Origin of the sequence: Streptomyces sp. CA-135486, assembly GCF_050936555.1 — a bacterium.
Lineage (GTDB): Bacteria > Actinomycetota > Actinomycetes > Streptomycetales > Streptomycetaceae > Streptomyces.
Genome location: NZ_JBNJMM010000001.1, coordinates 1,085,419 through 1,143,089, shown reverse-complemented (window position 1 = coordinate 1,143,089; position 57,671 = coordinate 1,085,419). Strand labels below are relative to the sequence as shown.

Here is a 57,671-nt window from a genome sequence, read left to right as displayed (position 1 = left end):
CGAATACGTGTCGAAGTCTTCGCGAGGCCTCAGCTGCCGGCGGGGCGGTCTTCGGCTCCTGGATTCGCCCGTCAAAGAAAACACCGGCGGTTACGGCCGATTCTCCACGACTGCCGAGGCCGGTGAACCGGCTGCGTCCCTGGCGTAGCGGGGCTGGGGGACCGGCCTGATAAGGACGAGGTCGCAGCTTCCAGTCCCGCGGTTGGCCCGTGGGCCCCGAACGGCCGAGAGGTCACCTGCCTCGGCGCAGCCATCGGGCATCGGCCCAGACGTAGAGCAGCGCACCGCCCGTTGGACGGACGTGCCGGCATGACGGAACTCGATCAACTTCACAGCGAAACACTCAGAGGTCCTGACAGAAGTTGATGGTGTGAGTGGCGGCCGAGGTCGGCCGCGTGTCGGTAGCCTTGACGGTCATGACCATGCCCCGGCCGCAACAGCCGCCCGGCTTGCGCGAGTCGGCTCCGCCACCGCGCCGGAACCGGGTACGGCGACGGCGGTGGGCAAGGCGCAAGGTACTCGCGATCGTCGCCGCAGGCGTCGTCCTGCTCAGCGGTCTCGTGTTCGCGGTGATCAGGATCGGTCCGAGCAACGGGTTTCCGCGCTCCGAGTACCGGCTCACCGAGCCGAGGACCCTGGTGAACGGCGAATACCAGCGGGTGGACGGCCTGGGCTGGATGGTGGATGAGGGATTCCGCCTGTCCCCCGACAGCAACTTCCGCGATCCGCACGGCGCAGGCGGCCAGTACACCGCCACCGACGGCAAATCCCTTACCGTCACCGGTGGTTGGGGACAGATCCGTGACCCGGACAAGGCGCGCGGCAGCATGCTGCGTGGCCCCGCCACGGCCGACGGCACGACGATCGCGGTCCCGGCCGAGGACATGACCCCGGCAGGTGCCCCGGTGAAGATCATCTGCCAGGTGCTCGTCACCACCGATGGCGACACCAGGGCGCCGAGTCCTATGTGCGTGTGGGCCGATGGCAACACCAAGGTGTCCGTCGAGCTGACGCTCCCCGGCTTGCACAAGCCCGAGGCGATCGACTTGGCCGAACTGGCGCAGCTCACACTCGACATCCGCGCCGAGATACGGCGGCCGATGTGACCTGACGCTTTCTTGGGAGCATGGGATCACCCCCACTCACATGGACTGCAGATGTGCGCCGCTTCCCAATCCGGCAAGGGCCGGCACAGGGTTTTCGGCACCCAAGGCGCGGGGTGCGCGGAATGCCGACCCGAGTGCTCAGGTTGTCGCAATGGTGAGCGATTCGTCCTCTGATGCCGATTTCCCCCCGATCGAGCGTGAGTCCGTCCGCGAGCGGCTGGCGGCCGAGCGGGCCGGCACGAATGCGCAGATCGCGGCATTGAGGCGTGAATTCGACGGGATCGTCGAAGCGAATGCGCTGGTGGCGATCGACGACGAGCACGACCCGGAGGGGTCGAGTACTGCCTTCGAGCGGGCCCATGTCGCCTCGTTGCTGGCACAGGCGCGCGAGCACCTGGCCGATCTGGATCGGGCGCTGGAACGGCTGGAGCGAGGCGACTACGGGCGGTGTGAGGGGTGCGGCGAGCCGATCCCGGCGGAACGTCTGGAGGTACGCCCGGCGGCGAGCACGTGCGTGCGCTGTGCCGCGGCACGCCCCCGCTGACCGGAGTGTCCCAATAGCGCACGCTCGGCATAACGCACGCTCGGCGCATGGCAGCCGTCCTGCCGGGGCGCACATTCGGTGCGACGGTTCGGCCCTCCTCATGGGAGGGCCTTTAGCTGATCAGGGGCACTCCAGCGAGTCGCGGGCAGCGGGCGCGTCTTCGCACCTCGATGTGCCGGACATGCGCCAGGAGGCAAGTGCAGCCAGGGCTGCTCCAGGCAGGCTGTCCGGGTATCACGGCCTTGATTCGTACAACCATGTGATCAAACAGCAGGTCTCTTCTGTGCAAGGGCCCGGCGGTCCGCCGCCGGGCCGGGGGAAGAGCAGAGGAGACGTATGCGTACGCAGCGACACTCCAGGCGCGTCCGGCGGCGGTTCGCCGTCGTGGCGGCGACTGCAGCGGCGCTCCTGGCGGGCGGTGGGGTCGCGCACGCCGCACCGGCGGTCGACCCGGGGCCGCCCACCATCACGCTCGACACACCGGACGTCGCCGCCGGCGGCTCGGTCACGCACACCGTGAAGGTGAACGTGCCGGTGAAGGGCCGGTTCACGCTGTTCATGGAGCCGGCCGAGGGCTACCGCTTCTGGGACGTCTACACGGAGGCCGCCGACCTCCGTAGAGGCACGCTCGACGGCGGCTCGAACGCCTCGTGCCGCGAGGAGCCGTACCCGAACGGGGAACGCCTGGCGGTCTGCGACGTCGGGGCGGGCGAGAGCACTCTCACCTACTCCCTGGCCGCCGCTCCGGACATCGAGGCGTGGAAGGTCGAAGCGCACGCCTCGTTCCAGGCGACGGGCAGCACCGAGAAGACAAAGGCGATGAGCGTCTTCTCGGTGCTCAGCGACAATCCGGTGGAGATGTCGTACCGCGTCTTCGGCCGGGACACGGCGGGCCGGCTCTACTCGCACCAGACCTTCCCGGTGGAATTCCCGCCGCTTCTCAAGAGCTGGCGCCTGGACCACGGCTCGGGCTGGAACGGCTTCGACGCGCTGACCAAGCTGTCCCCGATCGGCACGGACAACCGGGGCGGGGGCGTCGTCGCCCGGGAGCCTTCCGGCATCCTGTGGTACTACCCGACGTCGGGCAAGAAGTGGACCTCCGCCGTGTTCAAGCCCCGCGTGCGCGTGGGCACCGGCTGGAGCGTCTACAGCTCCGTGCGCGGCGCCGGCGACGTCACCCGTGACGGTCACGCGGACCTCATCGCCCGGGACAGGGCCGGGGTGTTGTGGCTCTACCGGGGCACGGGCATCGAGTCGAAGCCGTTCGCGGCGCGCACCAGGGTCGGCTCGGGCTGGACCATCTACAACGCCCTGACCGGCGGCATCGACGTCACCAAGGACGGCATCGCGGACCTGTTCGCCCGCGACACGTCCGGCGTGCTGTGGCTCTACCGGGGCACCGGCGACGCGGCGAAGCCGTACGCCCCCCGCATCAAGGTGGCCACCGGGTGGAACGCGTACACCGCGATCATCGCGCCGGGCGACGGCACGGACGTCGGCAAGGGGGCGCTCCTCGTGCGCGACAAGGCCGGCGCGCTGTGGTGGTTCCGGGGCACGGGCGTCGCGACGAGCCCGTTGGCGCAGCGGTCGTACGGCGCGGCGGACTCGTACCCGTACACCGCCTGGATGTAGTCCACTTACTGGTCTTCCAACCACGCAGCAACGGCCTGCCCCGACACGGTCCGGGCAGGCCGTTGGCATGCACGGGGCCCGTTGAACCGTCACGGCCACCTGGGAAGCAGCAGTCGGCCGGACATCGCCGGCTGACCACCCGCGGACACCAGGGGGCTCAGTATCCGGCCGGGCGCACCAGTCCCGCTTCGTACGCGTAGACCGCCGCCTGGGTACGGTCGCGCAGGCCCAGCTTGACCAGGATGCGGCTCACATGGGACTTCACGGTCTGTTCCGCGACCACCAGCCGCCCGGCGATCTCCGCGTTCGACAGGCCCTGCGCGATCAGGGACAAAACCTCGGTCTCGCGTTCCGTCAGATCGCCCAGGCGCTCCTTGAGCGGAGCACGGGGAGCGCCGGTCGTCCGGGAGAACTCGGTGATCAGACGCTTGGTGATGTTCGGGGAAAGGAGGGCGTCACCGGCCGCCACCACCCGGACCGCCTGGGCGAGTTCGTCGGCCGAGGCGTCCTTCAGAAGGAACCCGGACGCACCCGCGCGCAGCGCCTCGTACACATACTCGTCGAGGTCGAAGGTGGTCAGTACGAGCACCTTGGCGGCGGACCCGCCGGGCCCGGTGATGCGGCGGGTCGCCTCGATGCCGCCGAGTTCGGGCATCCGGATGTCCATGAGGACGACGTCGGGGGCGAGTTCGGCGACTTTGGCGACGGCGTCGAGGCCGTCCACGGCCTGGCCGGCCACCTCGATGCCGGGTTCGGCGTTGAGCAGCACCGTGAAGCCCTGGCGGACCATGATCTGGTCGTCGGCGATCAGGACACGGATGGTCGTCATGGGGTTCCCCCGGCAGCTTGGGCGGTTGGCTCGGGGGCGTCGGCGGGGAGGATCGCGGTCACTTCGTAACCGCCGTCCGGCGTGCGCCCGTTGGCCAGTTCGCCGCCCAGCATGGCAGCGCGTTCCCGCATGCCGAGGAGACCGTGTCCGGCGCCCTGCGAGGGCGGGCCGGGCCGGGCCGGCGCGGCGTTCGTGACCCGGACCGTGACCCCGGACGGCTGATGTCCGATGGCCACCCGCACCTGAGCGCCGGGCGAGTGCCGCATCACGTTGCTGAGCGCCTCCTGCACGATGCGGAACGCCGACAGCTCCACACCGGGCGACAGCGGGCGCGGCTCTCCCGTGATCTCGGTGGTGACCGTGAGACCGGCACCTCGTACGTTGTCGACCAGTTCGGCCAGCCGGTCGAGGGTGGGCTGCGGTGCGTGCCGTACGCCCTCGGCCGAGGGGTCCTCCGACCGGAGCACGCCAAGGACCCGGCGCAGCTCGGTCAGCGCCTCGACGGCGTTCTGGCGGATGCCCGCGAGGTTCTCCTTCAGCTGCTCGGGAGGGTTCTCCACCAGGTGCGGGGCGACCTGCGCCTGGATGGAGATCACCGACATGTGGTGGGCGACCACATCGTGCAGCTCGCGGGCGATCCGGCCGCGCTCCTCGAGGAGGGTGCGCCGGGCCCGCTCCTCGGCGGTGAGCACTTCCTGTTCGACCAGTCGCGTCCGGGCCACTCGGCTGACGCGCAGTGAGGCGCCGACCACCACGGCGGTCGCGAAGGCCAGGGTGCCCCGCGTGAGGACCTGGTTGTGGGCATGGGCTGCGAGAACCATGTTGATCAGGCCCGAAAGGAAGGTGATCCCCAGTGCCTCGAAGGCGATCCGGGGGCGGACCCGTAGCGCGAGGAGGAGCAGCACGAGGGTGTGCAGGGCGATCGCCCCGATGCTCCAGGGCCACACCATGTCGTGGCCGACTCGGTCCTCCGCGACCTGCGCGGTCACGAAGAGCACGATCGTCGACAGCCACCAGGCGGGCACCGGGCGGGACAACGCGAGGGGGACGGACGCCGCCTGGAGCACGACGAGCAGCCACATGGACTTCGGGGCCGACGCGTACACCTGCTCGTACTCGGACATCATGAGCATGCCCATGAGCACCGCGAACAGCACCGCATGGCCATGCGGCAGCCGGCCCAGCCAGCGCTGGCGCGGCAGCGGGTCGTGCGCCAGCGTCCCCAGGTCCGCGCGCAGGACGCGCGGCACCGAGCGCACCGCGGCGGCCAACCGCTCTGTGTCCCCCGTCTTCACGTGGTCAACCCTAGGCATTCCGCACCTCCGTCGTCCGTGCGGGCCGCCGTTCGCGCACCACCGTGGTGCGACCTCGCTTCCCTTGTTCGTACGTGTGTTCGTACGTGTGGAACGCCGCCCAGCACACCATCAGCGCCACGGCGAACACCGGCAGCCAGGCCAGCCGGGCGAACACCCAGCCGGATCCTGCGGGAACGGTGTGCAGTCCGGGCAGGGCCGTGTCCGCGAGCAGGCCGACGGCGGTGACCGCGATCATCGCGGTCTGGTGCCAGAGGAAGACGGTCATCGCGGAGAGGTTCACCAGCGCCACCCCCGCCCATGCGGCAGGGCGCCGCAGCACCCGCCGCAGCGGACCGAGCAGCAGCAGGGCCGCCCCGCACTGGGCGAGGCCGAACGTGACGGCGGCCAGGGTGGGCGGGTTGAGGTTGGAGATCCCGGTGCCGGGCACCCCGACCATGGACGCGGGGTAGCCGGCCCAGAGGACGAGTGCGCTGGTGGTGGCGGCGCCGACGAGCAGCAGCGTCCAGCCGGATGTACGGATCCGCAGGGCGCCCCGGGCCCAGGCCGCGCCCAGGCAGTACGGGACGAGCCAGCCGGCCGCCACATTGATCCAGCCGAGCCATTCGTACCGAGAGGTGCCGTCCAGGCCGAACCGGATCAGATCGACATGGAGCACCACGGCGAGCGGCCACAGCGGGTGCAGCCTTGCCACCAGCGGGGTCGCCGCCGTCAGCGCCGCGAAGACCAGCAGGAACCAGAGCGGGGACAGCACCAGCTTGACCAGTGCGTATACGGTCTCGAACCCCGCCCCGGACGCGAGCATCGCGCCCGCCGCCACGGTCCACACGACCAGCACGGCGGCCACCGGCCGGAACAGCCGCCCCGTCCGGGCGCCCAGCCAACGGCTGTACGTCTGGCCACGGGCGCGGGCGGACGCGTAACTCTTCGCGCCCACCTGCCCGCCCACCAGGAAGAAGACCACCAGCGTCTGGAACACGCAGGAGATCGGGGCCAGTTGGGGCCGGTACTGGAGCGGGCTGGCCGGATGCACCGTGCCGCTGTCGGCGACCAGGGCGGTCACCAGCCAGTGGCCGAGCACCACGCCGAGGATGGCGAGGGCGCGCAGGGCATCGACAGCGCGGTCGCGGTCGGGCGGGGTGGCGGAGTCGATCCAACGGGCGAGCTCACGCACGGGGAGCCTCCGGGGTCTGTCCGTTCACGATCCGGGCGATGTTCTCCAGCGATACGGATCCGGGCCTGAGGTAGTCGCTGTGGCCGCCGTCACCGGCGTCGAAGATGCGGGCGCCGAACTTCTTCGACACCGGGTCGGCCCCCAGGCCGACGGTGACGAACGGCAGCTGGAGCGTGGTGTGGGGTACGTCGGCGATCCAGTCGTTGCCACCCCGGCCCGCCCAGACGGTGGCTCGGGTGTGCAGCGCGGCGACATCGTCGGCGCCGGTGCCGGGGCTGCCGTACAGGACGATGTCGGCGACCCGCAGGCCCGAGGCGGCCAGGGCGCAGACCACCGAGCCATAGGAGTGGCAGAGCACCGTAGTCCGGGCGGCGGGCCGTGCTGCACTCAACTCACCTACGAAAGTGTCGAGTTGAGGGGCCGCGCCATCGGCCCGCCCCGGCGTCAGCACCTCGGGGCTCACCGTGCCCGGCGTCTCGTAGCCGAGCCAGGCGACGACGGCGGCCCTGCCGCCCAGCTCCTGCTGGAGTGCCACCGCGCCGGCCCGGAAACGTTCGTATCTGTCGAGGCTGGTGTCCGAGCCCGGGACCAGCACGGCGATCCGCTCCGCCCGGGAGAGGTCGCCGAAGACCTCGGCCGTGCGGCCGCCGTCGCGGCCGTCGAAGGAGAGGAAGTGGCGCACCGGGTCCGCCATGGTGCGCAGCACGGCGGCCCGCCTCCGGTCGCCGTCGTCGGCGGCCATCCGCTCGGCGGCTCGGATGTCGTCGCGGGTGGCGGCGTACCGCTCGTCGAGGGCGGCGGGGGTCGCGGCTCGCAGCGGGGCGAGGACAGCCGGGGCGGGCGCCGGGACGGCCGCGGGACGGGCCGCACCCGCAACCGGCACCGCCACCGATGCGGTGACGAGCGCGGCGAGCAGGGCGCGGCGCAGACGGCTGCTGCGCGTGCTGCTGCTGCGCGGGCGGGACGCCATGGAGGTTGGTCCTTCCGTACCGGATGTATGTCGTGCTTCCGGTACCGAAGTTATGGATCACGCCTGGTAGTCGGCGTCCCGCCGGGGAGCGCACCTTCTGCCTGGCTCTGAAGTACTACGGGTAGGAGCGCGTCAGCACGGCGAGTTGCGCGTCCGCTGATGGATACGCGGATGCCCGTGATGCACGCGTCGCCGATGCGACCGCGCCGGAGAGTGCCGAACGCGCCGAGGCCGCCGTCCTCCGCACGGAGCCGGATCCGGCGCGACGGCCCCGTATCCACGTGGGATGAGGGGACTCGGGTCAGGCTTCCCGCAACGGCCGGACCCGCAACGGCCCGTGGGTGCTGGGCAGGAGCGCGCCGCTCACAGGACGCGCCATCGCACCAGCGCGGCCAGCACCGCCACACCGGGCAGCAGCGGCAGCCACACCGTGAGGAAGCGGAAGCCGAGGACCGTGGCGGTGGCGACGACGAGCGGCGCGCCCACCGTGACGAGCGCGACGGCGAGGGCGGGCTCGACCGAGCCGATGCCGCCCGGGGCCGGGATGAACCCGGCCGCGATGCTCGCCGCCAGGTAGGCGATCACGATGTACGGCCACCAGACCGGCAGCCCGAGCGCGAGTGCGACACAGACCAGCACGCCGGCCTGAAGGAGCGGGAAGGCCAGCGCGCCGCCCCAGAGGGCCAGTGCCCGGGCGGGCCGTTTGTGCAGGGCGCGCGCGTCGGTCAGGGCGGTGCGCAGGAAGCCGAAGACGATGCGGCGCAGCCGCTGCACGGCGAGCACCACGGTCGCCACCGCGGCGATCACGACGGCAGCGACGAGGAGGGCAGTGAGGACCGCCGGCACGGTGCGCCCGGGCGGCACGAGTTCGTCGAGCCGCAGTGCGTCGGGGTACGCCACCAGCAGAGTCACCAGCAGGCCGGTCCTGGCGACCGCCTCGACCAGCGTGTAGAGGGCGAGCGAAGCCGTCGACCGGTCCAGCGGGATGCCGCAGCCGCGCAGGAAGCGCAGCGTGACCACATGCGCCCCGAGTCCTGCGGGAAGCAGGTGGTTGGCGGCTCCGGCGGCGAACTGCGAGGCCAGCAGCCGCCCGGCGGGCAGCCGTTCCACAACCGTCCCCTGGCGTACGCAGGAAGCCGCCACCCAGCACAGCCCGGTGCAGGCGGTCCCCACGAGCAGCCAGCCGAGGTCGGCTCCGGCCAGGCGGCCGACGCCGGAGGCAACGAGCGGCCAGTTGCCGGCCGCCCAGAAGGCAACCAGCACGAACGGTACGAAGCAGATGATCCTGCGGACGGGCAGCCGCCGCACGCGGTCCAGGGTCCGCACGCGGTCCGGCGGCCGCTGTTGCTGCTCCTGGTGCTGGTGCTGGTGCTCGTGCTGTTGCTGGTGCTCGTGCTGTTGTTGGTTCTGTTGCTGTTGCACGGTGAGGGTCTCGGGCATGGCCACGCTCGCGATCGCGGTGGGGTCGGGGGCGGTGGAGGCGGGGGGCTGCCCCCGGAACCTGCCCCTCTTCCACGACATTCCGGTGTCGTGTGCCCAACATCCGGTGGATACGTCGATGGCCGGATCAAGTCGCGGCCGCGCCCGGCACGGCCGCTAGAACGCTGCGGCGATCAGCAGCCCGAACGACGCGAGCATGAACAGGGTCCGGATCAGGTGCAAGCCGTTCCACCGCGACTCGAAGGCCGCGCGAACCGTACTGTCGGGGCCGGCCGAGGAGTCGCTCTCCGCCTTGGCGAGGGCGGTGTTCAGCGGGATGTTGCCGGCGATGGTGACGAGGTGGTTGAGCACCGCACACACCAGACCCGCGACGATCAGCCACCGCTGGGTGTCCGTGCGCCCGTCGATCGGTACGGCGAGGGCCGCGGCCGGGAACGCCAGGATGGCGAAGAAGATCAGCAGAAAGGTGGGGCGCGGCACAACTTCGTTGATGCGGCGCATGGCCGGGAGGAACTGATCATCCGTCAGCTGGGCGAGCGAGGGCATGACCGCGATCCGGAAGGTGAGCAGGAAGCCAGCGTAGAGACCGGTGAATCCGATGGCGAGGGCGAGGAGGAGGGTGGCCATGCCGCACATCATGACGCGGAGACAGGGCCACCGCAGCAACCTTGCTGTGGCACGAGAGCAGCAGGCCGCGCCAAACACAGACCGGGCGTGACGCTGCCATGCTGAAACCACGCGAGCAGGCCGCGCGAGGTGCGGACCCGCTGAAGCCGCGCCATACACGTCAGGCACGGCGCGGCCCCCTGAAACCGCGCCGTGGCCGGCTCCTCAGTCCCGCAGCCTCCGGGCCCGGTCAATCGCATCCGCCAACTGCCGCACCGTGCTGTCCTCCGTCGCGGTCGCCAGCTTCCTTGCCCGCTCGGCAAGCGTCCCCAACCCCGGCGCCCCCGGCATCGAACCACCCCTCAGCGACTCCGCGAAGTACGCCGCCACCGCAGTGACCTGGAGCCTCTTGGAACTGCCGTCCCACAGCGCGCCGTCCACCGCGTCCGTCTCGATCGAGCCCGTCTGCTCGTGCGGCGCCCGCGTCCCCGGGTCCAGCCAGCGCACGGTCGCCGTCGCGAGATGCCCGCTCGCACCCTCCCTCAGCCGTACGGCATAGAGCGCCGTCACCGTGTGGCCCGGGCCCACCTCGCCGCCGTCCACCCGGTCGTTGCGGAAGTCCTCGTCCGCGACCGCGCGGTTCTCGTATCCGATGAGCCGGAACTGCTTGACCGTCTTCGGGTCGAACGCCACCTGGGCCTTGGCGTCCCGCGCGCGCAGTTCGACATGGGTGGGCAGCTGCTCGACGAAGACCTTCCTTGCCTGCTCACTGGAGGACACATACGTGGTGTGCCCGTCGCCCTTGTCGGCGAGCCGTTCCATCAGCGCATCGCCGTACTCACTGCCGACCCCGACGCCGAAGAGCGTGATGCCGTACTCCCGCCGCGCGCCGTCGATCCGGTCGAGGATCGCGTCCGCCCCGGTCTCACCGGTGTTGGCCAGCGCATCGGAGAGGAGCACCACCCGGTTGGTGGCTCCGCGCCGACGGCCCTCGACGGCCTCGTCGTAGCCCGTCTTCACCCCCGCCTCGACATTGGTGGAGTCGGTGGGCTCCAGACTGTCGATGACCGAGTGGATCCGGTCGCGGTTGCCGTCGAGCCGGGTCATCCGCAGCCGCGTCTTGGCCTCGTCGCTGAAGGTGACCAGTGCGATCGAGTCGTCGTCGCGCAACTGGTCGGTGAGGATCCCCAGCGACTCCTTGACCAGGTCGAGCCGGCCCGGTTCGGCCATCGAGCCGGAGATGTCGATGACGAACGTCAAGGCAGCGGGCGGCCGTTCCCCCTTGCGGTCGGATGTGCGGGTGGCGAGCCCCACACGCACCAGCGACCAGTCCGCACCGCCTGCCTCACTGCCGGCCTCCCCTCCGCCCTGCCCGCTGATCTCGCCGTCCGCACTCTGCGGCCGCGCACCGTCCACCGTCACCGAGAAGCCGTCGCCCGTGGGCCGCGGATAGTCCTGCCGGAAGCTGTTGATGAACTCCTCGGGCCGGATGTCACCGGCCCGGGGCAGCTGCCCGTCCTCCAGCGTGCGACGGGCGTAGCCGTACGAGGCGGTGTCCACGTCGAGCGCAAAGGTCGACAGATAGTCGGGCGCCACAGGCTTGGACTCCCGCGCTTCGTCGCGCTGCCGCTGCCCCTCCGCTCCGCCGTCAACCCCCGTCGCGGGCGCGCCCCCTCCGCCGTCCGGCGCCACCGGCGCGGGAGCGGGCTTTGCATCGCTGTGGGAGCTCCGGTCGGTACTTCCCCCGGCGCCGCCACAGCCGGTGGTCAGCAGCATGCCGCCGGCCAGCACCGCGGCGGCCACTCTCCGGTACGTCCGTGAGCCCCCGCACGCCCTTGAGCCAAGCTTCATCTTCACTCCCCTGGTCGTCAGCACTTGTGAATGTGACGTGCGAGACGGCCCCAAGGAGCAGACGAAGGAGTTGCGGATGAATCTCAATGCGGCAACGGCGGTCCCGGCGGTCCGGAGTTGCCCCGGCCCGGTGAACAACTCCCCCAGTGGCACCGGTGTTCGATCAGCCCTCTTCCCATTCCAGCGTGATCGCCGCGGCGCCGGAAGCCAAGGCACTGGCAATGACTCGCCAGTCCCTGAAGAGGATCTTGTCACCGCATGCAATCGTGTGCGTACATGAAGTGGTATGCGGATCCGGGGGGACGGACCGCGTGCCTGCATGAAAGGCGGGGGGATGATCTGTCATGGCAGTGGGGGTGGTTCCGGGCTCCGTGCTCGGTCGGGAGGTCTCGCGGTCTGTCCTGCGCGACGCACCGGGACAGCAGGTTCAAGGAGTGCCACAGGTGCGCGCGGCGCTGACCGGCCTGGTCCGTTCCGCGCGCCATGAGCTCCTCAGTTTCGACAATCCGGCGGGCGCGCTGGGCCACGGCATCCCGGAACCCTTTCTGGAATTCGCGGGCGCGTGCGTGCGCACGGCCGCCGAACAGACCGCGACAGTACGACGGATCGCACCCAGGCACGGGCTGACCCATCTCACGGAGCCGTGGCGCAGCCCCGGCGCGGCCCGGGTGACGGACAGCATCCCGTTCAAGATGCTCGTCGCGGACCGGTCGGTGGCGGCTGTGCCCCTCGATCTGGAGCTGCTGTACAACGGCGTTCTGCTGATCCGCGACCCCGTGGTCGTCCAGGCTCTGGTCCGCGCCCACCGCACCTGGTGGGACACCGGCCACGAACTGACCCGACATACCGTGGCCGACGCCGTGCCGGCCCATCTGCAACCGGTACTCAAGGCCCTGCTGGCCGGCCTCACGGACGAGACGGCCGCGACCCGCCTCCGCATGTCGGGGCGTACATACAGCCGCCGCGTCGGTGAACTGCTCACCGCCCTCGGCACGACGAGCCGCTTCCGGGCGGGTGCGGAAGCAGCTCGTCGAGGCTGGATCTGATCGGACCTGGGCACACCAGCGCTCAGCCCAGTCGGACCTGGCGCCGTCAGAGCCAGACCCAGCGTCGGGGCTGGGCACTGCGGCGGCTGCGAGGCCCGGGCGCGAGCTACGACACGATGTCCTTGCGGGAGAAATTCCGGAAGGCCAGTGCGAACAGCACCAGGGCGTATGTCACCGACACCGCAGCGCCCTTCACCATGCCGTTCCACTCCAGCTGTGGCTGCAGCGCGTCGATCCATGCGAACTGCCAGTGGGCGGGCAGCACATCCCGCCACGAACCGAGCGCCGTGACCGCGTCCAGCACATTGCCGATGATCGTCAGTCCGACCGCTCCGCCGACCGCGCCCAGCGGGGCGTCGGTCTTGGTGGACAGCCAGAACGCAAGCCCTGCCGTGACCAGTTGGGAGACGAAGATGAACGCCACGACCAGCGCAAGACGCGCCACTGAGTCGCCGGCGGCCAGGGAGCCGCCACCCGTGGGCAGCTTCAGCGGGCCCCAGCCGTATGCCAAGGTCCCCGCCGCCAGACCGACCAGCGGCAGCAGCACCATCGCCGCCGCGCTGAAGCCGAGCGCCACCGCCAGCTTGGACCACAGCAGCCGGGAGCGCGGGACGGGGGCGGCCAGCAGATAGCGCAGAGAGGACCAGCTCGCCTCCGAGGCCACGGTGTCCCCGTGGAACAGCGCCACCGGCACCACCAACAGAAAGCCCGCCGAGACGAACAGACAGGTGGCGGCGAAGTTCGCGCCGGACGCGGTTGCCGTGTCCATCAGGGTCACCCGGCCGCTGTCCCCGCCGTCCGGCGTGCCGCCGATCGCGAAAGCAGCGATCAGGATGAGGGGCAGCGCGGCAAGGATCCCCGCCATCACCAGCGTCCGCCTGCGCTTCAGCTGCCGTACCGCCTCCACCCGCAGCGGCAGCGTGTGGCGTGCCCGGTAGCCCGGGGCCGACTCGGCCAGCGTGCTCATGCGGATCCTCCGATCAGGGTGAGGAACGCATCCTCCAGGCGGCGGTGCGGACCGACACCGGTCAACGGCACGTCCAGACGGACGAGTTCGGCGATCATGCCGGTGGCGGTGGCTCCGTCGAGGCGTACGAGCAGTCCTTCGTCCGTACGGGACGCCGAACCGATCCCCGGCAGCGCGGCGATCTTCTCGATCACCGGCTCCGGCACCGCACCGGCGGTGGTGACGAGCAGCGTGTCGCTCCCGCCGGTGATCTCACCGACCGGTCCTGCCTGCACCAGCCGGCCGCGGTCCATGACCACCAGATGAGTGCAGGACTGCTCCACCTCGGAAAGGAGGTGACTGGAGACGATGACGGTCCGGCCCCCGGCCGCGTACCGGATCATCACGTCCCGCATCTCGCGGATCTGCGGCGGGTCGAGTCCGTTCGTCGGCTCGTCGAGGATCAGCAGATCCGGCATGCCGAGCATGGTCTGGGCGATGGCGAGGCGCTGCCGCATGCCCTGCGAGTAGGTGCGTACGGCACGGGCGAGGGCGTCGCCGAGGCCGGCGATCTCCAGGGCCTCCTCGATGTGCGCGTCCTCGGCGGGGCGGCCCGTGGCCCGCCAGTAGAGCTCCAGATTGTCGCGGCCCGACAGATGCGGCAGGAAGCCGGCGCCCTCGACGAACGCGCCGACCCGCGAGAGTACGGGCGCGCCGGGGCGGATGGCGTGGCCGAAGACGCGGATCTCGCCCTCGTCGGGCCGGATGAGTCCCATCAGCATCCGCAAGGTGGTGGTCTTGCCCGCGCCGTTGGGTCCCAGGAGGCCCAGCACCTGGCCCTTCTCGACACGGAAGGACAGCTCCCGTACGGCGTACCGCTCGGCGGACTTGGCGTACCGCTTGGTCAGCCCGGTGATCTCCAGGGGCACTTCGGCCAGCTCGGGCGCAGCCGCCGGGGCGACCGCCCGGCGGCGGGCGCTGAGCAGCAGGGCTGCCGCGAGCAGTGCGCCCGCGGCCGGGAGCGCCCAGGTCCACCAGGGCAGTCCCGCGGCCTGGGTCTTGACGGCGGGCGCGGTCGGCACGGTCAGCGCGCCCGCGGCAGCCCCGCCACCGAGGAGGGAGACGGTGTACGTGGCGGGGGCGGCCGGGGAGGCATAGCCGAGGTCGGTCGCGGACAGGACCAGGCGCAGCCGGTGTCCGGCGTCGACCTCGTGGTCCACGGCGGGCAGGGTCAGTTGGACGTCCTTGCCCTGCTCGGCGCCCTCTACCCGGACCGGGGCGACAAGCTGGGAGGGCAGCACCTGTCGGCGCCCGTCGGGCCCGACGTCGTACACCTTCCCGAACAGGACGGCGGCACCGCTGCTGGAGGCAACCTTGACGCGGACGGTCGGAGAGCCCGTGATCCGCAGCGAATGCGCCAGCGGCGCGGAGTCGAAGCGGGCGGACTGGCCGGGGAAGTCTAGGGAGAGGCCGAGACCGAGGGAGGAGAACTGGGTGAGCCCGCCGCTGAGACCGGGGACGGCGGAGATGGCGGGCGGGTTGGCTCCCGCCGGGTTGGCGAAGCGCTGTTCGCGGCCGGTGAGCGGGATCGCTCGAGCCCCGCTGGCCAGACCGGGGTAGCGGTCGCCGGTCGCGCCGCGCAGCAGCGCTCGGCCGTCGGTGGAGTCAACGCCTCCGGTTCGGCTGACACGGAAGGCGGGTCCGGTGTCCGCGCCCTTGTCCTGCTTGAGGTAGCGGTCGAACCAGTTGCTGATACGACCCTCGATGCGGCCGCTCTCCCGGTCACCCCCGTCGTGGCCACCGGCGATCCAGTCGACGGCGACGGGCGCGCCGTTGGCAGTGATCCGCTTGGCCATGGCGTCGGCGTGCGCGAGCGGGAAGAGCGAGTCGGCCTGGCCCTGCACGATGAGCGCGGGAACCTTGATGCGGTCGCCGACGGCGGAGGGGCTGCGGCGTTCGAGGAGCCGCCGGGCCGCGGCGTCGGGCTTTCCGGCGACGGCGACGCGCTCGTACATGGCGCAGAGTGCGGGCTCGAACCGCCCGCAGCCGCTCGGGTTGTCGGGGCGCGAGGCCGCACCGGCTCCGGGTGCGCTGTTGCCGGCCGAACCACCCGCCGACCCGCCCGTCGTCCCACCGCTCGGGCTGTCGCCCACGGGCGCCTCGGTAGATGCGGCGCCGTCCGGCGCACCCACCGATCCCGCGGAGCCTGTCGAGAAGAAGATTCCGGCCCAGAGCTTCTTGAAGACGCCGTCGGGGAAGAGCGCGTCGGCCAGGTTCCAGTAGGTGATCTGGGGTGCGATCGCATCGACGCGCTTGTCGTGCCCGGCCGCGAGCAGGGAGATCGCCCCGCCGTAGGAGGAGCCGGTGACGCCGACACGCGGATCGCCGTCGGCGTCCAGCTGTACGTCGGGCCGTTTCGCCAGCCAGTCGATGAGCCGTGAGACGTCCTTGACCTCGAAGTCGGGGTCGTTGAGCCCGATCCGCCCGGTGGAGCCGCCAAAGCCGCGCGCGGACCAGGTGAGTACGGCGTATCCGTCGCGGGCCAGCTTCTCGGCCTGCTCGTGTACATCGTCCTTGCTGCCGCCGAAACCGTGTCCGAGAAGCACGGCGGGCCGGCGCTTCGTGCCGCCGGTCGTGAAGTAGGAGGTGTCGATCTTCGCCCCGGGCATCTCCTGCACCCGGTCCTCACGGTGCACGGCCGGTGCGCCGTCGTCGGCGACCGCGGTCCAGGTGCCCGCGCCGGCGAGGACGGCAACGGCGGCGACGCCTGCGAGCCATCGGCCCCGCGGCCGGGGAAGTCGGATCTGCATGCCTGAAACCCTAAGCGGATCCCCTGTGCACTCTCGGCTGCCGCCAGGCGGAACCGGGGAGCCTCCTCGAGTAGTACGGAGCACGGTCGCCGTACACCAGACGCGGTATGCACCCCGAGATGGACGAAGCGGAATCAAAGGTGACAAAGACGTCTTTTCATGGCCTGACGGATGTTCACAATGTGTGGATCCGTCACCCGCCACATGACGATGCTGTCTTGTGTCGCACGTCACGTCACGAGACCCTGGTCAGCGCATATGCAGCTGCTGGCACCATGCACGCCCGTACTTGTCCGTTAACGGTCAACGAAAGGTAGGTGCACGAGATGAGAGCCACTGCCCGACGCTTCGGGGCGCTGATACCCGTAATCGCCCTTGCCGCCGGTCTCCAGTTCGCCGCCTCCCCCACCGCGCAGAGCGCGCCCATCGGCGATCTTCGTCTCGCTCCCACTGCAACTGCCCTACAGAACAGCTGGATCGTCGTCCTGAAGGACGGCACCACACGCGCCGCTGATCTGGGCGTCACGCCGAAACTCACCTACCGCAACGTCTTCCAGGGCTTCTCCACGACGATGTCCAGCGGGAAGGCCGCGAAGCTCGCCGCCGATCCGCGCGTGGCGTACGTCGAACAGAACGAAACGGTCCGCCTCAGCGCCACCCAGTCCAACGCGACCTGGGGCATCGACCGCGTCGACCAGCGGAATCTGCCGCTGTCCAAGACGTACACCTACAACACGACCGCGTCGAATGTGAACGCGTACATCATCGACACCGGGATCCGCACTACCCACAGCGAGTTCGGCGGCCGCGCAAGCGTCGGCACGGACACGGTGGGCGGCGGCCAGAACGGCCAGGACTGCAACGGCCACGGCACGCATGTCGCCGGCACGGTCGGCGGCAAGACGTACGGCGTCGCCAAGGGCGTCAAGCTGATCGCCGTCCGCGTCCTGGACTGCCAGGGCTCCGGCACGACGGCCGGGGTCATCGCGGGCGTCGACTGGGTGACGGCCAACGCGAAGAAGCCGGCGGTCGCGAACATGAGCCTGGGCGGCGGGGCGAGCACCTCGCTCGACAACGCGGTGAAGAAGTCCATCGCCTCGGGCGTCAGCTACGCGATCGCCGCGGGCAACGGCAACATCCTGGGCCTGCCGCAGAACGCGTGCAACTACTCGCCGGCCCGCGTCCCCGAGGCGATCACGGTCGGCGCGACGGACAGCGCGGACCGTCGGGCGTCGTTCTCCAACTATGGAACGTGTCTTGACCTGTTCGCGCCAGGCGTGAACATCACGTCGTCGTGGAAGGACAGCGACACCGCGACGAACACGATCTCCGGCACCTCGATGGCCACCCCGCACACGGTGGGCGTCGCGGCGCTCTACCTGTCGACCCACGCCACGGCGACCCCGGCCCAGGTCCGGGACATGCTGGTGAACGGCGCAACGAACGGCAAGGTCCAGGACCCGCGTACGGGTTCGCCGAACAAGCTGCTGTACTCGCTGTTCTAGCCCTTGCCTGCCAACTGCCCGAGGAGCTCCTGCCCAGCCGGGCACGGACGCTCCTCGGGCAGAAGCCTGCCCGCGGCGTCCAGTTCACCGTCCCGCACGAGGGCGTGGATCCGGTGCGCGAGCGCGTCGTGACCTGGTCAGGGGTCAGTCACCGGTCAGGGCCGCGACGTTCTCAACCACGTAGTCAGCCGGGTTGGCCGACCGCCCGCAAGGGGCATCCAGTGCCGACGCGCGTAGCGAGTTCGGCCCGCAGGATGACAAGTTCGGCCATACGTACGTCGATGACCTTGATCTTCTCCTCGAACAGTGCAGACAGCGCTTCTGCAGCATCCGGCGCCTCGCTCAGTTCTTCGCCGTGCCGCGCGATCTCCGCCAGAGAGAATCCGAGCATCTGCGCGGTGCGGACATAGTGCAGCCAGGCCACTGCCTCGGGCGGAAAGTCGCGATACCCGTTGGCCAGCCGCCGACCTGCGACGAGGCCGACCTTCTCGTAGAACCGGATGGTGTCTCTGGTCACGCCCGCCTGCGCGGCCAGCTCTCCGATACGCATAGCCCTCCGTCGGATGATGAGCTTGACCTTGGAGCGTACTCCACTGTTTACCGTGAGGCGTCGCTGCCGTGAGACCAGCAGGAGCCTCGTTGTGATCCGTCTTTTCGCCCCCGCACCCCCCACCTATCTTCGCGTCGTACGCGCAAGCGCCTGGTACGACCTCTTCGTCACGGCGGGATTCGCGACGCCGTGGACGTACGCGCTGGTGCACGACACGCTGTCATCTTTGGGCAACGCACTCGGGCTGGGCGTGCTGCCCGAACTCGACCCGGTGCAGACCCTGTACGCGAATCTGATGGGTTCGGTCGTGGTCGTCTGGGCCGTCCTGCGCATCGTCAGGCCGCTGCCGGTGCACGGACTGCTCGACGGCATCGCGCGCACGCTGTTCGCGGCATGGCAGGCGTACGCGCTGGCTCACGGTGCCATGCGGCTGCTGTGGCTGTTCTTCACCATCGAGGTGGCGTTCGGCCTCGTCCAGCTTGTGCCGTGGTGGCGGAACTGGCACACGAACTTGTTGGATCACGAAGCCGACCCGACCGATGGGCACCCGCTCGGCACAGCGAGTCAGTGAGGCCCGGCTTGGGCCACATGCACCGGCACCCCTCACACGTGCTCCTGCTCGATGACTGCACCGGTGGACTACCTGATCAACCGGCCCCGTCGCTGAGCCCTGACCAGGAGACCCATGTCAAGCCTCGCTCACAGTCCTTTCTGCGGCAGGCACACTTCGCGGATCAACGTTGCCAAGTCCGGGCTTTCAGGGCTTCCTCACTCATGCGGCACGCTGCACGAGCTCTTCGATGAGCTGGGTGCGCCTGAGTCGGTGGCCTTGAACGGGTTCGTCGATGGACACGACCCTACGACGGGCCGACCGGGCCATATCTTCCTCGCAACTGTCATGGCCTCGCGCTCTTCATTCCGTGACCTGCACCTGGCACAGGTCATACGAGCGCGAACCTCAGGACATCGCGGGGCCCCAGAAAACGAATGCTGCAACTCGACGTCCGTGAGGTCCATCCGAGTCACGTTGCTCCATTGACCTTGCTGGCGTCGATTACCTCGAAACGCTCGTGCAGTGCCCCTGCGTCGACCAGGATTTGGTCCGGGTGTATGCCAATCGTGCGCAGCGTTGGGTGGGCGGCCAGGGAGGACAGATCCACGGGCGTGGGGCTGTGGTCGAGGATTAGGGTGTGAAGCTGCGAGAAGGCTGCCAGCCAGTACCAGGTGACGGATTGGTCAGACTGAAGCCACAGGTGGGTGAGCTTGCGGTGGACGATGCCTGCCAAGAGGTTGTTGGAGCCCAGACCTTCGCCGATACGCAGTCGTGCGCGACCGCCGAGGTTTTGCAAGGCGCCGAGTTCCGCCAGCGTCACTACGTCGAAGTAGATGTCGTCCCCGGTCATTTGGGAGATCACGTCTTCGGCGTACTGGTCGGTGTCGAAGTGGTGCCAGGCGATGGCCAGCTGGGTGCGAACTCCTGGATCGGGGCAGTTGGCATAGCGGGCGAGGATGGGTATGGCGGCGTCACCCCCGATGAGCATCGCTGTCTGCACGGTGAGAGAGGCTGCCTCCGGCTCCAACCCGTCGGGTCCGGGAAGCAGCTCCAGGACGACCGGTCCTACCTGAGCCAGGTCACGCGCCTCTGAAACGCCCTTGGGCGGGATCAGGGCACTGGCGCGGCGCTCCACCTCGGTGCGGATCGAGGGAGCGAGCTGGGTGGCGTGCTCCAGGGACGCCATGGCCAGCAGGTGCAGCTGGGTACGGCGTCGTGGTGTGTTGGCGGTATCGCCGCGGGCAATGAGTTCGGCCAGGAGCTCGGCGCGCTCACTGGGGCGCGCGTGGGCTATGGCCATGCGGATGACGTCTTCCCACTGACTGTCCGCAGCACGCAGGACCAGAAGGGCCAGGTCTCCCTCTTCTACCGCCGCCTTGGCACCGAGGTAGTCCTGGAAGGTGCGGTGGATGAAGTCAATGGTCCCGGGAACGGGTTCGCGTAGTACACCGCTGCGCAGCAAGAGGTGACGAAAGATCTCTTGCGCGGTGCCCTGACTGACAGCGGCCGAGACGGAGGGGAGGGTCTGGGCGATGATTCTTTCGGCCTGGGTTCGCTCAAGTTCCGACTTGCCGTTCAGGAGGAACTTATAGGCCAGTCTCTGAAGAAGTTGGGTCTTGGGTTCCTCGGTGAGTTCGATGCCGTCTATGGCCGACATAGCCCGCTCGATGTCACGACGGGAGAGGAGCATCGACAAGGCCGCGTCGTAGAGGTCTTTGCGGGCACGCGGGAGATAGCCGCGGCGGTCTCGGTGCAACGCGCAGATGAGACCGCACATCAGCGGGTTCGTCGCCAGGCGGGAGAGGTCTCCCTTGGTGCGGACCGCAGCCGTCAGTGAATGCTCGTAGGTGTCCAGGAGCTGGCGCTCGGCGTCATCACCGCTGCGCGCAGCGGTGTGCCAGCGGCGGATGAAGTGAGTGACATCGCCGCGGCTCATCGGAGCCAACGACAGCTCGGTGAATCCCTGGGCCTCCAGCCATCGGTCGCGTACGGCCGACGGGCGGGAAGTAATGAGCCACAGGTTGTCCGGGTACGCAGAGATCAGATCGCGGAGCCAGACCTTGGTACGGTCACGGACCTTTTCCGGCACTTCGTCCACACCGTCCACCAGGAGCAACCCACGTCCAGCACGCAGGACGCGGTCGGTCCAACCGCGAGGTTGCGCATCGGCCAGGGGACTACGGACGGCGGCCAGGAAACGGCCGGGTGTGGGGAGGTCGTGCCACAGGTGGGTCAAAGTACGGAGCGCGAGAACAAAGGGGACACGGCCGGACAGGGGCGCCAGATGACGTCCATTGCCAGCCCCCTGGCGGGCAGTGGTCACAGCCAGCCACTGCACCAGGGTGGTCTTACCCGAACCCGCGACTCCGCGCAGCAGCACCCGATCCCGCCCGGCCAAGACGTACTCGGCGCGGATCGGGGCTTGGCGACCGCGCTTGTCCATGCCCAGTTCCAAGCTGAGATAGGCGGTGTCCAGGGGCCATTCGTCTGGGGAGTTGGTGAAGTCGATGCCGTAAATAGTCAGGGTGCCGTGCTTGTCGATGATGTGCTCGGCGTAACGAGCCTCGAAGATGGTGTCCTCGGCGAGCACCGACGGGGTGCGCTCAAGAAGCAGATCGATCCGCGCGATGGAATCGGCGAGCTGGCTGCTATGGCTGACCAGGGTGCGCGCGACGAACGTGGAGCGCTGGGTGAAGAAATGCAGGATGTGGAGACAGGCGACCTCCAGCAGCACGTCGTGCAGCCGTGCGGCGTCGTCGGACAGATGGTAGGTGGTGCGGGGGTCGGTATCGCGCAAACGTTTGGCGAGCGCTTTGTGCCCCAGCTGTACGGCCTGTACGTCATCCATCTCCAGGTTGCCCAGGCATTGCACAGTGTGAGCCAAGGCGATAGCAACGGCCTCTTCCTCATCAGCGCTGACCGGCCGCTCATGGGCGCCTGCGGATACGACGGCACGCCGGACTAACTCAGCTGTGATCTTCTGCAGCTCCTTCTCACCCAGACTCCGCTTCTCTCCGCTGAATGTGACCAGCCCGGAGATCTTGACCGGCCTGTCGACGAGACCGGCCCCGGGCCCATCCGCGGTGAAGAGTTTTCTCACCAAAGGCACGACAGCACTCGAAGCAAGTCGAGCACCGATGGCCGCAGCATCCACGTGTCCCCCAGCCGCCTTTCCCAACCTTCAGAGAGTAGGGCGCGGCAACCAGGACGCACCACCGAATCAGGCATGCCCCTTGCGCTGCTCTGCCATCCGGATGTTGTCCACGTGTGGGATTGCCGCTACGCGCCCCGTAGCGGCAGCGTCTCACCGTGGAGAGGCCCGACAATGAGCCAAGTCAAGCAGTGTTCATAGTCCTTTTGGTCATGGCCGCAGTTCACCTTGGACATTCAGGCTCGCGCAACTGCACACGGCCGAAGCCTTGGGGACGGTTCGCCGTTCCCCGTACTGGTGGGGCGGGTGGTCGGCTGAGCCAGGGCGGATCTTCCCCTTGGACGGCGGAAGTTGGCACCCGGCTCTGACATCTGACGCCGGCCGAGACGCACGGCCAGGGACCGCCGTGCCCGCCATGGGCGACAACCCTGATGGGCAGCCACATACCTGCGCACGGCCGCCGCCTTCCCCTCACGCCCCTGCCTCTACCCTTGAGGACTTCGGATTGATGGTTCACGAACAACGACGGAACGGAGCGTGCGGTGACCGCGGGGGAAGCGCATGGCGGAGAGCTGACGGGCAAGGTACTCGGCGGGCGTTACCGGGTGACCTCCGTGATCGGGCGCGGCGGCATGGGAGTGGTCGCCCGGGCGGTGGACGAACTCCTGAACCGAGAGGTCGCCGTCAAGGTCCTGCGGGCTTTCACCGACACCTCCGCAGCCGAACTGGCCGACGTGCGGGCCCGGATGCAGCGGGAAGCACAGGCCGCCGCACGTATCCGGCACAGCGGCGTGGTCACCGTGCACGACGTGACCGAGGAGCAGGGCCTCCCGGTCATCGTCATGGAACTCGTCGACGGACCCTCGCTCGACGACGTGCTGACGGAGCGCGGCACACTGGAGCCGCGCGAAGCCGCCGCGATCGGCGCCAAGCTGATGGACGCACTCGACGCCGCGCACCGGGCCGGCGTACTCCACCGGGACGTCAAGCCGGGAAACGTGCTGATCGAGCACGGCGGCAGGGTCGTGCTCACCGATTTCGGCATCGCCAGCATGGAAGCCTCCGGCGACGACGCCATGGCCAAGCTGACCCAGAGCGGTCAACTCGTTGGTTCCCTCGACTATTTGCCGCCGGAGCGCGCGCAGGGCAGGGAGCCCGGCCCCGCGTCGGACATCTGGTCGCTCGGCATGACGCTCTACGCGGCCGTGGAGGGCACTTCGCCGTTCCGCCGCACGTCCGCGTGGTCCACCCTGTCGGCGATCGTCACCGAGCCCCTGCCGGAGCCCCGCCGGGCGGGACCGCTCACGCCGGTGCTCCAGGCGCTGATGGCGAAGGAGCCGGAGAACCGGCCCACCGCGGAACAGGCGCGCGGCATGCTGGAGCGCATCGCCTCGGGCGGGACGGTGCACCTCGCATCCGGCGCTCCGACGCCGACACCCGCTCCCACGGTGGGTCCCGGGGCTGCGGCCGCCGCACCTGTCCCCGGGTTCGGTCCCCCGCTGTTCCCCCAGCCCGCCCCGCAGCCTGAGCCTCCGCACGCCGGCTACGCGCAGCCCGACCTGCCGCCGCCGCCGCAGAACGGCGCGCCGGTCGCGGGCCACGCCGGAGTCCCCGCTCCCGAGACGAGCCGGACGGCAGCCCGTCGCGCACGGCGCGGCAGCAACCGCACCGTCGTCGCGGCAGCGGCCGCCGTCGTGCTCCTCGCCGCAGGCGCCGGCATCACCTACGCCCTGACGTCCCAACAGGGCGGCACGACCACGGACGGCGCACAGGCGACGCCGCCCGGCGTCGGCTCCCCCATGGACGCCCCCGGGTCGACCGGGGGCAGCACCGCGTCGTCCGCCGGTTCTCCCGGCACGTCCTCGAAGCCGTCGACCTCGGAGGAGCCGGACGGTCACGAGGACGAGGAGCTGGGCCCCACGAAGAAGCCCGGCGTCGAAGGCGACAAGCCGACCGAGAGCCCGTCGGCCTCCCCAGAGACCAAGCCCAGCCCGACGGTGAAGGAGCCCACCCCGGTGTCGACGGCCTGCACCGGCTGGGCCCACGAGAACCGCAGCGACGGCTACGGCTACCTGGCTGAGACGTCCCACCTCTACACCGGGCCGTACGCGGAATGCCAGTACGTGACCGTGGTCAAGACCGGTGTGAAGCTCTACTACCACTGCTACATCACCAACGCCTACGGCAACAAGTGGATCTACGCCCGTATCGATGGGACGAATACCGAAGGCTGGGCCCACAGCACCAAACTCACCAAGGAGAGCGGCACGCTGCCCCGCTGCTAGGCGTTCCCAACCAGCGCTGCATACGGGCGCAAGCCGCCACGGCGGTAGCCCCGCGACGGCCCGGGACCGCTGCAGAGGCGGTCTTTGGCGGCCCGCAGCAGTTGGCTGGACGGGGACGGTTGCTGCAGTTGCGGTACTGCGCTGCTGCAGCCGCGTGCTCAGTGCAGTCGCTCCGCCTGGTCGCCCTCGTAGGGCCCCGAGACTGCCCGACGATGCCGCATCCCCGTGGCTGGCATGATCCCCCTGGAGGGCGGACGTTGTGGAACTGATGGGGTGGCTAGCCGAGCGGGGGTGCTCGGTGGTCTTCAAGGCTGACGGTGAGAGATCACGGGGGCATCGCTGGGATGGTGATCGTCTCCGGTGGTGTCTTGGGCGCGGAGTCGTTCTTCAGGTCAGATGAGGCGTCCGCCGGCGCGTGCCTTGAGGCAACTCTCGCGCACTTGGAAGGCTTGGGGATTTCGCCGTTCGCCTGAGGCCTGAGCTTGGGAATCAGCACGCTTCTTGGCGCTGCTGGTGACCTGACCAGCGGCAACCGGTGCCGGGCGTGCCATGGAGCTGGCACCCGCTGTTGACCGTGGCTGACCGACCTGTCGGGCACGCATCGGGCACGACATACGACTGCTTTGGCCCGAAGCAACTCGGGTGAGGCACTGAACAAAAGCGCCTTCATGGAGAGCCTTCACGGAAGTAAGCGTCGGGCGGGATCGGCGGGCCGCCCGCGACCGCTCTACGGTACAGCTACTACCGTCAACGCCCTCCGCAGCGATCGCTGCGGAGCTGAGGCCGCCGAAGGTGTGGCGGTGGTGGCCGCGGCCAGGTGGTGCAGTGCACGGGATGGTGGTGGTCCCTGGTAACCGATGGCGGCCCTCGGGCAGTTACCCGTAGCATCGCGCCCATGACGATCAAGAACCCTGGGGGTCATGCCGCGTAGGCGGCCCCGGCGTGTGCGTGCCGAGCTCGCGGTGCGGCGCAGATTCCGGAAGAACGAGCTGAATCCGATCCACGGGCTCTCACGGCAGACTCTGTACGAGATCGTCCGGATCGAGGGGACCCGTAACTACCTCTGGCCGGGTGCCGTGGACGAGTCGCTGCGGCAGTGGCGGGGCTTCGTGTACGGGGCGTATCACCGGCTCTACGATCCAGACCATCCCGGCTGCACAGAGTGGTTGTGCTGCGGGGATCCTCTCCGGGCGCGGGAGAATCTCGAAGGCGCGATGCGGGCGCTGCCGCGGCGTGCCGCGCGTGAACTGCGGCTTGTTGTTCTTGAGTTGGACGAAGCGTACTGAGCGGGCCCGGCCCGTACGGATGAGAAGTCCGTACGGAGGAGAAGTCCGTACGGGCCGGGGTGCCGTCAGTGGTTGCGCGGGAAGCCCAGGTCCACGCCGATGTGGCCCTCGGACGGGTCCGGCCAGCGGGTCGTGACGACCTTGCCGCGGGTGTAGAAGTGCACGCCGTCGTTGCCGTAGATGTGGTGGTCGCCGAAGAGCGAGTCCTTCCACCCACCGAAGGAGTGGTAGCCCACCGGGACCGGGATCGGTACGTTCACTCCGACCATGCCCGCCTGGATCTCCAGCTGGAAGCGGCGGGCCGCGCCGCCGTCGCGGGTGAAGACGGCCGTGCCGTTGCCGAACGGCGAGGCGTTGATCAGGGCCACGCCCTCCTCGTAGGTCTCCGCGCGCAGGACGCACAGCACCGGGCCGAAGATCTCGTCGCGGTAGGCGTCCGAGTCGGTGGAGACGCGGTCCAGCAGCGAGAGGCCGATCCAGTGCCCGTCCTCGAAGCCGTTGACCGTGTGGCCCGTGCCGTCCAGGACGACGTCCGCGCCCTGGGCCGCCGCGCCCGTGACGTACGAGGCGACCTTGTCCCGGTGGGCCTTGGTGATCAGCGGGCCCATCTCGGACTCCGGGTCGTTGCCCGGGCCGATCTTGATCTTCTCGGCCCGCTCGCGGATCTTGTCCACCAGCTCGTCGGCGATGGAGCTGACCGCGACGACCGCGGAGATGGCCATGCAGCGCTCGCCCGCGGAGCCGTACGCCGCCGAGACCGCCGCGTCCGCTGCCGCGTCCAGGTCCGCGTCCGGCAGGACCAGCATGTGATTCTTCGCCCCGCCGAGCGCCTGGACGCGCTTGCCGTTGGCGGAGGCGGTGGTGTGGATGTAGCGCGCGATCGGGGTCGAGCCCACGAAGGAGACGGCGGCGACGTCCGGGTGCGCGAGCAGCGCGTCGACCGCGACCTTGTCGCCGTGCACGACATTGAGCACGCCGTCGGGCAGGCCCGCCTCGGCGGCCAGCTCCGCCAGCAGGTTCGCCGCGGACGGGTCCTTCTCGCTCGGCTTCAGTACGAAGGTGTTTCCGCAGGCGATCGCCAGCGGGAACATCCACATCGGGACCATCGCAGGGAAGTTGAACGGTGTGATGCCCGCGACCACGCCGAGCGGCTGGCGGATCGAGGAGACATCGACCCGGTTGGAGACCTGGGTGGACAGCTCGCCCTTGAGCTGGGTGGTGATGCCGCAGGCGAGCTCCACGATCTCCAGACCGCGGGCGACCTCGCCGAGCGCGTCGGAGTGCACCTTGCCGTGCTCGGCGGTGATCAGCTCGGCGATCGCGTCCCGGTTGGCGTCCAGCAGTGCGCGGTAGCGGAAGAGGATCGAGGTGCGCTGCGCGAGCGAGGACGTGCCCCAGGTGGCGTAGGCCTCCTTCGCCGCCGTGACGGCCGCGTCGACCTCCTCCGCCGAAGCCAGCGCGACCTGAGTGGTGACGGCGCCGGTCGCCGGGTCGGTGACCGGGCCCCAGTTGCCGGACGCGCCCTCGACGGTCTTGCCACCGATCCAGTGGTTGACGGTCTTCATTTCGTGCTCCTTCAGAGATGGCGGCGTCGGGCTGCGACTTGCCGGTCGTACTCCTCCCGAGCCTTGACCGCCGACGAGCGGGTCGCGGTCTCGGCCACTGGAACATCCCACCACGCCTGCGCGGGGGGCGCGCCCGACACAGTGTCTGCCGTTTCGGTCTCGACGTAGACACCTGTGGGAACGGTCGCCTCACGCGCCTCAGCGAGCGCTTCACGCAGGTCACGCACCGTCTTGGCGCGAATCACGCGCAGCCCGAGCGCGGCCGCGTTGGCAGCCAGATCGACGGGGAGCGGCGCGCCGATGTATGTGCCGTCGCCTGCCCGGTGGCGGTAGGCGGTGCCGAAGCGCTCGGCGCCCACGGACTCGGAAAGGCCTCCGATGGAGGCATACCCGTGGTTCTGCAGGATGACCACCTTGATGGGGATGTTCTCCTGGACAGCGGTGACGATCTCGGTGGGATTCATCAGATAGGTGCCGTCGCCGACGAGCGCCCAGACGGGACGGCCCGGCGCGGCCATCCCGACGCCGATGGCCGCGGGGATCTCGTATCCCATGCAGGAGTAGCCGTACTCGACGTGGTACTGGTCGGCGCTGCGGGCGCGCCACAGCTTGTGCAGATCACCGGGCAGCGAGCCCGCGGCGTTGATCACGATGTCGTCCCCGGTCACGAGCCCGTCGAGGACGCCGAGCACCTGGGGCTGGGTGGGGCGGGTGTCCGGGTCCTCGGCCTCGTACGCGGCATCGACGCGGTACTCCCAGCGCTCCTTGTCGTCGGCGTACTCCGTCTCGTACGCGGGCTCGACCCGGTGGCGTGGGCCCAGCGCGCGCGTGAGGTCGTCGAGGGCGGCGCGGGCGTCCGCGGCCAGGGAGAGGCCGGCCAGCTTGTGGGCGTCGAAACCGGTGATGTTGATGTTCAGGAACCGGACCGCGGGGTTCTGGAAGAGGGTCGCGGATGCGGTGGTGAAGTCGGACCAGCGAGTGCCGACGCCGATCACCAGATCGGCGGTACGGGCCAGCTCGTCGGCCGTCGCGGTGCCGGTGTGGCCGATGCCGCCGACGTCGCAGCGGTGGTCGTACGGCAGGGAGCCCTTGCCGGCCTGGGTGGAGGCGACCGGGATGCCGGTCGCCTCGGCGAAGGTGCGCAGCGCGTCCTCGGCCTCGCTGTGGTGGACTCCGCCGCCGGCGACGATCAGGGGCCGACGGGCGGCGGTCAGGGCGCGGCAGGCCGCGTCGAGGGCGTCCTGGTCGGGCCGGGGACGGCGTACGTGCCAGACGCGCTCGGCGAAGAAGTCCTCCGGCCAGTCGTACGCCTCGGCCTGCACGTCCTGCGGCAGCGCGAGCGTGACCGCGCCGGTTTCGGCAGGGTCGGCGAGGACGCGCATCGCCTGCAGCGCGGCCGGGATCAGCGCCTCGGGACGGGTGATGCGGTCGAAGTAGCGGGAGACCGGCCGCAGCGCGTCGTTGACCGACACATCGCCCGCGTACGGGACTTCGAGCTGCTGGAGGACCGGATCGGCGGGGCGGGTCGCGAACACGTCGCCGGGCAGCAGGAGCACGGGCAGCCGGTTGATGGTGGCGAGGGCCGCGCCCGTGACGAGGTTGGTGGCGCCGGGGCCGATGGAGGTGGTGACGGCGTGGGCGGAGAGGCGGCGGGACTGGCGGGCGTAGCCGACGGCGGCGTGCACCATGGCCTGTTCGTTGCGGCCCTGGACGTACGGCATGTCGGTGCCGGACTCGAGGAGTGCCTGGCCGATTCCGGCCACATTGCCGTGCCCGAAGATTCCCCAGGTGGCGTTGATCAGGCGGTGGCGGTGGCCGTCGCGTTCGGTGTACTGGCGGGCGAGGAAGGCGACGAGGGCCTGGGCGACGGTGAGTCGGCGCGTACTGCTCATCGGGGGCCTTCCTCGGTTTCGGCTTCGGTCGCGGCTTCAGCTTCAGCTTCGGCTTCGTACAGGGGCAGTCGGGGGTCGACGGGCTGCATCGGCCAGGTGTCGCGGATCCAGCCGTGCTCCGGGTGGTCGCAGATCAGCCACTCACGGGTCGCGCCCGGGCCCGCCATGACATTGAGGTAGTACATGTCGCGGCCGGGCGGGGCGATGGACGGACCGTGCCAGCCGTCGGGGATGAGGACGGCGTCACCGGTGCGGACCTCGGCGAGGACGTCCGTACCGCCGGGCCGGGAGGGCGAGACCCGGTGGTAGCCGACGCCACCGTGGTCGATCTCGAAGTAGTAGATCTCTTCGAGCTCGGACTCGAGGCCGGGGCGGTGCTCGTCGTGCTTGTGCGGCGGGTACGAGGACCAGTTGCCGCCGGGGGTGAGCACCTCCACCGCGATGAGCTTGTCGCAGTCGAAGGTGTCCGCTGCCGCGAAGTTGTTGATCTGTCGCGAACAGCTGCCCGAGCCGCGCAGCTCGACAGGCACCTCCGGCGCGGGGCCGTAGCGAGCGGGGAGTCGTCGCTCGCACTTCGCTCCTGCCAGGGCGAAGCGGCCTCCCGCGCCGGAGGCAATCTGTGCATGGGCGTCTCGGGGTACGTAGGCGAAGTCCGTGACCCCGCTGAACACGCTTTCCCTGCCCTGCAGTTCAAAAAACTCGCCTTGCGTGTGCACCGTGCAGCCACCGCTGAGCGGCAGCACGATCCACTCGCTGTCCCCGGCGGCGAAGGAGTGCGAGGCGCCCGGCGCCAGCTCCAGCACACGCACGCTGGAGTAACCCCAGCGGGCCTGCTCGGGGTCGATCCGGAGGGCGTAGGGCCCCTCGGCCGCACTGCCCGCCGGCAGGTAACGGCCCTTGTCGTCGTGGTCGCTCATGACTTCTCCGTACCCCCTACAGCAGTCCTACGGCCGTATCGACCGCCCCGACAACGTCCCCGTCGACCGGATAGAGCAGCGAGCGTCCCACCACCAGCCCCTGGACTGTGGGCAGTTGCAGCGCACCACGCCATTTCTCGTACGCGCCGTCCTGGTCGTCGCCGACCTCGCCCCCGAGGAGGACCGAGGGGAGGGTCGTGGTCTCCATCACGGCCGCCATGTCGTCGGGGTCGTCGGTGACGGGGACCTTCAGCCAGGTGTACGCGGAGGTACCGGCAAGCCCGGACGCGATGGCTATCGACCGGGTGACTGCTTCGGCGCTGAGATCGTTTCGGAGCTGTCCGTCGATCCGGTGACATATGAACGGCTCGATGAAGACGGGAAGCTGACGCTCCGCCATCTCGTCCACGGCGCGGGCGGTCGCCTGCAGCGTTTCGAGGGAGCCCGGGTCCTGGTAGTCGATGCGGAGCAGCAGTTTGCCCGCGTCGAAGCCGAGCCGGTCGAGGTCCTGGGCGCGGTGGCCGGTGAAGCGGTCGTCCAGCTCGAAGGTGGCGCCCGCGAGGCCGCCGCGGTTCATCGAGCCCATGACGACCTTGTCGTCGAGGGCGCCGAGGAGGAGCAGGTCGTCCAGAATGTCGGCGGTGGCGAGAACACCGTCGACGCCGGGGCGGGAGAGGGCCAGGCAGAGCCGTTCGAGCAGGTCGAGGCGGTTGGCCATGGCGAGGGGGCGGTCGCCGACGGCGAGGGCGCCGCGGGCCGGGTGGTCGGCAGCGATGATCATCAGGCGCCCGCTGTCGCCGATGAGCCGGGGCCGTCTGCGCCGACGGGTGGCGGCCTCGGCGACGGCCTCGGGGTGGCGGGTGCGGATCCCGACGAGCTCGGCGATGTCGACGCGGCTCACGGCGTGGCTCCTGGCGGGACTGGGGCCGGCGGGGGTGTCGGCGGGGTCGAGTGGCGCGCGGGCGCGTCGCCGGGCGGCGAGGTCGGGGAGGGTGGGACCGGGGCGCCGGAGAGGACCTGTTCGACCTCGGCCGCGTACGGCATCGCCGTGGAGCAGGCGAGGCGGCCCGCCACGATGGCCCCGGCAGCGTTGGCGTACCGCATGATGCGCTCCAACTCCCAGCCGGAGAGCAGACCGTGGCAGAGCGCCCCGCCGAACGCGTCGCCCGCGCCGAGCCCGTTGACCACATCGACGGGGACGGGCGGGACCTCGGCCTGCGTGCCGTCCCGGTGGACGGCGAGAACGCCTTTGGGCCCCTGCTTGACGACGGCGAGTTCGACCCCGGCGGCGAGAAGCGCACGGGCCGCCGCGTGCGGCTCGCGCTCACCGGTGGCGATCTCGCACTCCTCGAGATTGCCGACAGCGACGGTCGCGTGCGCCAGTGCCTCGGCGTAGTACGGCCGCGCCTCGTCCGGATCCGTCCAGAACATCGGCCGCCAGTCGAGGTCGAAGACGGTCGTACCGGAGCGGTCCCGGTGGGCAAGCGCCGCGAGCGTCGCCGTACGGCTCGGCTCGGCGCACAGCCCGGTCCCGGTCATCCAGAACACACGCGCCGCGCGGATCTCCGCCAGGTCCAGCTCATCGTCGTGGATGTCCAGGTCGGGGGCCTTTGGCTGCCGGTAGAAGTAGAGCGGGAAGTTGTCCGGCGGGAAGATCTCGCAGAAGGTGACCGGCGTCGGGTAGGCGGCCACCGGCGTCACCCAGCGGTCGTCGACCCCGAACTCCCTCAGTGCCTGGTGGAGATACTCCCCGAAGGCGTCCCGGCCGGTGCGGGTGATCACCGCCGTCCGCCGGCCGAGCCGGGCAGCGCCGACCGCGACGTTGGTGGCCGAGCCGCCGAGGAACTTCCCGAACGTGTCGACCTGCGCCAACGGGACCCCGGTCCGCAGCGGATAGAGGTCCACCCCGATCCGGCCCATCGTGATCACGTCGTACGGCTGAGGCATGCGCGTCCCTTCGGTTCGACGCCGGCTGTGCTCAGGTCTAGTGGTCCTCCATGAACCCTGTCAACATTTTGTCCTTACATTCGGACGAAGCCTTGACACCCTTCTCCGGCGGCCGGAAAGCTGCTCGGCATGACCTCCACCGTCCCCTCCCTGAACCGCATCCGGGTCGGCTCGGCCCCCGACTCCTGGGGGGTGTGGTTCCCCGACGACCCTCAGCAGGTCCCCTGGCAGCGCTTCCTCGACGAGGTCGCCGAGGCCGGCTACGAGTGGATCGAGCTCGGCCCGTACGGCTATCTCCCGAGCGACGCCGCCCGTCTCACCGAGGAGACGGCCCGGCGCGGGCTCAAGGTCTCGGCCGGGACCGTCTTCACCGGACTGCACCATGGACCGGCCGTGTGGGGGAAGACCTGGGCGCATGTCTCCGACATCGCGGCGCTCACCCAGGCCATGGGCGCGGAGCATCTCGTCGTCATCCCCTCCTTCTGGCGCGACGACAAGACCGGGCAGGTGCTGGAGGACCGCACCCTGACCCCCGCGCAATGGCGCGATCTCACCCGCCAGACCGAGCGGCTGGGCCGCGAGGTACGTGAACGGTACGGACTGAGGATCGTGGTCCATCCGCACGCGGACACCCATATCGACAGCGAGGAGAACGTCAGCCGCTTCCTCGACGCCACGGACCCCGAACTGGTCTCGCTCTGTCTGGACACCGGGCACTACGCCTACTGCGGCGGCGACAGCGTCAAGCTGATCGAGACCTACGGGGAGCGGATCGGCTACCTCCACCTCAAGCAGGTGGACCCGGAGATCCTCGCCGAAGTGGTCGCGGACGAGGTGCCGTTCGGGCCGGCCGTCGGCAAGGGCGTGATGTGCGAGCCGCCGGCCGGGGTGCCCGCACTGGAGCCCGTACTGGCGGCGGCGCAGGCGCTGGACGTCGAACTCTTCGCCATCGTCGAGCAGGACATGTACCCCTGCCCGCCGGACAAACCCTTCCCGATCGCCCAGCGAACCCGCCGTTTCCTGCGCTCTTGCGGCGCGTGACGCTATCGGGCCAGCTCCGTCGTGGTTGTCCCCTCCTCGTCACGCATGTCTCCATTACGCGGGTCTTCTGTCACAGCCGATCGACAGCCCGCCCCTCCACCTCAGCGCATTCGTTCAACGGGCACAGGCTCAGTGATCGCCAGCGTCTGCGCTGCAGCTCCCCCGACGGTCCCCCCGGCCGCCGCTGTTGCGCACGCAGGGAGGTGCCACACCCATGACGGACAGAAGACTCTGGTCCTACAAGGAGATCGCCGCGCACATCCGGGTGCAGCCGGACACGGTTCGCTCCTACCGCAAGCACGGCCTTCTCCCGCCGCCCGACCATGTGGAGACCGGCAAGCCGTACTGGTACGAGGACACGATCCGTGTCTGGGTGGCCAATCGCCCCGGGAACAGGGGCGCCCGCCGGGAGTGAGGCCGTATCACGTCCTGACCGTGTCCCGTGCCGCGTCCGGGTCCTGCTCGATGTCGGGCTCGGTCTCCGGGCCCGGCACGGCGTCGCGGTCGGGGTCGGGGTCGGGGTCGGGATCAAGGTCGAGGTCGAGGTCGAGGTCGGGCGTCGATCCCGGCTCCTGATCCGGGTGCGGCACGGTCTGCGGTATCTCCCCCTCACTCAGGCCGAACCGCTCATGGAACCGGCGCAGCGGCCCCGGCGCCCACCAGGTCGAGGCGCCCATCAGCTTCATCACCGAGGGGACGAGCAGACTGCGGACCACCATGGCGTCCATCAGCACGGCCAGCGCGATTCCCAGGCCGAGCATCTTGGTGTTGGTCACCCGTGAGGTGCCGATGCCCACCATCACGACAGCGAGGATCACGGCCGCCGCGGTGATCAGGCCTCCGGTGCGCTGAAGGCCGAACCTCACTGCGTGCTCATGATCGTGGGTGCGGTCGTACTCCTCCTTGATACGGGAGAGCAGGAAGACGCCGTAGTCCATGGACAGCCCGAAGGCGATGCAGAACATCAGCACGGGCAGCGTCGTCTCGATGTCCCCGGTGGAGGTGAAGGAGAGCAGCCCGGAGAGGTGCCCGTCCTGGAAGACCCAGACCACCGCGCCGAACATCGCCGTCAGGCTGAGGGCGTTGAGCACGACCGCCTGGATGGGGATGAGCACACTGCCGGTGAGCAGGAAGACCAGCAGCAGCGTCACTATGGCGATGATCCCCAGCGCCAGTGGCAGCCGGTCGGCGATGGCGGCCTTGGAGTCCTCCAGCACTGCGGCCCGGCCGGTCACCGAGGTGTCGAACGGGGCCGGTACGTGGCGCAGTTCATGCACGAGCCGCTGGGCCTCCTCGCCCACCGCCTCGCCCTTGGGCTGCACCGTGAGGTAGGCGGATCCGCCCGAGGTGACGGGCCCGTCCACCCGCAGCACACCCGGGAGGGCGGCGATCTTGTCGCGGTACTCGGCGTACTCGGCGGGGGTCGTCGCGGACCCGGAACCGGTGCCCTCGGCGAAGACTTCGAGGCCGCCGGCGGGGCTGCCGGGGAAGCCGTCCCGTATCTGCTGCTGAACCACATGGACCTCGGCGGTCGACGGCAGCTGACGGTCGTCGGGGGTGCCGAACTTCACGCCCAGGAAGGGCAGTCCGAGCAGCACAAGACCGGTCACGGTGGCGAACGCGAACAGGGGGGCGCGGCGCATCACCAGCCCGGCGAGCCGTGCCCACCCGGCTCCGGCCGTCTCCTGGTCCGCTGCCGCTCGCTGGTCCGCGGCCGCTTTCCGGTCCGCGGCCGGCGCCTTGTCCGTACCGGCCTCGCCGGACGATGTGCCGTCGCGCCTGCCAGGCTTGAAAAGGCGGCGCAGATCCAGCGCATTGACCCGGTGCCCAAGCAGCATCAGGGCGGCCGGAAGCAGCACCAGCGCGGCTCCCGCCGCCAGAAGGACCACCGCGATCCCGGCGTAGGCGAAGGACCGCAGGAAGTACTGCGGGAAGACCAGCATCGCGGCCAGCGACACGGCCACGGTCAGCGCGGAGAACAGCACCGTGCGACCCGCGGTACGCAGAGTGATGCCGATCGCCTCCCGCACCTCGGCCCCGGCGGCCAGCTCCTCGCGGAATCGGCGCACGATGAACAGGGCGTAGTCAATGGCGAGTCCGAGGCCCAGGGCCGTGGTGAGGTTCTGTGCGAAGACCGAGACATCGGCGAACTCGGTGATGCCCCGCAGGACGGCGTTCGTCCCCAGGATGGCGACGATGCCGACGCCCAGCGGGAGCAGTGCCGCGATCGCGCTGCCGAAGACCATGACCAGCAGCACCAGCGTCACCGGCAGGGCGATCAGCTCGGCTCGCAGCAGGTCTTCCTGGATGGTCGTGGTCATCTCGTGCTGCAGGGCGACGGGGCCGCCGATCGAGACCTGCACCGGGCCGTGCGCCCCGCGGAAGTCCGGCGCTATCCGCTCCAGCACCTCGGAGGTGGCTTTCTCGTCGCCCTCTATCCGCGCGGCGATCAGTGCCTGATGCCCGTCGCCGGCGCGCAGCGCGGGTGAGCGGGTCCCCCAGTACGAGCCGACGCCCGTGACGTCCTTCTCGGCGGCGAGCCGCTCCCCGAGCCGCCGTCCCTCGGCGGCCACTGCCGGGTCGTCCACGCTCGCCCGCCCGCTGTCCACGAGCAGCAGCAGATTCGGCTGGGAGGCCGGGAACTCCCGCTCCAGCGCCTTCGTCGCATACGTCGACTCGGCGGCCGGGTCCTGCCAGCCGCCGCTCCCCATGCGCTCGGCGACCCCGCTTCCGGCGAACACGGCGAGTGCGGTGAGCACCAGCGCGGCCAGCAGCGAGAGCCGCGGCCGCGCCGTGACGAAGCGGGTCCATCCCCCGACCGGCGGTGGGCTGTTGACTTCGGACATGGTGCGGTGTCCCCTTCACCGTGGCTCATGCGCAGGCTTCCCGGCAGGCAGCATGGACCGGCCATTGCCATAGACTGGCAAACACGAGCTGTCACTCGCATTGACCAAGAATGCGAGCGCCCACTCGCGTTTGTCAACCACTCCAGGAAGGCTGGGGATTCACGTGCCGGAGCCCGCGAAGGTCGAGCCCAGGACGCCCGCGGCCACACGGGCCGCGACGCCCGGGCCCACCGCCACACCCAAGCCCGCCGACCCCTCGACGCCCGTGGCCACCGGGCCCGCCGCCAAGCCACGGCGCCGGCAGGCCCGTGGAGAGCGCCGGATCGCCCAGCTCCTCCAGGCCGCCGCGAACGTCTTCTGCTCCTCCGGCTACACCGCCGCCAGCACCAACGCCATCGCCCGCGAGGCGAGCGTCTCCCCCGGCACGCTCTACCAGTTCTTCCCGAACAAGGAGGCCATCGCCGTCGAACTCGGCGAGCGTCTGATGCACGAGATGCGCGAGGCCCACGGCCAGGCCTTCACCCCGGCCAACCTCGCCCTCCCCCTCGATCAGATGCTGGACGCCGTGCTCGATCCGATGATCCAGTTCAACTGCGAGAACCCGGTCTTCTTCGCCCTGTTGCACGGCTCCGACGTCCCCGGCCGCATCGCGGAGGAGCACGACGCCCTGCACGCCTCCCTGCTGTCCCGGGTCGAGGAGCTGCTGGCCCACTATCTGCCGGACATGCCCGCCACCGAGCGCAGCCGTACGGCGGACATGACCTTCGCCCTCTTCAAGGCGGGCCTCGACCTCGTACTCGCCCATGAGGGCGCGGAACGGGACGCGTACATCGCCGAGGTGAAGCACGTCATGTTCCGCTACCTCGACCCGGTGGTAGGCAAGGCCGTGCTCACCAGGCCTCCGTCCCGCTGACTCGCCCCTCCGGCGGCGCCTCGCCCGCCCCCACCGGCAGCTTCGATGTTCGTTTGATACCCCCTAGGGGTATAGTATGGTGAAGGCTGGAGGATACCGGGAGTCACCGAGACCTCTGCTACACCATGAGTGCACCGTGTAAGCGCTTCGAGGAGAACGACATGACGGCCGAGACCGAGACCTCCCAGACAGCTCCCACCTCCGGCTGCTGCGGCGGCGGCGCCTGTGGCACCGGCGCGGCCGATGTGCAGCTGGGCGGAGTCACCGCCGTCTACCAGGTCACCGGCATGACCTGCGGTCACTGCGAAGGCGCCGTCGCCGGCGAGATCTCCGGGCTTCCCGGCGTCACTTCGGTGGCGGCGGTCGCCGCGACCGGCCGGGTGACGGTCGTCTCCGAGGCCCCGCTCGACGAGTCCGCCGTACGCGAGGCCGTCGACGAGGCCGGATACGAGCTGGTCGGCCGGGCCTGAGCGCCCGAGCCCCGAGCGACTGAGGGCCTGAGGGCCTGAGGGCCGACTCGCCCCCGCACAGCCCGCCGCCGGGCCGTACCCGACCAGTCCCGTACTGCCCGGGTACGGCCCGGCCCCCGTTTTTGGAGTCCCGAACGTGGAAACCTCCCAGGTCGAGCTCACCATCGGCGGGATGACCTGCGCCTCCTGTGCCGCTCGCGTCGAGAAGAAGCTCAACCGCATGGACGGCGTCAGCGCCACGGTCAATTACGCGACCCAGAAGGCGAAGATCTCCTACCGGCCCGGGCTGGAGGTCGCCGACCTCATCGCCACCGTCGTGAAGACCGGCTACACGGCCGAGCAGCCCCCGCGACCCGAGCCCGAAGCCGAGCCCGAACCCGCCGCTGCCTCCGGTACGGACACCGCCGGGCACCCCGACCCCGAGTCGGTCGCCCTGCGCCAACGCCTCACCGTCTCCGCCGTACTCGCCACGCCCGTCGTCCTCATGGCGATGATCCCGGCCCTGCAGTTCGACAACTGGCAGTGGCTCTCGCTCGCCCTCGCCGCCCCCGTCGCCGTCTGGGGCGCGTTCCCCTTCCACCGGGCCGCCTGGGCCAACCTCCGGCACGGCGCGGCCACCATGGACACCCTCGTCTCCGTCGGCACGCTCGCCGCCTTCGGCTGGTCGCTCTGGGCGCTGTTCCTCGGCGACGCCGGGATGCCCGGCATGCGCCACGGTTTCGACCTGACCATCTCGCGTACCGACGGCGCTTCGACGATCTACCTCGAAGTCGCGGCGGGCGTGACCACGTTCATCCTCCTCGGCCGCTTTCTGGAGGCCCGCTCCAAGCGCAAGGCGGGCGCGGCCCTGCGTGCCCTGATGGAGCTGGGCGCGAAGGACGTCACGGTCCTCAGAGGCAATGGCGAGATACGTATACCGGTCGGCCGGCTCGCGGTCGGCGACCGCTTCGTCGTACGCCCCGGGGAGAAGATCGCCACCGACGGCACAGTCGTCGACGGCACCTCGGCCGTCGACGCCTCGATGCTCACCGGCGAGTCCGTCCCGGTCAATGTGGCCGTGGGCGACCCGGTGACCGGTGGCTGCGTCAACACCGAGGGCCGGCTCGTCGTCAAGGCCACCAGGATCGGCGCGGACACCCAGCTCGCCCGGATGGCCCGGCTGGTCGAGGACGCCCAGAACGGCAAGGCGGAGGTGCAGCGCCTCGCCGACCGGATCTCGGCCGTCTTCGTACCCGTGGTCCTCGTGATCGCCCTCGGCACACTCGTCGGCTGGCTGCTGGCCACCGGCGACGCCACCGCGGCCTTCACCGCCGCCGTGGCCGTACTGATCATCGCGTGCCCCTGCGCACTGGGGCTGGCGACCCCGACCGCCCTCATGGTCGGCACGGGACGCGGCGCCCAGCTCGGCATCCTGATCAAGGGGCCCGAGGTGCTGGAGTCCACCCGCAGAGTCGACACCGTCGTCCTGGACAAGACCGGGACGGTCACCACCGGCCGGATGCGCCTTCAGCAGGCGTACGCCTCCGAAACCGCCGACGCGGATGAACTGCTGCGTTTCGCGGGCGCCTTGGAGCACGCCTCGGAGCACCCCATCGCCCGCGCCGTCGCCGCGGCAGCCGAGGAACGGCTCGGCCCGCTGCCCGTGCCGACAGCCTTCGAGAACCTCCCAGGACTGGGCGTGCGTGGCGTTGTCGACGGACACGAGGTTCTCGTCGGGCGCGCCCGGCTGCTTCGGGAGGCGGGCGTGGAGCTGCCCGGGGAGCTCATGGACGCCGATGGGCGTACAGCCGTCTTCGCCGCCCGGGACGGCAAGGCGCTCGGCGTGCTGACCGTCGCCGACACCGTCAAGGACACCAGCGCCGAGGCGGTGGAGCGGCTGCGGGCCCTCGGCCTCACTCCGGTACTGCTGACCGGCGACAGCAGGGCGGTGGCCGAATCGGTCGCGGCCGAGGTCGGCATCGACGAGGTGTACGCCGAGGTCACGCCGGAGGAGAAGGTGGCTGTGGTCAGGCGTCTCCAGACACGGGGCCGCTGCGTCGCGATGGTCGGCGACGGCGTCAACGACGCGGCCGCGCTCGCCACCGCGGACCTGGGTCTGGCCATGGGTACGGGTACGGATGCCGCCATAGAAGCCGGGGATCTCACCCTCGTACGCGGAGACCTGAGGGCCGCGGCCGACGCGATCCGTCTCGCCCGTCGGACTCTGGCCACCATCAAAGGGAATCTTTACTGGGCTTTCGGCTACAACGTTGCCGCACTGCCGCTCGCGGCATCTGGCCTGCTCAACCCCATGATCGCCGGATTTACCATGGCCTTTTCGTCCGTATTTGTGGTGACCAACAGCCTCCGACTGCGCTCCTTCTCGTGACTACAGATAGGTCACAAGACCTTCACAAGGAGACCTAGATCACAGATATTTAGGGGTAACCATTGAGGCTCCTCGCGAGTCTGAATGGGCGATGCCGAGAACGTCTTGGGGGACGTTCATGGGATGTCTTGGGGGACGTCCCAGGCAAGCTGTTGGCCGGGGCACGTGCCCGGGGAGCTTTGAGCGGCCCTCCCGTGCGTACGTACCCCGGCAGACCGCGTGAGGAGCTTCTGCAACCAGCAGACGCCCGGCCGGATCCCGTGGGGGGAATCCGCTCCGGGGATATGGGAAGCGCCCCGCACGCCGACCCGTGGGGGGATCGGCAGCGGGGCGCTTTCCGCTTGTCTGCGCCGGTGCGACCGGCGCCCGGCTACGAAGCGCGTACGCGCGACGTACCGGGCTCAGGGCCTGTGTCAGCGGCTCAGGGCCTGCGTCAGCAAGCAGCCTGCGTCAGCGGGCCTCGACCGGGACGAAGTCGCGCAGGACCTCGCCCGTGTAGATCTGGCGCGGACGGCCGATGCGGGAACCCGGCTCCTTGATCATCTCGTGCCACTGGGCGATCCAGCCGGGCAGCCGGCCGAGCGCGAAGAGCACGGTGAACATCTCGGTCGGGAAGCCCATGGCCCGGTAGATCAGTCCCGTGTAGAAGTCCACGTTCGGGTAGAGGTTGCGCGAGACGAAGTAGTCGTCGGAGAGCGCGTGCTCCTCCAGCTTGAGCGCGATGTCGAGCAGCTCGTCGGACTTGCCGAGCGCCGAGAGGACATCGTGCGCCGCAGCCTTGATGATCTTCGCCCGCGGGTCGAAGCTCTTGTAGACGCGGTGGCCGAAGCCCATCAGACGGACGCCGTCCTCCTTGTTCTTCACCTTGCGGATGAAGGAGTCGACGTCGCCGCCGTTGACCTGGATGCCCTCGAGCATCTCCAGGACCGACTGGTTGGCGCCACCGTGCAGCGGGCCCCACAGCGCGCTGATGCCGGCGGAGATCGAGGCGAACATGTTCGCCTGCGAGGAGCCGACCAGACGCACGGTGGAGGTCGAGCAGTTCTGCTCGTGGTCGGCGTGCAGGATCAGCAGCTTGTCGAGCGCCGAGACGACGACCGGGTCCAGGTCGTACTCCTGGGCGGGGACCGAGAAGGTCATCCGCAGGAAGTTCTCCACGTACCCGAGGTCGTTGCGCGGGTAGACGAAGGGGTGCCCGATCGACTTCTTGTACGCGTACGCCGCGATCGTCGGCAGCTTGGCCAGCAGCCGGACCGTGGAGAGGTGGCGCTGCTTCTCGTCGAACGGGTTGTGGCTGTCCTGGTAGAACGTCGACAGCGCGCTGACCACGGAGGACAGCATCGCCATCGGGTGGGCGTCGCGCGGGAATCCGCCGTAGAACCGCTTGACGTCCTCATGCAGCAGCGTGTGCTGGGTGATCTCACCCTTGAAGGCGGAAAGCTCGTCGACCGTCGGGAGCTCGCCGTTGATCAGCAGGTAGGCCACCTCGAGGAAGGTGGACCGCTCGGCCAGCTGCTCGATGGGGTAGCCGCGGTAGCGCAGGATGCCCTGCTCGCCGTCGAGGTAGGTGACCGCGGATTTGTAGGCGGCGGTATTGCCGTATCCACTGTCCAGGGTCACCAGACCGGTCTGGGCTCGGAGCTTCCCGATGTCGAAGCCCTTGTCACCGACGGTGCTTTCGACCACCGGGTAGGTGTATTCACCGTCCGCGTACCGCAGTACTACAGAGTTGTCGCTCACGTCATCCCTCACCGACGTAGTGCCTCTTCTTCGAGGTGCCCTGACTGTCTCTACCATCCCCCATTTGGCTGAGGAGAGTGCACTCGGGGTCGACCATTGGGCCTATCGGCGGCACTGAGTGCCGCCAACCTGCTCATCTTGCCCCCTTCGCCCTGGTTCCGGAAGCTGGGGTGGCATTTCCCACCCCGGGAGGCCCGGCGACCTCCCCCGGCCGGCTCAGCAGTGGCACGGGGCCGGCCAGCCGGTGGTCGAGAGCGGTGAAGCGTCTGCCTGCGGAAACAGTGCGCACTGCCTGCCCTATCGCCTTGCGGGAGCCGACCAGCACGACGAGCTTCCTGGCCCGGGTGACCGCCGTGTACAGGAGGTTCCGCTGGAGCATCATCCAGGCCCCGGTGGTGACCGGGATCACCACTGCCGGGTACTCGCTGCCCTGCGAGCGGTGGATGGTCACCGCATAGGCGTGTGCCAGCTCGTCCAGCTCGTCGAAGTCGTACGGAACCTCCTCGTCCTCGTCCGTCAGCACCGTCAGCCGCTGGTCCTCCAGGTGCAGTGAGGTGACCACGCCGACCGTGCCGTTGAAGACGCCGTTCTTGCCTTTCTCGTAGTTGTTGCGAATCTGGGTGACCTTGTCGCCGACGCGGAACACCCGGCCGCCGAAACGCTTCTCGGGGAGGTCCGGCCGTGCGGGCGTAATCGCCTGCTGGAGCAGGCTGTTGAGCGTGCCGGCGCCGGCCGGGCCGCGGTGCATCGGCGCGAGGACCTGCACATCGCGCCGGGGATCAAGGCCGAATTTGGCGGGAATCCGGCGGGCCGCCACATCGGCGGTGAGCTTTCCCGCGTCCTCCGTCTCCTCCTCCACGAAGAGGAAGAAGTCGGAGAGGCCCGACGTGATGGGCTGGACGCCGGAGTTGATGCGGTGGGCGTTGGTGACGACGCCGGACTGCTGGGCCTGGCGGAAGATCCGGGTGAGCCGGACGCTGGGCACCGGGCCGCCGGCGGCGAGCAGATCACGCAGCACCTCGCCCGCGCCGACGCTCGGCAGCTGGTCCACGTCCCCGACCAGCAGCAGATGCGCGCCCGGGGCGACGGCCTTGACCAGCTTGTTGGCCAGCAGCAGATCGAGCATGGACGCCTCGTCGACCACCACCAGGTCCGCGTCCAGCGGCCGGTCCCGGTCGTACGCCGCGTCCCCGCCCGGCTTGAGCTCCAGCAGCCGGTGCACGGTGGACGCCTCGGCGCCGGTGAGCTCGGCCAGCCGCTTCGCCGCGCGCCCGGTGGGGGCCGCGAGCACCACCTTGGCCTTCTTGGCGCGGGCCAGTTCCACGATGGAGCGGACCGTGAACGACTTGCCGCAGCCGGGGCCACCGGTGAGGACGGCCACCTTGCTGGTGAGCGCGAGGCGGACCGCCTGCTCCTGCTCGGGCGCCAGCTCCGCGCCCGTATGCTCCGCGAGCCAGGCCAGCGCCTTGTCCCAGGCGACGTCCTGGAAGGCCGGCATCCGGTCGTCCGCAGACCGCAACAGGCGCCCCAGCTGGGCGGCCAGGGAGATCTCGGCGCGGTGGAAGGGCACCAGATAGACGGCGGTCACCGGCTCACCGCCGTCGGGGGCCGGCACCGTCTCCCGTACGACACCTTCCTCCTCCGCAGCGAGCTCGGCGAGGCACTCGATGACCAGGCCGGTGTCCACCTGGAGCAGCTTCACCGCGTCCGCGATCAACTGTTCCTCGGGCAGGAAGCAGTGGCCCTGGTCGGTGGACTGCGACAGGGCGTACTGAAGGCCGGCCTTGACCCGCTCCGGGCTGTCGTGCGGTATGCCCACCGCCTGGGCGATCTTGTCGGCGGTGAGGAAGCCGATGCCCCACACGTCTGCCGCCAGGCGGTACGGCTGGTTCTTCACGACCGAGATCGAGGCGTCCTCGTACTTCTTGTAGATGCGCACGGCGATGGACGTCGAGACGCCGACTCCCTGGAGAAAGACCATGACCTCCTTGATGGCCTTCTGCTCCTCCCAGGCGACGCCGATCAACTTCGTACGCTTCGGGCCGAGTCCGGGGACCTCGATGAGCCTCTTGGGCTGCTGCTCGATGATGTCGAGGGTGTCGATGCCGAAGTGCTCGACGATGCGCTCGGCGATTTTCGGGCCGATGCCCTTGATCAGACCGGAGCCGAGGTAGCGGCGTATGCCCTGGATGGTGGCCGGGAGGACCGTGGTGTAGTTCTCCACGGTGAACTGCTTGCCGTACTGCGGGTGGGAGCCCCAGCGGCCCTCCATGCGCAGGGACTCGCCCGGCTGCGCGCCGAGCAGCGAGCCGACCACCGTGAGGAGATCACCGCCGCCGCGTCCGGTGTCGACGCGGGCGACCGTGTAGCCGTTCTCCTCGTTGGCGTAGGTGATCCGCTCCAGGACCCCTTCGACCACTGCCTGATTGGACATGATCCGACGCTACCGCCGGGGTCGGACAGTGCGGGGTGCCTGTGGACAACCGGACAGTCACCAGGACGGTCCCCCGGATCGGCACCAGGACAGCCACCCGGACAGTCATGGGGGCCCGGTCCTGCCGACCGGGCCCCTGTCCCCCTCCGTCAAGAACTCCCTGGATCCCCCCAGATCCCTCCCCCAGGAGTCTTGATGCCAGGTACGACCCACCTCACACGGAAAGGGTTGTAGGACTGCGGGCAGTTATTTTTTCGGAACTACGTGCTCCACAAAGCGGATCGCCGTCTCCCTCAGCACCTCCACGCCGTCCCGCGCCCACAGCCCGTCGTTGAACAGCTCCACCTCGATCGCGCCCCCGTAACCCGCCGCGTCCACCCGGTCCCGCCATGCGCGCAGGTCGATCGCGCCGTCCCCGATCTGACCGCGGCCGTTCAGCACGCCCGCCGGCAGGGGCGTGGTCCAGTCGGCCAGTTGGAAGGCGTGGATGCGGCCCGCCGCGCCCGCCCGCGTCACCGCCGACGGGGCCGTGTCGTCCCACCAGATGTGGTACGTGTCCACCACCACGCCCACCTGGGACGGCGGGAAACGCTCCGCGAGGTCCAGCGCCTGCGTCAGCGTGGAGACCACGCAGCGGTCCGACGCGTACATCGGGTGCAGCGGTTCGATCGCCAGGCGTACCCCTCGGTCGGCCGCACAAGGAGCGAGTACGGACAGCGCGTCCGCGATGCGTTCACGCGCCGCCGCCAGGTCGCGGCTGCCCACCGGGAGACCACCGGAGACCAGGATCAGGGTGTCCGTGCCGAGGGTCGCCGCCTCGTCGATCGCCGCACGGTTGTCCGCCAGGGCGCGGGCCCGTTCCGCGGCGTCGATCGCCGTGAGGAAGCCGCCGCGGCACAGGCTGGTGACCGTCAGACCTGCCTCGCGTACGAGCTTGGCCGCCGCGCCGGCTCCGTACGCCTGGACCGGTTCGCGCCACAGACCGACCCTCCCGATGCCCAGGCGCACACACGCCTCGGTGAGTTCCGGGAGGGTCAGCTGCTTCACCGTCATCTGGTTGATGCTGAAGCGGGTCAGGTCGGTCACTGGTCGACTCCGTACATCGTCAGCAGGGTCTTCATACGCTGCTCGGCGAGGCCGGGGTCCGGGAACAGGCCCAGACCGTCGGCCAGTACGTACGCCCGGCACAGGTGTGGCAGCGAGCGCGCCGACTGCAGGCCCCCCACCATCGTGAAGTGCGACTGGTGCCCCGCCAGCCACGCCAGCAGCACGACACCCGTTTTGTAGAAGCGCGTCGGCGGCTCGAACAGATGCCGGGACAGCTCCACCGTCGGGTCGAGGATCTTCCGGAAGCCGTCGGCGTCGCCCGTGTCCAGGACTCGTACCGCCTGTGCCGCGAGCGGACCCAGCGGGTCGAAGATGCCGAGCAGCGCATGACTGAAGCCCCGCTCGTCGCCGGCGATCAGCTCGGGGTAGTGGAGGTCGTCTCCGGTGTAGCAGCGCACGCCCTGCGGGAGGCGGCGGCGCAGGTCGATCTCGCGCCCGGCGTCGAGCAGCGAGATCTTGACGCCGTCGACCCTCTCGGGGTGGGCGGCGATGACGTCCAGGAGGACGGAGGTGGCCGCGTCGAGGTCGGCGGAGCCCCAGTAACCCTCCAGCGCCGGGTCGAACATCGGGCCCAGCCAGTGCAGGATCACCGGCTCGGACGCCTGGCGCAGGAGGTGGGAGTAGACGTGGAGATAGTCCTCAGGCCCCTCGGCGGCGGCGGCGAGGGCACGGGATGCCATCAGGATCGCCTGTCCCCCCGTCTCCTCGACCAGCGCGAGTTGTTCCTCGTAGGCGGCGCGGACCGTGGCCAGGTCCGCGGGCCCGGTCAGCTGGTCCGCCGGCCCCCTCAGCTGGTCCGTGCCGACACCGCAGGCGATCGCGCCGCCCACCGCCCTCGCCTCCGCCGCCGAGCGCCGGATCAGCTCCGCCGCGCTCGACCAGTCCAGGCCCATCCCGCGCTGCGCGGTGTCCATGGCCTCCGCGACGCCGAGCCCGTGCGACCACAGATGGCGGCGGAAGGCGAGCGTCGCGTCCCAGTCCACGCCGGCGGACGAGTCCCACGTCGTGTCGGCGTACGGGTCGGCGACGACATGCGCGGCCGAGAAGACCGTACGGGAAGCGAGCGCGGCGCCCCCGGCGAGGGCGGCGCGCCCGGCGAACACGGCCGGTTCGGTGCGCGGTTCGTACGTCCCGTGCGGAAGGCGGATCGTCACAGCGCGAGCTCCGGCACCTCGAAGCGGCGTCCCTCGGCCGAGGACTTCAGGCCCAGCTCGGCCAGTTGCACACCGCGCGCGCCCGCCAGCAGGTCCCAGTGGTACGGCTCGCCGAGCACCATATGGCGCAGGAACAGCTCCCACTGCGCCTTGAAGCCGTTCTCGAACTCCCCGTTGTCCGGCACCTCCTGCCACTGGTCGCGGAAGGACTCGGTGGCGGGCTGGTCAGGGTTCCAGACAGGCTTCGGGGTGGCGCAGCGGTGCTGGGCGCGGCAGCGGCGCAGCCCCGCGACCGCCGAGCCGTGCGTACCGTCGACCTGGAACTCGACGAGCTCGTCACGCATCACCCGGACCGCCCAGGAGGAGTTGATCTGGGCGACGGCGCCGCCCTCCAGCTGGAAGATGCCGTAGGCGGAGTCGTCCGCGGTCGCCGCGTACGGCTTGCCGCGCTCGTCCCAGCGCTGCGGGATGTGCGTGGCGACGTGCGCCGTCACGCTCGTCACCCGGCCGAACAGCTCGTGCAGTACGTACTCCCAGTGCGGGAACATGTCGACCACGATGCCGCCACCGTCCTCGGCGCGGTAGTTCCAGCTCGGGCGCTGGGCCTCCTGCCAGTCGCCCTCGAAGACCCAGTAGCCGAACTCTCCGCGCACGGAGAGGATTTCGCCGAAGAAGCCGCCATCGACGAGGCGCTTCAGCTTGAGCAGGCCCGGCAGGAAGATCTTGTCCTGGACGACGCCGTGCCTGATGCCCGCGGCGTCGGCGAGGCGGGCCAGCTCGAGCGCGCCGGCGAGGTCGGTGGCGGTGGGCTTCTCCGTGTAGATGTGCTTGCGCGCCGCGACGGCCTGCTTGATCGCGGCGACGCGGGCGGAGGTGACCTGCGCGTCGAAGTAGATGTCGATGCTGTCGTCGGCCAGTACGGCGTCGAGGTCGGTGGAGAGATGCGCGAGGCCGTGCCGCTCGGCGATCTCGCGCAGTGCGGGTTCGCGGCGGCCGACGAGGACGGGTTCGGGCCACAGGACGTCGCCGTCACCGAGGTCGAGGCCGCCCTGTTGGCGGATGGCGAGGAGGGAGCGCACCAGGTGCTGGCGGTATCCCATCCGACCGGTGACGCCGTTCATGGCGATCCGCACCGTCCTGCGTGTCACGAAGGTGCCTCCCTGTCCCCTCGATGCTTCTCATCGCTTCCCGGCGCGGCGGTGCCTCCCGGCGCTGCCGGTGCTTCTGGGCGCCGCCTGTGCCTCCTGGTGCTTCCGGTTCCCTCATTACGGCCGTGTTGCCTCTACCCAGCCATAGCAAGCGCTTTCTACACGGTATGACGCTAGCCTGCCGACAGTGGCCCGGACAAGGCCCCGTTCCATCTCCCGCGGAGGAAAGCGATGACAGTCACCCTGGCGGATGTGGCGGCGCGCGCCCGGGTGTCGCCGGCCACCGTCTCCCGTGTGCTCAACGGCAATTACCCGGTCGCGGCATCGACGCGGGAGCGGGTACTTCGGGCCGTCGACGAGCTCGACTACGTACTGAACGGGCCCGCGAGTTCGCTGGCCGCGGCCACGTCCGATCTGGTCGGCATACTCGTCAACGACATCGCCGACCCCTTCTTCGGGATCATGGCCGGGGCCGCGCAGACCGAGATCGGCGGGCAGGAGGGGGCGGGGCGCGCGGGCGGCGAGAAACTCGCCGTCGTCTGCAACACCGGGGGCTCGCCGGAGCGCGAACTCACCTATCTCACACTGCTGCAGCGGCAGCGGGCCGCGGCCGTCGTGCTGACCGGCGGCGCGCTGGAGGATCCGGATCACATCGAGGCGATGGCCGCGAAACTCGCGAAGCTCGCGGATGCGGGGACACGGGTGGTGCTGTGCGGGAGGCCGCCGCTGCCAGGCAGCGACGCGATCGTGGCGGCGCTCACCTTCGACAACCGGGGCGGGGCACGGCGACTCACCGAGCATCTGCTCACGCTCGGGCACCGGCGGATCGGCTATGTCGCGGGGCCGGCGGAGCGTACGACGACCCGGCACCGGCTGGAGGGTCACCGGGCCGCGCTGGCAGCGGCGGGGATCGACGAGGACCAGGACCGGCTGACCGTGCACGGCCCGTACGCCCGGCGCTCCGGCTATGACGCGACACTCGAACTGCTGCGCCGCGACCCCGCCTTGACGGCGATCGTGGCTGCGAACGACACGGTGGCACTGGGTGCGTGTGCGGCGCTGCGCGACCAGGGGCTGCGGATCCCCGGGGACATCTCGGTGGCGGGCTTCGACGACCTGCCCTTCTCGGTGGACGCGGTGCCGGCGCTGACGACGGTACGACTGCCGCTGTACGAGGCGGGGGCGCGGGCGGGACGGCTGGCGATGGGGAAGGAGGCGCCGCCGCCGGGGGGTATCGCGACGATCGGGGCGGAACTGATGGCCCGGTCGTCGACGGCGCCACCGCGGAAGGGGTGAGCACGGTCTGCTGGCCAGTCCGGGGTGCGGGCGGTGACCATCGGCTCTTGCCGGGATCCGGACCCCGGCCTACCGTTGACTCAGTCAAAGGAAAACGCCCGGAGGTCGCTTATGCCGATCCACGAGATCCGCGCCTTCAACCGCTTCTACACCAACCTCATCGGCGCCCTCGACTACAGCAAGCACCTCTACACCCCCTACACCCTCACCGAGTCCCGCGTTCTCTACGAGCTCGCCCACGGCCCCCGCACCGACGCCGCCGATCTGCGCGCCGAACTCTCCCTCGACGCCGGGTATCTGAGCAGGATGCTCGCCAAGTTCGAGCGCGACGGCCTGGTGGAGCGGGCGCCCTCCGAGGTGGATACGCGGCGGCAGCGGATCACCCTCAGTCCCCGCGGACGTGAGGCCGCCGCGCTGCTGGACGAGCGGTCGCGGGAGGCGGTGGCGTCGCTGCTCGCCAAAGTGCCGGTCGAGGAGCGGCCCCGGCTGGTCGAGGCGGTGGGGACCGTGCGCGCGATCCTCGGCAGCGGCCGGGCGGGGCACCGCGAAGGCCCGGTACTGCGGGATCCGGGGCCCGGCGATCTTGGGTGGATCGTGCAGCGGCACGGAGCCCTCTACGCCGCCGAATACGGGTGGAACGCCGACTTCGAAGGGCTCGTCGCCCGCATCGTCGCGGACTTCGCCCAGGACCACGACCCCCATCTGGAGCGGGTGTGGATCGCCGAACTGGACGGCCGCCCGGTGGGGTCGGTCATGTGCGTACGCGACGACGCCCCGGCCACCGCGCGGCTGCGGCTGCTTCTCGTCGAACCCGAGGCACGCGGTCTGGGACTCGGTGACCGACTCGTGCGTTCGGTGGTGGATTTCGCGCGCGAAGTGGGGTACCGGGAACTGGTGCTGTGGACCAATGACGTACTGGCCGGGGCCCGCCGGATCTATCAGCGGGCCGGGTTCACCCTCGTCGCCGAGAAGCCGCACCGCTCGTACGGCGTGGATCTGGTCGGCCAGGACTGGCGGCTGCCCCTGCTGGAAGAAACGGACAAGTAAGGACGGTCACGTGAAGTTCGCCTTCTCGACGCTCGGTGTGCCGGGCATGCCCATCCCGGACGTGGTGCAACTCGCCGCCGACACCGGTTACCAGGGGGTGGAACTGCGGGCCGACCCCGAAGAGCCGGTGCACCCCGGGATCGGGGCGCAGGAACGGGCCGCCGTGGTCCGGGAGTTCGAGCGGGCGGGCGTGGAGATCCTGACCGTATGCGGATACACCGGCGTCGCGGCGGAGGGCGACGACGTCCCGGTGCTCCGGGAGATCGAGGAACTGCTCCAGCTGGCAAAGGATGTGGGCGCGCCACATGTGCGCGTCTTTCCCGGCGGCGGCGACCAGGACCCTGCCGAAGCCGAGGCCGTCGCCGCCCGCCGGCTCGGCGTGGCGGCGGAGACCGCGGCCACGCTCGGCGTACGGATTCTGCTGGAGACCCACGACTCGCACCGGGCCGGGGCCGATGTGTCCCGCATTCTGGGCCCGGTCGGCCACCTGTACGCGGGCGCGATCTGGGACGTCGTGTCTCCCTGGCTGGAGGGCGAGGAACCGGCGGCTGCCCATGCCGCACTCTCGCCGTTCCTCGGCTATCTGCAGGTCAAGGACGTCGCCTCCGCCGACGACCTCGCACCGCTCCCCCTCGGTGTGGGCGTACTGCCGATCGCCGAGTGCCTGGCGACGCTCACCGACGAGACGTGGCTGTGCTGGGAGTACGAGAAGCGCTGGTATCCGCAGGCGGCGGACCTGCCGGGACTGCTGACGCCGGGGCGGGAGTATCTGGAGCACCTGCTCGCGACAGTGAGGTGAGCGCAACCCCGCCGACCAGCAGCACCGCGGCGCCCCAGCGCAGTGGGCTGACCGACTCGTCGAGCAGCAGGGCCGCGGAGGACATGCCGAAGACCGGCACCAGCAACGAGAAGGGGGCGACGGCGGACGCGGGATAGCGGCGCAGCAGAGAGCCCCAGGCGCCGAAGCCGAAGACCGTCGCGCCCCAGGCGACGTAGAGAATCGTCCCGGCGCCGCTCCAGTCCAGCGAGCGCAGCGCGTCCACATCGGCCCGCGGGCCCTCGAAGAGCAGGGAGAGCGCGAGCAGGGGCAGTACGGGGACGGTGGAGACCCAGATCATGAAGTTCAGCGCGTCCGGCGGGGACGCCTTTCGGGTCAGCACATTGGACACACCCCAGCAGGCGGCCGCCGCGATGACCAGCAGGAAGGCGAGGACAGGTCCCGAGGTCCCTTCGTCGACAGCGGCGACGGCGATGCCGGACAGGGCGACGGCCATGCCCAGGACCCGTGTCCCTCCCGGGCGTTCACCCAGGGCGACGGCGGCGAACAGAGCTGTGAAGACTGCCTGGATCTGCACGACGAGCGAGGACAGGCCGGCCGGCATACCCCGGTCCATGCCGATGAAGAGCAGGCCGAACTTCGCGACACCCAGGGCGAGTCCGACGCCGATCACCCACTTCCAGGCGACCTTCGGGCGGCCCACGAAGAAGACCGCGGGCAGCGCCGCGACGAGGAAACGCAGGGCGGAGAAGAGCAGGGGTGGGAAGTGGCCGAGCCCGAGCTCGATGACGACGAAGTTCACTCCCCAGATCGCGGTGACCAGGGCGGCGAGTGCCATGTGTACGGGACGCATGGACCGAGGATCACCGGCGCGGACCATGTAGCACCAGCGCGGATTTCTTCATGGTGGAATTGAGCGTTGCTTACGAATGGGAGTCAGCGATGCTCGATCTGGGACGGCTGAGGGCGCTGCACGCGGTCTCGGTGCACGGTTCGGTGGCAGCGGCGGCGACGGCTCTCGGGTACACCCCGTCCGCGGTGTCGCAGCAGATCGCCAAGCTGGAGCGGGAGACTCGTACGACGCTGCTCGAGCGGCAGGGGCGGGGGGTCGCGCTCACCGAGGAGGCGCGGCATCTGGCAGCCACGGCGCAGGAGTTGCTCGCGATAGTGGAGCGCGCGGAGACCACGCTCGAGGAGCGCCGAGGGGAGCCGACCGGGCGGCTGGCCATCGGGGCCTTCGCCACGGCGGCACGCGGTCTGCTGCCGGGCGTGCTCGCGGAGCTCGGCCGACGGCATCCGGGGCTCGATGCGCGGATGACCGAGGTCGATCCGCATCTGTCCATCGACCTGGTGGCCCGCGGCATGATCGACCTGGCGGTCGCGCACGACTGGGACATCGCGCCACTGCCGGCGCCGGAGGGCGTCGAGCAGGCGGTCATCGGCGACGACCTGTGCGATTTGCTGGTGCCGGAGGGGCATCCGCTCGCCGCGCGGGCGTCTGTGCGGCGGGAGGAACTGACCGGGGAGCGGTGGATCTGCCAGCCGCCGGGCACGGTGTGCCACGACTGGCTGATCCGTACGCTGCGGGCGGCGGGGTGCGAGCCCGATGTGGCGCACCAGGCGGAGGAGTACCACACCCAGGTCGCGCTGGTCGCGGCGGGCCTGGGCATCGCGATGATCCCCCGGCTGGGGCGGGGGGCGCTGCCGGCGGGGGTGGTGGCGGTGGTGCTCGATCCGGTGCCGAAGAGGCGGCTGTACGCGCTGTGGCGGATGGGGGCGGCGAGGCGGCCGGCGATCACGGCGACGGTTGGGGCGTTGCGGGGGCACTGGGTGGGGGTGGGTGCGGCGGCGTGACGCGCGGGCGGTCCGGGGGCGCGGGCGTCCGGGGTGCGGGTGGTTTTGTCCCCCACCCCGCCCCTTCCCGAAACTGGGGGATGCCCCCAGGCCCCGAGGGGAAGGAGTACGTGGGGGCTGACGCCCCCACACCCCGATGCGCCAGCTTCGCGGCGCGGAGATACGGACCCGCCGTTGCGGCTGCTTCGCGGCGCGGTCAGACGCCTCCGCCGTGCCACGGCTTCGCAGCGCGTGGGTATGGCTCCACCGTGGACACGGCTTCACGGCTCGGGGGCACGAGTCCGCCGCTTCCGCCAACTTCGCGGCGCGGATAAACCGACCCGCCGTTGCGGTGGCCTCGCGGCGCCGCTGCACACGGGGGTGGCGGTGAGCCTTGAGGTGCAGGGGGACGCGTAGGGGTCGTGTTCCGGACGTAAAGCGGCGCAGCTCGCGCGAAGCGCGGTGACCACGCGGCGGAGCCGCACATTGAGCGCAGCGCAGTCCAGAATTCGAGCCCCGGAGGGGGCCCCAGGCCCCACCCGCGGACCCGGCCATCCCGGACGGCCCAAGACCCGCGCCCCGGACGGCCCAGGACCCGCGCCCCGGACGCCCCCACCCGCGGCCCCGGCCATCCCGGACGGCCCAAGACCCGCGCCCCGGACGGCCCAGGACCCGCGCCCCGGACGCCCCCACCCGCGGCCCCGGCCATCCCGGACGGCCCAAGTCCCGCGCCGCGGACGCCCGCGCCCCGCCCGGCACCTCCGCCCCACCCGTACCGATTCGTACGCAATCGGAACCCATCGCGAACCCTCTCCGTCTAACCCGCCGTACTGCTGGGTGAGTCTCCGCAACGCGGTGTCGGCCCTCGCTGCTGGCTGCGATCGCTGACCACCCCTCTCCAGCCGCCTGCGGCCGGCAGCACACCGCCACCGGTGCGCCCCCTCCGACAGCACCGGTGGCGGGCCCCCGTCCCGGTGAGCTTTCGCGCGTCGCGCGGCCTTTCTGTTGCCACACCCTTGACCTGGCAGTAATTTTCGGGCTATCCGTGAGTCCTTGGAAGTTTCCTTCAACTCCCTTGTCGAGCAAGGCCGGAAGGAGCACCCATGCACGACCGGAGCCATGACCGCGACCATGACCGGAGTCACGGCCGGAGCCTCTCCAGACGCACCCTCCTCACCGCAACCGCCGCAACCGCCGTCACCGCCGGGGCCGTCGCCACCGCATCGCCCGTGTTCGCCCGCCCCGCCCATCACGACCGTCTCAAGCGGCTGATCGCCCGGATGAGCCTGGAGGAGAAGGTCGGCCAGCTCTTCGTGATGCGGGTGTACGGGCACTCCGCCACCGCCCCCGACCAGGCCGACATCGAGCTGAACCTCAAGGAGATGGGCGTCCGTACGGCCGCCGAGCTGGTCACCAAGTACCACGTCGGCGGCATCATCTACTTCGCCTGGGCGCACAACACCCGCGATCCGCACCAGATCGCCGAGTTGTCCAACGGCATCCAGCGGGCCGGGCTCGCCCGGCCGACCCCCGTGCCGCTGCTGATCTCCACCGACCAGGAGCACGGGATAGTGACCAGGGTCGGCAAGCCCGCCACGCTGATGCCGGGCGCGATGGCGCTGGGTGCGGGCGGGTCCCGCTCCGCCACCCGTACGGCCGCGCGGATCGCCGGGGCCGAGCTCGCCGCGATGGGCATTGTCCAGAACTACGCCCCCGTCGCCGACGTCAACGTCAATCCCGCCAATCCGGTCATCGGCGTACGCTCCTTCGGCGCCGACCCGGACGCGGTGGCCGGTCTCGTCGCCGCCCAGGTCCGCGGCTATCAGAGCGCGGGCATCGCCGCGACCTCCAAGCACTTCCCGGGCCACGGCGACACCACCGTCGACAGCCACACGGGCATCCCGGTCATCACTCACACCCGGCAGCAGTGGGAGGACATCGACGCCCCGCCGTTCCGGGCCGCGATCGCCGCCGGGATCGACTCGATCATGACGGCGCACATCCAGTTCCCGGCGCTGGACCCCAGCAACGACCCGGCCACGCTCTCCGCACCCATCCTCACCGGCATCCTGCGCGAGGAGCTCGGCTACCACGGCGTGGTCGTCACCGACGCGCTCAATATGCAGGGTGTACGGGACAAGTACGGCGACCACCGGGTGCCGGTGCTCGCCCTGAAGGCGGGCGTGGACCAGCTGCTCAACCCGCCGGACCTGGCCGTCGCCTGGAACGGCGTCCTCACTGCCGTCAGGAGCGGCGAGCTCACCGTCTCCCGTCTCGACGAATCGATCCTGCGCATCCTGCTCCTGAAAGAGAAACTGGGCCTGTTCCAGGACCCGTTCGTCTCCCTGCGGCAGCTGGACCGCATCGTCGGTGTGCGCACGCACCTCGCCATCGCCGACAAGATCGCCGAGGGGACGACGACCCTGCTGGTCAACGAGGGCGCACTGCTGCCGCTGAGCCGGCGCAACCGGCGGAACCTCCTGGTCGTCGGCGCGGATCCGGCCTCGCCCACCGGGACCACCGGACCGCCGACCACGGTGCTGGCGCAGGCCTTCGCCGAACTCGGCTTTACCGCAACCGCGCTGTCCACCGGCATCACCCCGACCGCCGCGAAGATCGACGAGGCGGTGGCCGCGGCGAGCGGCAAGGACGCGGTGATCGTCGGCACGTACAACGTCACGGCCACCAGCCCCCAGCGCACCTTGGTGGCCCGGCTCGCCCGGACGGGAGTCCCGGTCGTCGCGCTCGCCATCCGCAATCCGTACGACATCGCCATGCTCGAAGGAGTGGGGGCGGCTCTGGCCACGTACTCCTGGACCGATGTCGAAGTGCGCGCCGCCGCACGGGTGATCGCCGGCCGCGCGGAGCCCGAGGGACGGCTCCCCGTGCCCGTACAGAGCGCGACCGACCCCGCCCAGGTGCTGTACCCCCTCGGCCACGGCCTGTCCTACGACTGAGCGGGCGCAAACCGACTGAGCTGAGCAAAACGACCGGGGTGAGCAAAACGACCGAGGCGCGCATACCGACCGATGTGCGCAAACCGGCCACGCGCACCGGCGCACTCCCGCACACTGTTCCCATGCACGACGCGCGTCTGGCGTGGCCCGCTCCGGCGGGTCACGCTTGAGGGACCGGCCGGGTGGCCGGGGCTCGGGGGTCCGTATGGCACAACAGCGGCGGCCCGCCGGGGCGGTGAGCGCCCTGGTACTGGTACTCGTACTGGCGGCAGCGCTCACCACGGGCTGCCAGCAGGCGACGGGCCACGCGGGAACGGCCGCCGGCACCGTCGAAGGACCCACCGCCACGCCTTCGGGATACGGCCTGGTCTTCCTCGGCCCCGGCGACTGCGCATCGCGCGGCCGCGACTTCCATGAGGTGTCCTGTACGAGCGAGAAGGCGGTGGCCCGGGTGACCGCCCGGCACGGCGGCCGGGCCGCGGCCGGCCCCGGCTGCCCCGCGACCACCGACTTCGTGCTGCACATCTCCGAGAGCCGCCCGGCGACCGATGAGGACGGCGACGGGGAGGTGGGTCAGGGGTACGCCTGTATGCGCAATCTGGAGCCGCCGCACCCGGGCGACCCGGGCGGGGGCGGCGGCCCGCACACCCTCGTCGGCGACTGCGTCTACAGCGCGAGCAGGAGGCAGGTGAAGGAGACGGCCTGCGACGGATCGGGCGAGCGGGCCCCGGAGTTCACCGTGGCGTCGGCGGTGGCGAGCCGGGCGCAGTGCCCACAGCCCACGGCGCTGTATGTACGGCTCGGCGGCGAGACGCCGGTGGGCTGCGCCCGCCGTGTGTGAGGGTCACTCACACGGCGTGCGGGCACAGCCCACCGGGTTTACGGGCAGAGTTACGGCCGCAGGGCCGGCTCCCGCTCCAGGTCGCGCTTGTCGAGCTTCGCGTCGTACCTCGTCAGCGGCTTCGCCTTCGCCGCGTCCTGCTGGACGGCGGCCGGGGCGACGCCCGCCCACTTCAGGATCGCGGCGGTGGCCGCCGCCTTCTGGTCCGGCACCAGGCCGGCCACATTGGATCCGTGGTTTCCGCCGGGCACGACGTACACATGACTGTCGCGGGTGCCCTTGCCGAGCCGGAACTGTTCGGCGCCCCACGGGTCGTTCTGGCCGTAGACGAACATCATCTGGCGGGCGTTGTGCCGCACCCAGCTGTCCACGTCGCGCATGACCCACGGCTTGAAGTGCATGGGGATGTCACGCGGCACGAAGTTCCGCGGCGGCTGGTACCCGTACCGGCTCAGGCCCTCGAGGTGCGGCTGCTTGATGTCGGGCGAGCCCAGCTCGGTGCCTGCCTGGTAGTAGTACGGCGTGTACGGCGTCAGCCCCTGGTCGGCGTAGAAGGAGAAGCCGGAGATCGCTTCCACGCTGTCCCAGATCTGCTGGTCGGTCGCGGTCTTGGCGACCGGGATCGATTCGCAGTCGGCCAGCAGGCTGTACTGCCAGAAGGCCCAGACGTAGTCGAGGACGACCGCCTCGTACGCCCTGTCGAGGGAGCCGACCGTCGTGAAGGTGTAGCCGTTGTCCGCCGCGTACTTGGTGTAGATGGCCTCCAGCGGCTCGCGGCGCACCAGCGCCTCGCGCTGCACGGCGTTGAGCTTGTCGCGGCACTCCTTGGTGCCGACCTTCTCGAAGAACCGGTCGTACGCCGAGTCCTCCTTGTTCACCACGTCGTTGGGCGCGACGTAGGCGACGACCCCGTCCATGTCGCGCGGGTAGAAGCGCTCGTAGTACGTGGCGGTCATGCCGCCCTTGGAGCCGCCGGTGGTGAGCCAGTTCTTGGAGTAGATCTTCTTCAGCGCGGTGAAGATGCGGTGCTGGTCGCTCGCGGCCTGCCAGATGTCGAGCTTGGACCAGTTGGCCGGGTCGGGCCGGGACGGGGTGAAGAACCGGTACTCCACGGAGACCTGGTTGCCGTCGATGATGGCCGTCGGCTCACTGCGGCGAGGCGTGGTGCTCACGTTGTAGCCGGAGGTGAACATGACGGTGGGGCGGTTGGTGTCCTTGTGCAGCAGGGTGATTCGCTGCTTGAAGGTGCCCTTGCCCGGGTGCCGGTGGTCGACCGGCTGTGTGTAGTTGAGAACGAGGTACCGGTAGCCCGGGTACGGCTTCTCCTCGATGAGACTCATGCCCGGTATCGCGAGGACCCGGTCCTTGATGTCCGTGCCGGTCGTCGGCTCCGCGGCGGTAGCCGCACCGGCCGTCGCGCCGGCCGCGCTCACGGTGCCAATGAGCACCACGAGCGACAGCAGCCATCTGAGCGCCTTGCGCATTCACCCTCCCCTTGATTCACCTGTGGTCGCGGTGAACCTAGCGGGGTCAATGCCCGAGCCGCCAGCCCCAGTTGACTCCCGATCGACCGGGAGTGGGTCAGCAGAGGATCCAGCCGGTCGAGCGCGCGACGCCGGAGATGGCGCCGGTGGCCCGCACGCAGCGGTTGAGGGCGTGCACGGTGACGGGCCCCGCCTGGCGGGTGAAGGTGCCCTTGTCGACGGCGGCGTGGCCGCCGCGCGCCTGGAGGGAGACGGACATGGCGCGCCGCGTGCCCGGCTTGTTGGAGACGGCCACG

At 70.1% G+C, this 57,671-nt stretch carries 43 protein-coding genes and 1 pseudogene (1 of these 44 running past the window's edge); 19 read left to right on the top strand and 25 right to left on the bottom strand.

From position 1 onward, the window contains the following. Positions 1–416 precede the first annotated feature (416 nt). The 3 genes from ACQEVG_RS05200 to ACQEVG_RS05190 all read left to right on the top strand — a co-directional run bounded on the left by ACQEVG_RS05200 (position 417) and on the right by ACQEVG_RS05190 (position 3,282). Positions 417–1,106 carry a hypothetical protein gene (locus tag ACQEVG_RS05200; RefSeq protein WP_432977698.1) on the top strand — a complete coding sequence of 230 codons (690 nt, stop codon included), beginning with the start codon at positions 417–419 and terminating at the stop codon, positions 1,104–1,106. Positions 1,107–1,257: 151 nt separating this feature from the next. Then, positions 1,258–1,650: a TraR/DksA family transcriptional regulator gene (locus ACQEVG_RS05195; protein WP_432977695.1), complete on the top strand. Its 393-nt coding sequence runs from the start codon at positions 1,258–1,260 to the stop codon at positions 1,648–1,650. A 336-nt stretch (positions 1,651–1,986) separates the two neighbouring features. Further along, on the top strand, positions 1,987–3,282 hold the full coding sequence (locus ACQEVG_RS05190; protein WP_432977692.1) for an FG-GAP repeat domain-containing protein: 1,296 nt from the start codon (positions 1,987–1,989) through the stop codon (positions 3,280–3,282). Positions 3,283–3,439: 157 nt separating this feature from the next. Here the strand turns inward: ACQEVG_RS05190 and ACQEVG_RS05185 are convergent, their stop codons facing one another. From ACQEVG_RS05185 to ACQEVG_RS05155, 7 genes are all read right to left on the bottom strand, one after another. Continuing rightward, complete coding sequence (locus tag ACQEVG_RS05185; protein WP_432977689.1) at positions 3,440–4,111, bottom strand: response regulator; 672 nt, start codon at positions 4,109–4,111, stop codon at positions 3,440–3,442. Continuing rightward, on the bottom strand, positions 4,108–5,424 hold the full coding sequence (locus ACQEVG_RS05180) for a sensor histidine kinase (RefSeq protein WP_432977686.1): 1,317 nt from the start codon (positions 5,422–5,424) through the stop codon (positions 4,108–4,110). Before ACQEVG_RS05180 ends, ACQEVG_RS05185 begins: the two co-directional genes overlap by 4 nt. Beyond that, positions 5,417–6,598, bottom strand: coding sequence for an acyltransferase family protein (locus ACQEVG_RS05175; protein WP_432977683.1), 1,182 nt, complete (start codon positions 6,596–6,598; stop codon positions 5,417–5,419). The genes ACQEVG_RS05180 and ACQEVG_RS05175 overlap by 8 nt, the downstream gene beginning before the upstream one ends. Beyond that, complete coding sequence (locus ACQEVG_RS05170; RefSeq protein WP_432977680.1) at positions 6,591–7,568, bottom strand: alpha/beta hydrolase; 978 nt, start codon at positions 7,566–7,568, stop codon at positions 6,591–6,593. The genes ACQEVG_RS05175 and ACQEVG_RS05170 overlap by 8 nt, the downstream gene beginning before the upstream one ends. Before the next feature lie 363 nt (positions 7,569–7,931). Continuing rightward, positions 7,932–9,089 (bottom strand): lysylphosphatidylglycerol synthase transmembrane domain-containing protein, encoded by a 1,158-nt coding sequence (locus ACQEVG_RS05165; protein WP_432977677.1) that lies wholly within the window; start codon positions 9,087–9,089, stop codon positions 7,932–7,934. A gap of 75 nt (positions 9,090–9,164) precedes the next feature. Further along, a complete protein-coding gene (locus tag ACQEVG_RS05160; RefSeq protein ID WP_432977674.1) occupies positions 9,165–9,635 on the bottom strand; it encodes a DUF1772 domain-containing protein in 471 nt (156 codons plus the stop codon). A 204-nt stretch (positions 9,636–9,839) separates the two neighbouring features. Next, on the bottom strand, positions 9,840–11,465 hold the full coding sequence (locus ACQEVG_RS05155) for a YfbK domain-containing protein (protein ID WP_432977671.1): 1,626 nt from the start codon (positions 11,463–11,465) through the stop codon (positions 9,840–9,842). A gap of 443 nt (positions 11,466–11,908) precedes the next feature. On the opposite strand from ACQEVG_RS05155, the gene ACQEVG_RS05150 reads away from it, so the two are divergent. Next, the gene (locus ACQEVG_RS05150; protein WP_432977668.1) at positions 11,909–12,511 is read left to right on the top strand and encodes a DNA-binding response regulator; all 603 of its coding nucleotides are present in this window, start codon (positions 11,909–11,911) and stop codon (positions 12,509–12,511) included. Between the two features lie 106 nt (positions 12,512–12,617). On the opposite strand, the gene ACQEVG_RS05145 is transcribed toward ACQEVG_RS05150, so the two are convergent. Next, positions 12,618–13,478 (bottom strand): ABC transporter permease, encoded by an 861-nt coding sequence (locus tag ACQEVG_RS05145; RefSeq protein WP_432977665.1) that lies wholly within the window; start codon positions 13,476–13,478, stop codon positions 12,618–12,620. Further along, positions 13,475–16,267 (bottom strand): alpha/beta fold hydrolase, encoded by a 2,793-nt coding sequence (locus ACQEVG_RS05140; RefSeq protein ID WP_432977662.1) that lies wholly within the window; start codon positions 16,265–16,267, stop codon positions 13,475–13,477. The genes ACQEVG_RS05145 and ACQEVG_RS05140 overlap by 4 nt, the downstream gene beginning before the upstream one ends. A 317-nt stretch (positions 16,268–16,584) precedes the next feature. On the opposite strand from ACQEVG_RS05140, the gene ACQEVG_RS05135 reads away from it, so the two are divergent. After that, positions 16,585–17,772: a S8 family peptidase gene (locus ACQEVG_RS05135; protein ID WP_432977659.1), complete on the top strand. Its 1,188-nt coding sequence runs from the start codon at positions 16,585–16,587 to the stop codon at positions 17,770–17,772. A gap of 184 nt (positions 17,773–17,956) precedes the next feature. Here the strand turns inward: ACQEVG_RS05135 and ACQEVG_RS05130 are convergent, their stop codons facing one another. Then, complete coding sequence (locus ACQEVG_RS05130; RefSeq protein WP_432977656.1) at positions 17,957–18,322, bottom strand: MerR family transcriptional regulator; 366 nt, start codon at positions 18,320–18,322, stop codon at positions 17,957–17,959. 91 nt (positions 18,323–18,413) lie between these two features. On the opposite strand from ACQEVG_RS05130, the gene ACQEVG_RS05125 reads away from it, so the two are divergent. Beyond that, complete coding sequence (locus tag ACQEVG_RS05125; protein ID WP_432977653.1) at positions 18,414–18,893, top strand: hypothetical protein; 480 nt, start codon at positions 18,414–18,416, stop codon at positions 18,891–18,893. A gap of 451 nt (positions 18,894–19,344) precedes the next feature. Here the strand turns inward: ACQEVG_RS05125 and ACQEVG_RS05120 are convergent, their stop codons facing one another. After that, positions 19,345–22,029: an NACHT domain-containing protein gene (locus ACQEVG_RS05120; protein ID WP_432977650.1), complete on the bottom strand. Its 2,685-nt coding sequence runs from the start codon at positions 22,027–22,029 to the stop codon at positions 19,345–19,347. Positions 22,030–22,568: 539 nt separating this feature from the next. On the opposite strand from ACQEVG_RS05120, the gene ACQEVG_RS05115 reads away from it, so the two are divergent. Together ACQEVG_RS05115 and ACQEVG_RS05110 are read left to right on the top strand one after the other, a co-directional pair. Continuing rightward, the gene (locus ACQEVG_RS05115) at positions 22,569–24,311 is read left to right on the top strand and encodes a protein kinase domain-containing protein (protein WP_432977647.1); all 1,743 of its coding nucleotides are present in this window, start codon (positions 22,569–22,571) and stop codon (positions 24,309–24,311) included. A gap of 920 nt (positions 24,312–25,231) precedes the next feature. Further along, complete coding sequence (locus ACQEVG_RS05110) at positions 25,232–25,597, top strand: hypothetical protein (protein ID WP_432977644.1); 366 nt, start codon at positions 25,232–25,234, stop codon at positions 25,595–25,597. Positions 25,598–25,662: 65 nt separating this feature from the next. Here the strand turns inward: ACQEVG_RS05110 and mmsA are convergent, their stop codons facing one another. Genes mmsA through iolC form a run of 5 tightly spaced genes read right to left on the bottom strand, consistent with a single transcriptional unit; the run spans position 25,663 to position 31,918 of the window. Next, positions 25,663–27,162 carry a CoA-acylating methylmalonate-semialdehyde dehydrogenase gene (mmsA, locus tag ACQEVG_RS05105; RefSeq protein WP_432977641.1) on the bottom strand — a complete coding sequence of 500 codons (1,500 nt, stop codon included), beginning with the start codon at positions 27,160–27,162 and terminating at the stop codon, positions 25,663–25,665. 11 nt (positions 27,163–27,173) lie between these two features. Continuing rightward, positions 27,174–29,054, bottom strand: a complete 1,881-nt coding sequence (gene iolD, locus ACQEVG_RS05100; protein ID WP_432977638.1) for a 3D-(3,5/4)-trihydroxycyclohexane-1,2-dione acylhydrolase (decyclizing) — start codon at positions 29,052–29,054, stop codon at positions 27,174–27,176. Next, positions 29,051–29,971 carry a 5-deoxy-glucuronate isomerase gene (iolB, locus tag ACQEVG_RS05095; RefSeq protein ID WP_432977635.1) on the bottom strand — a complete coding sequence of 307 codons (921 nt, stop codon included), beginning with the start codon at positions 29,969–29,971 and terminating at the stop codon, positions 29,051–29,053. The genes iolD and iolB overlap by 4 nt, the downstream gene beginning before the upstream one ends. 16 nt (positions 29,972–29,987) lie before the next feature. After that, a complete protein-coding gene (locus ACQEVG_RS05090; protein ID WP_432977632.1) occupies positions 29,988–30,872 on the bottom strand; it encodes a Cgl0159 family (beta/alpha)8-fold protein in 885 nt (294 codons plus the stop codon). Next, positions 30,869–31,918: a 5-dehydro-2-deoxygluconokinase gene (gene iolC, locus ACQEVG_RS05085; RefSeq protein WP_432977629.1), complete on the bottom strand. Its 1,050-nt coding sequence runs from the start codon at positions 31,916–31,918 to the stop codon at positions 30,869–30,871. The genes ACQEVG_RS05090 and iolC overlap by 4 nt, the downstream gene beginning before the upstream one ends. Positions 31,919–32,047: 129 nt before the next feature. Here iolC and ACQEVG_RS05080 point away from each other — a divergent pair, with 129 nt between their 5' ends. After that, positions 32,048–32,959: a sugar phosphate isomerase/epimerase family protein gene (locus ACQEVG_RS05080; protein WP_432977626.1), complete on the top strand. Its 912-nt coding sequence runs from the start codon at positions 32,048–32,050 to the stop codon at positions 32,957–32,959. Positions 32,960–33,173: 214 nt separating this feature from the next. Continuing rightward, on the top strand, positions 33,174–33,374 hold the full coding sequence (locus ACQEVG_RS05075; protein WP_432977623.1) for a helix-turn-helix transcriptional regulator: 201 nt from the start codon (positions 33,174–33,176) through the stop codon (positions 33,372–33,374). 7 nt (positions 33,375–33,381) lie between these two features. Here the strand turns inward: ACQEVG_RS05075 and ACQEVG_RS05070 are convergent, their stop codons facing one another. Further along, the gene (locus ACQEVG_RS05070; protein WP_432977620.1) at positions 33,382–35,805 is read right to left on the bottom strand and encodes an MMPL family transporter; all 2,424 of its coding nucleotides are present in this window, start codon (positions 35,803–35,805) and stop codon (positions 33,382–33,384) included. A gap of 157 nt (positions 35,806–35,962) precedes the next feature. Here ACQEVG_RS05070 and ACQEVG_RS05065 point away from each other — a divergent pair, with 157 nt between their 5' ends. The 3 genes from ACQEVG_RS05065 (at position 35,963) to ACQEVG_RS05055 (ending at position 39,556) form a co-directional block, all read left to right on the top strand. After that, the gene (locus ACQEVG_RS05065; protein WP_432985079.1) at positions 35,963–36,718 is read left to right on the top strand and encodes a TetR/AcrR family transcriptional regulator; all 756 of its coding nucleotides are present in this window, start codon (positions 35,963–35,965) and stop codon (positions 36,716–36,718) included. A gap of 161 nt (positions 36,719–36,879) precedes the next feature. Continuing rightward, positions 36,880–37,188, top strand: a complete 309-nt coding sequence (locus ACQEVG_RS05060) for a heavy-metal-associated domain-containing protein (protein ID WP_432977617.1) — start codon at positions 36,880–36,882, stop codon at positions 37,186–37,188. Positions 37,189–37,360: 172 nt separating this feature from the next. After that, on the top strand, positions 37,361–39,556 hold the full coding sequence (locus ACQEVG_RS05055; RefSeq protein ID WP_432985076.1) for a heavy metal translocating P-type ATPase: 2,196 nt from the start codon (positions 37,361–37,363) through the stop codon (positions 39,554–39,556). A 450-nt stretch (positions 39,557–40,006) separates the two neighbouring features. Here the strand turns inward: ACQEVG_RS05055 and ACQEVG_RS05050 are convergent, their stop codons facing one another. From ACQEVG_RS05050 to ACQEVG_RS05030, 5 genes are all read right to left on the bottom strand, one after another. Further along, complete coding sequence (locus tag ACQEVG_RS05050; RefSeq protein ID WP_432977614.1) at positions 40,007–41,296, bottom strand: citrate synthase; 1,290 nt, start codon at positions 41,294–41,296, stop codon at positions 40,007–40,009. A 133-nt stretch (positions 41,297–41,429) separates the two neighbouring features. Continuing rightward, complete coding sequence (recD2, locus tag ACQEVG_RS05045) at positions 41,430–43,730, bottom strand: SF1B family DNA helicase RecD2 (protein WP_432977611.1); 2,301 nt, start codon at positions 43,728–43,730, stop codon at positions 41,430–41,432. Between the two features lie 246 nt (positions 43,731–43,976). Beyond that, positions 43,977–44,816, bottom strand: a complete 840-nt coding sequence (locus ACQEVG_RS05040) for a sugar phosphate isomerase/epimerase family protein (protein WP_432977608.1) — start codon at positions 44,814–44,816, stop codon at positions 43,977–43,979. After that, positions 44,813–45,991, bottom strand: a complete 1,179-nt coding sequence (locus ACQEVG_RS05035) for a dihydrodipicolinate synthase family protein (protein WP_432977605.1) — start codon at positions 45,989–45,991, stop codon at positions 44,813–44,815. The genes ACQEVG_RS05040 and ACQEVG_RS05035 overlap by 4 nt, the downstream gene beginning before the upstream one ends. Further along, positions 45,988–47,139, bottom strand: a complete 1,152-nt coding sequence (locus ACQEVG_RS05030; protein ID WP_432977602.1) for a Gfo/Idh/MocA family protein — start codon at positions 47,137–47,139, stop codon at positions 45,988–45,990. Before ACQEVG_RS05030 ends, ACQEVG_RS05035 begins: the two co-directional genes overlap by 4 nt. A gap of 231 nt (positions 47,140–47,370) precedes the next feature. Here ACQEVG_RS05030 and ACQEVG_RS05025 point away from each other — a divergent pair, with 231 nt between their 5' ends. From ACQEVG_RS05025 to ACQEVG_RS05015, 3 genes and pseudogenes are all read left to right on the top strand, one after another. Then, positions 47,371–48,435, top strand: coding sequence for a LacI family DNA-binding transcriptional regulator (locus tag ACQEVG_RS05025; RefSeq protein ID WP_432977599.1), 1,065 nt, complete (start codon positions 47,371–47,373; stop codon positions 48,433–48,435). 111 nt (positions 48,436–48,546) lie between these two features. Continuing rightward, entirely contained in the window at positions 48,547–49,482 is a 936-nt protein-coding gene (locus tag ACQEVG_RS05020; protein ID WP_432977596.1) for a bifunctional helix-turn-helix transcriptional regulator/GNAT family N-acetyltransferase, read from the top strand. A 10-nt stretch (positions 49,483–49,492) separates the two neighbouring features. Continuing rightward, positions 49,493–50,263 (top strand): annotated as a pseudogene (locus tag ACQEVG_RS05015) (sugar phosphate isomerase/epimerase family protein); the annotation flags it as partial. Here ACQEVG_RS05015 and ACQEVG_RS05010 read toward each other — a convergent pair. Beyond that, on the bottom strand, positions 50,157–51,113 hold the full coding sequence (locus ACQEVG_RS05010) for an EamA family transporter (RefSeq protein ID WP_432977592.1): 957 nt from the start codon (positions 51,111–51,113) through the stop codon (positions 50,157–50,159). The pseudogene ACQEVG_RS05015 and the gene ACQEVG_RS05010 overlap by 107 nt on opposite strands. An 89-nt stretch (positions 51,114–51,202) precedes the next feature. On the opposite strand from ACQEVG_RS05010, the gene ACQEVG_RS05005 reads away from it, so the two are divergent. From ACQEVG_RS05005 to ACQEVG_RS04995, 3 genes are all read left to right on the top strand, one after another. After that, positions 51,203–52,114: a LysR family transcriptional regulator gene (locus ACQEVG_RS05005; protein ID WP_432977589.1), complete on the top strand. Its 912-nt coding sequence runs from the start codon at positions 51,203–51,205 to the stop codon at positions 52,112–52,114. Positions 52,115–53,196: 1,082 nt separating this feature from the next. Continuing rightward, complete coding sequence (locus tag ACQEVG_RS05000) at positions 53,197–55,050, top strand: glycoside hydrolase family 3 protein (protein WP_432977586.1); 1,854 nt, start codon at positions 53,197–53,199, stop codon at positions 55,048–55,050. 205 nt (positions 55,051–55,255) lie between these two features. Continuing rightward, positions 55,256–55,891 carry a hypothetical protein gene (locus ACQEVG_RS04995; protein WP_432977583.1) on the top strand — a complete coding sequence of 212 codons (636 nt, stop codon included), beginning with the start codon at positions 55,256–55,258 and terminating at the stop codon, positions 55,889–55,891. 50 nt (positions 55,892–55,941) lie between these two features. Here ACQEVG_RS04995 and ACQEVG_RS04990 read toward each other — a convergent pair whose 3' ends face one another. Together ACQEVG_RS04990 and ACQEVG_RS04985 are read right to left on the bottom strand one after the other, a co-directional pair. Next, positions 55,942–57,375: a S28 family serine protease gene (locus ACQEVG_RS04990; protein ID WP_432977580.1), complete on the bottom strand. Its 1,434-nt coding sequence runs from the start codon at positions 57,373–57,375 to the stop codon at positions 55,942–55,944. Between the two features lie 97 nt (positions 57,376–57,472). Beyond that, positions 57,473–57,671 carry the 3' end of a hypothetical protein gene (locus tag ACQEVG_RS04985; RefSeq protein ID WP_432977577.1) on the bottom strand. Its footprint extends 212 nt past the window's final position, so 199 of the gene's 411 nt are visible here — the last part of the coding sequence; its start codon lies off the right edge, out of view; the stop codon is at positions 57,473–57,475.

Coding starts and splice junctions, on each gene's coding strand:
- recD2 (WP_432977611.1), bottom strand. CDS start 43,730: ATGTCCAATCAGGCAGTGGTCGAAGGGGTCCTGGAGCGGATCACCTAC.
- ACQEVG_RS04995 (WP_432977583.1), top strand. CDS start 55,256: ATGGCACAACAGCGGCGGCCCGCCGGGGCGGTGAGCGCCCTGGTACTG.
- ACQEVG_RS05070 (WP_432977620.1), bottom strand. CDS start 35,805: ATGTCCGAAGTCAACAGCCCACCGCCGGTCGGGGGATGGACCCGCTTC.
- ACQEVG_RS04990 (WP_432977580.1), bottom strand. CDS start 57,375: ATGCGCAAGGCGCTCAGATGGCTGCTGTCGCTCGTGGTGCTCATTGGC.
- ACQEVG_RS05190 (WP_432977692.1), top strand. CDS start 1,987: ATGCGTACGCAGCGACACTCCAGGCGCGTCCGGCGGCGGTTCGCCGTC.
- ACQEVG_RS05000 (WP_432977586.1), top strand. CDS start 53,197: ATGCACGACCGGAGCCATGACCGCGACCATGACCGGAGTCACGGCCGG.
- iolC (WP_432977629.1), bottom strand. CDS start 31,918: ATGCCTCAGCCGTACGACGTGATCACGATGGGCCGGATCGGGGTGGAC.
- ACQEVG_RS05200 (WP_432977698.1), top strand. CDS start 417: ATGACCATGCCCCGGCCGCAACAGCCGCCCGGCTTGCGCGAGTCGGCT.
- ACQEVG_RS05075 (WP_432977623.1), top strand. CDS start 33,174: ATGACGGACAGAAGACTCTGGTCCTACAAGGAGATCGCCGCGCACATC.
- ACQEVG_RS05080 (WP_432977626.1), top strand. CDS start 32,048: ATGACCTCCACCGTCCCCTCCCTGAACCGCATCCGGGTCGGCTCGGCC.
- ACQEVG_RS05165 (WP_432977677.1), bottom strand. CDS start 9,089: ATGTCGTGGAAGAGGGGCAGGTTCCGGGGGCAGCCCCCCGCCTCCACC.
- ACQEVG_RS05140 (WP_432977662.1), bottom strand. CDS start 16,267: ATGCAGATCCGACTTCCCCGGCCGCGGGGCCGATGGCTCGCAGGCGTC.
- ACQEVG_RS05180 (WP_432977686.1), bottom strand. CDS start 5,424: ATGCCTAGGGTTGACCACGTGAAGACGGGGGACACAGAGCGGTTGGCC.
- ACQEVG_RS05195 (WP_432977695.1), top strand. CDS start 1,258: ATGGTGAGCGATTCGTCCTCTGATGCCGATTTCCCCCCGATCGAGCGT.
- ACQEVG_RS05055 (WP_432985076.1), top strand. CDS start 37,361: ATGACCTGCGCCTCCTGTGCCGCTCGCGTCGAGAAGAAGCTCAACCGC.
- iolB (WP_432977635.1), bottom strand. CDS start 29,971: ATGAGCGACCACGACGACAAGGGCCGTTACCTGCCGGCGGGCAGTGCG.
- ACQEVG_RS05170 (WP_432977680.1), bottom strand. CDS start 7,568: ATGGCGTCCCGCCCGCGCAGCAGCAGCACGCGCAGCAGCCGTCTGCGC.
- ACQEVG_RS05060 (WP_432977617.1), top strand. CDS start 36,880: ATGACGGCCGAGACCGAGACCTCCCAGACAGCTCCCACCTCCGGCTGC.
- ACQEVG_RS05010 (WP_432977592.1), bottom strand. CDS start 51,113: ATGCGTCCCGTACACATGGCACTCGCCGCCCTGGTCACCGCGATCTGG.
- ACQEVG_RS05005 (WP_432977589.1), top strand. CDS start 51,203: ATGCTCGATCTGGGACGGCTGAGGGCGCTGCACGCGGTCTCGGTGCAC.
- ACQEVG_RS05160 (WP_432977674.1), bottom strand. CDS start 9,635: ATGGCCACCCTCCTCCTCGCCCTCGCCATCGGATTCACCGGTCTCTAC.
- ACQEVG_RS05155 (WP_432977671.1), bottom strand. CDS start 11,465: ATGAAGCTTGGCTCAAGGGCGTGCGGGGGCTCACGGACGTACCGGAGA.
- ACQEVG_RS05130 (WP_432977656.1), bottom strand. CDS start 18,322: ATGCGTATCGGAGAGCTGGCCGCGCAGGCGGGCGTGACCAGAGACACC.
- ACQEVG_RS05185 (WP_432977689.1), bottom strand. CDS start 4,111: ATGACGACCATCCGTGTCCTGATCGCCGACGACCAGATCATGGTCCGC.
- iolD (WP_432977638.1), bottom strand. CDS start 29,054: ATGAGCAGTACGCGCCGACTCACCGTCGCCCAGGCCCTCGTCGCCTTC.
- mmsA (WP_432977641.1), bottom strand. CDS start 27,162: ATGAAGACCGTCAACCACTGGATCGGTGGCAAGACCGTCGAGGGCGCG.
- ACQEVG_RS05020 (WP_432977596.1), top strand. CDS start 48,547: ATGCCGATCCACGAGATCCGCGCCTTCAACCGCTTCTACACCAACCTC.
- ACQEVG_RS05025 (WP_432977599.1), top strand. CDS start 47,371: ATGACAGTCACCCTGGCGGATGTGGCGGCGCGCGCCCGGGTGTCGCCG.
- ACQEVG_RS05145 (WP_432977665.1), bottom strand. CDS start 13,478: ATGAGCACGCTGGCCGAGTCGGCCCCGGGCTACCGGGCACGCCACACG.
- ACQEVG_RS05110 (WP_432977644.1), top strand. CDS start 25,232: ATGCCGCGTAGGCGGCCCCGGCGTGTGCGTGCCGAGCTCGCGGTGCGG.